The organism is Metabacillus rhizolycopersici (assembly GCF_020075705.1).
This window is the reverse complement of sequence record NZ_JAIQUM010000024.1, coordinates 1-57,671: the sequence shown is the minus strand read 5'-3', so window position 1 is coordinate 57,671 and position 57,671 is coordinate 1. Positions and strand designations below refer to the sequence as shown.

Annotated in this window: 49 protein-coding genes, 1 tRNA gene, 6 pseudogenes and 1 riboswitch (1 of these 57 running past the window's edge); of the genes and pseudogenes, 19 read left to right on the top strand and 37 right to left on the bottom strand. The window is 35.6% G+C overall.

All coding sequences use genetic code 11. The annotated features are described in order from the left end of the window. Positions 1-142, bottom strand: partial view of a metal-sensitive transcriptional regulator gene (locus tag K9V48_RS12360; protein ID WP_224139302.1) — the start only. It extends 155 nt beyond the left edge of the window; the window shows 142 of its 297 coding nt (coding positions 1-142); the start codon lies at positions 140-142; its stop codon lies beyond the left edge, outside the window. A gap of 691 nt (positions 143-833) precedes the next feature. Between K9V48_RS12360 and K9V48_RS12355 the strand changes: the two genes are divergently transcribed. Continuing rightward, positions 834-1,112 (top strand): phage holin family protein, encoded by a 279-nt coding sequence (locus K9V48_RS12355; RefSeq protein WP_224139296.1) that lies wholly within the window; start codon positions 834-836, stop codon positions 1,110-1,112. A gap of 122 nt (positions 1,113-1,234) precedes the next feature. Here the strand turns inward: K9V48_RS12355 and K9V48_RS12350 are convergent, their stop codons facing one another. The 3 genes from K9V48_RS12350 to K9V48_RS12340 are packed head-to-tail and all read right to left on the bottom strand — an operon-like array spanning position 1,235 to position 4,180. After that, positions 1,235-2,200: a TIGR03943 family putative permease subunit gene (locus K9V48_RS12350; RefSeq protein WP_224139295.1), complete on the bottom strand. Its 966-nt coding sequence runs from the start codon at positions 2,198-2,200 to the stop codon at positions 1,235-1,237. A 12-nt stretch (positions 2,201-2,212) separates the two neighbouring features. Continuing rightward, a complete protein-coding gene (locus K9V48_RS12345) occupies positions 2,213-3,217 on the bottom strand; it encodes a permease (protein WP_224139294.1) in 1,005 nt (334 codons plus the stop codon). Positions 3,218-3,220: 3 nt separating this feature from the next. Next, complete coding sequence (locus K9V48_RS12340) at positions 3,221-4,180, bottom strand: CobW family GTP-binding protein (protein ID WP_224139293.1); 960 nt, start codon at positions 4,178-4,180, stop codon at positions 3,221-3,223. Between the two features lie 516 nt (positions 4,181-4,696). Between K9V48_RS12340 and K9V48_RS12335 the strand changes: the two genes are divergently transcribed. The 3 genes from K9V48_RS12335 (at position 4,697) to ystJ (ending at position 7,251) form a co-directional block, all read left to right on the top strand. Beyond that, positions 4,697-5,485 carry a hypothetical protein gene (locus tag K9V48_RS12335; RefSeq protein ID WP_224139292.1) on the top strand — a complete coding sequence of 263 codons (789 nt, stop codon included), beginning with the start codon at positions 4,697-4,699 and terminating at the stop codon, positions 5,483-5,485. 273 nt (positions 5,486-5,758) lie between these two features. Then, a complete protein-coding gene (locus K9V48_RS12330) occupies positions 5,759-5,917 on the top strand; it encodes a hypothetical protein (protein ID WP_224139291.1) in 159 nt (52 codons plus the stop codon). Positions 5,918-6,003: 86 nt separating this feature from the next. Further along, positions 6,004-7,251, top strand: a complete 1,248-nt coding sequence (ystJ, locus tag K9V48_RS12325) for an NADP-dependent malic enzyme (protein WP_224139290.1) — start codon at positions 6,004-6,006, stop codon at positions 7,249-7,251. Between the two features lie 160 nt (positions 7,252-7,411). Here the strand turns inward: ystJ and K9V48_RS12320 are convergent, their stop codons facing one another. Continuing rightward, a complete protein-coding gene (locus K9V48_RS12320; protein ID WP_224139289.1) occupies positions 7,412-7,564 on the bottom strand; it encodes a hypothetical protein in 153 nt (50 codons plus the stop codon). A gap of 1,042 nt (positions 7,565-8,606) precedes the next feature. Between K9V48_RS12320 and K9V48_RS12315 the strand changes: the two genes are divergently transcribed. After that, positions 8,607-9,518 carry a nuclease-related domain-containing protein gene (locus K9V48_RS12315; RefSeq protein WP_224139288.1) on the top strand — a complete coding sequence of 304 codons (912 nt, stop codon included), beginning with the start codon at positions 8,607-8,609 and terminating at the stop codon, positions 9,516-9,518. A 751-nt stretch (positions 9,519-10,269) separates the two neighbouring features. Here the strand turns inward: K9V48_RS12315 and K9V48_RS12310 are convergent. From K9V48_RS12310 to K9V48_RS12295, 4 genes and pseudogenes are all read right to left on the bottom strand, one after another. Then, positions 10,270-11,059, bottom strand: a pseudogene (locus K9V48_RS12310) (SPL family radical SAM protein). A gap of 35 nt (positions 11,060-11,094) precedes the next feature. Then, positions 11,095-11,628: a methylated-DNA--[protein]-cysteine S-methyltransferase gene (gene adaB / locus K9V48_RS12305; protein WP_224139287.1), complete on the bottom strand. Its 534-nt coding sequence runs from the start codon at positions 11,626-11,628 to the stop codon at positions 11,095-11,097. 25 nt (positions 11,629-11,653) lie between these two features. Next, positions 11,654-12,262: a bifunctional transcriptional activator/DNA repair enzyme AdaA gene (locus tag K9V48_RS12300; RefSeq protein WP_224139286.1), complete on the bottom strand. Its 609-nt coding sequence runs from the start codon at positions 12,260-12,262 to the stop codon at positions 11,654-11,656. Positions 12,263-12,300: 38 nt separating this feature from the next. Then, positions 12,301-12,474, bottom strand: a complete 174-nt coding sequence (locus tag K9V48_RS12295) for a 2OG-Fe(II) oxygenase (RefSeq protein ID WP_224139285.1) — start codon at positions 12,472-12,474, stop codon at positions 12,301-12,303. A 257-nt stretch (positions 12,475-12,731) separates the two neighbouring features. Between K9V48_RS12295 and K9V48_RS12290 the strand changes: the two are divergent. From K9V48_RS12290 to K9V48_RS12275, 4 genes and pseudogenes are all read left to right on the top strand, one after another. Beyond that, positions 12,732-12,845: pseudogene (locus K9V48_RS12290) on the top strand (DNA-3-methyladenine glycosylase); the annotation flags it as partial. 263 nt (positions 12,846-13,108) lie between these two features. Continuing rightward, positions 13,109-13,273 (top strand): Arm DNA-binding domain-containing protein, encoded by a 165-nt coding sequence (locus K9V48_RS12285; protein WP_224139284.1) that lies wholly within the window; start codon positions 13,109-13,111, stop codon positions 13,271-13,273. A gap of 371 nt (positions 13,274-13,644) precedes the next feature. Further along, a complete protein-coding gene (locus K9V48_RS12280) occupies positions 13,645-14,052 on the top strand; it encodes a spore coat protein (protein WP_224139283.1) in 408 nt (135 codons plus the stop codon). 179 nt (positions 14,053-14,231) lie between these two features. After that, positions 14,232-14,504, top strand: coding sequence for a hypothetical protein (locus K9V48_RS12275; protein WP_224139282.1), 273 nt, complete (start codon positions 14,232-14,234; stop codon positions 14,502-14,504). Between the two features lie 273 nt (positions 14,505-14,777). Here K9V48_RS12275 and K9V48_RS12270 read toward each other — a convergent pair. Then, positions 14,778-15,266 (bottom strand): annotated as a pseudogene (locus K9V48_RS12270) (transposase); the annotation flags it as partial. A gap of 729 nt (positions 15,267-15,995) precedes the next feature. Then, positions 15,996-16,637 (bottom strand): AEC family transporter, encoded by a 642-nt coding sequence (locus K9V48_RS12265; protein WP_224139281.1) that lies wholly within the window; start codon positions 16,635-16,637, stop codon positions 15,996-15,998. Positions 16,638-17,387: 750 nt separating this feature from the next. Between K9V48_RS12265 and K9V48_RS12260 the strand changes: the two genes are divergently transcribed. Further along, positions 17,388-18,611, top strand: a complete 1,224-nt coding sequence (locus tag K9V48_RS12260; RefSeq protein WP_224139280.1) for a benzoate/H(+) symporter BenE family transporter — start codon at positions 17,388-17,390, stop codon at positions 18,609-18,611. Positions 18,612-19,025: 414 nt separating this feature from the next. On the opposite strand, the gene K9V48_RS12255 is transcribed toward K9V48_RS12260, so the two are convergent. Then, positions 19,026-20,432, bottom strand: coding sequence for a sodium:solute symporter family protein (locus K9V48_RS12255; RefSeq protein ID WP_224139279.1), 1,407 nt, complete (start codon positions 20,430-20,432; stop codon positions 19,026-19,028). 4 nt (positions 20,433-20,436) lie between these two features. After that, entirely contained in the window at positions 20,437-21,774 is a 1,338-nt protein-coding gene (locus K9V48_RS12250; protein WP_224139278.1) for an aspartate aminotransferase family protein, read from the bottom strand. 585 nt (positions 21,775-22,359) lie between these two features. On the opposite strand from K9V48_RS12250, the gene K9V48_RS12245 reads away from it, so the two are divergent. Continuing rightward, the gene (locus K9V48_RS12245) at positions 22,360-23,241 is read left to right on the top strand and encodes a LysR family transcriptional regulator (RefSeq protein WP_224139277.1); all 882 of its coding nucleotides are present in this window, start codon (positions 22,360-22,362) and stop codon (positions 23,239-23,241) included. A gap of 61 nt (positions 23,242-23,302) precedes the next feature. On the opposite strand, the gene K9V48_RS12240 is transcribed toward K9V48_RS12245, so the two are convergent. Both K9V48_RS12240 and K9V48_RS12235 read right to left on the bottom strand, forming a co-directional pair. Next, positions 23,303-23,443, bottom strand: a complete 141-nt coding sequence (locus K9V48_RS12240) for a hypothetical protein (RefSeq protein WP_224139276.1) — start codon at positions 23,441-23,443, stop codon at positions 23,303-23,305. 28 nt (positions 23,444-23,471) lie between these two features. Next, a complete protein-coding gene (locus K9V48_RS12235) occupies positions 23,472-24,473 on the bottom strand; it encodes a DnaD domain protein (protein WP_224139301.1) in 1,002 nt (333 codons plus the stop codon). Positions 24,474-25,437: 964 nt separating this feature from the next. Between K9V48_RS12235 and K9V48_RS12230 the strand changes: the two genes are divergently transcribed. Further along, entirely contained in the window at positions 25,438-25,572 is a 135-nt protein-coding gene (locus K9V48_RS12230) for a BA3454 family stress response protein (protein ID WP_224139275.1), read from the top strand. Positions 25,573-26,046: 474 nt separating this feature from the next. Here the strand turns inward: K9V48_RS12230 and K9V48_RS12225 are convergent. The 14 genes and pseudogenes from K9V48_RS12225 to K9V48_RS12160 form a co-directional block, all read right to left on the bottom strand. Beyond that, a pseudogene (locus K9V48_RS12225) lies at positions 26,047-27,004 on the bottom strand (IS3 family transposase). A 398-nt stretch (positions 27,005-27,402) separates the two neighbouring features. Beyond that, on the bottom strand, positions 27,403-27,576 hold the full coding sequence (locus tag K9V48_RS12220; protein ID WP_224139274.1) for an aspartyl-phosphate phosphatase Spo0E family protein: 174 nt from the start codon (positions 27,574-27,576) through the stop codon (positions 27,403-27,405). 27 nt (positions 27,577-27,603) lie between these two features. Beyond that, a complete protein-coding gene (locus K9V48_RS12215) occupies positions 27,604-27,894 on the bottom strand; it encodes a hypothetical protein (protein ID WP_224139273.1) in 291 nt (96 codons plus the stop codon). Further along, positions 27,891-28,811, bottom strand: a complete 921-nt coding sequence (locus K9V48_RS12210; protein ID WP_224139272.1) for a sugar ABC transporter substrate-binding protein — start codon at positions 28,809-28,811, stop codon at positions 27,891-27,893. The genes K9V48_RS12215 and K9V48_RS12210 overlap by 4 nt, the downstream gene beginning before the upstream one ends. A 297-nt stretch (positions 28,812-29,108) precedes the next feature. Beyond that, positions 29,109-29,426 (bottom strand): annotated as a pseudogene (locus K9V48_RS12205) (glycoside hydrolase family 32 protein); the annotation flags it as partial. A 93-nt stretch (positions 29,427-29,519) separates the two neighbouring features. Beyond that, entirely contained in the window at positions 29,520-30,482 is a 963-nt protein-coding gene (locus tag K9V48_RS12200) for a carbohydrate kinase family protein (protein WP_111615862.1), read from the bottom strand. An 86-nt stretch (positions 30,483-30,568) separates the two neighbouring features. After that, entirely contained in the window at positions 30,569-32,050 is a 1,482-nt protein-coding gene (locus K9V48_RS12195) for a glycoside hydrolase family 32 protein (protein ID WP_224139271.1), read from the bottom strand. Positions 32,051-32,161: 111 nt separating this feature from the next. Then, positions 32,162-33,778, bottom strand: a complete 1,617-nt coding sequence (locus tag K9V48_RS12190; RefSeq protein ID WP_224139270.1) for an ABC transporter substrate-binding protein — start codon at positions 33,776-33,778, stop codon at positions 32,162-32,164. Positions 33,779-33,797: 19 nt separating this feature from the next. Next, positions 33,798-34,685 carry a carbohydrate ABC transporter permease gene (locus tag K9V48_RS12185; protein ID WP_224139269.1) on the bottom strand — a complete coding sequence of 296 codons (888 nt, stop codon included), beginning with the start codon at positions 34,683-34,685 and terminating at the stop codon, positions 33,798-33,800. A 15-nt stretch (positions 34,686-34,700) separates the two neighbouring features. Then, complete coding sequence (locus tag K9V48_RS12180; protein ID WP_438803889.1) at positions 34,701-35,624, bottom strand: ABC transporter permease; 924 nt, start codon at positions 35,622-35,624, stop codon at positions 34,701-34,703. A gap of 297 nt (positions 35,625-35,921) precedes the next feature. Beyond that, positions 35,922-37,250 carry an ABC transporter substrate-binding protein gene (locus K9V48_RS12175; protein WP_224139267.1) on the bottom strand — a complete coding sequence of 443 codons (1,329 nt, stop codon included), beginning with the start codon at positions 37,248-37,250 and terminating at the stop codon, positions 35,922-35,924. A 33-nt stretch (positions 37,251-37,283) separates the two neighbouring features. After that, positions 37,284-38,876 carry a response regulator transcription factor gene (locus K9V48_RS12170; RefSeq protein ID WP_224139266.1) on the bottom strand — a complete coding sequence of 531 codons (1,593 nt, stop codon included), beginning with the start codon at positions 38,874-38,876 and terminating at the stop codon, positions 37,284-37,286. A 124-nt stretch (positions 38,877-39,000) separates the two neighbouring features. Then, positions 39,001-40,761 carry a sensor histidine kinase gene (locus K9V48_RS12165; protein ID WP_224139265.1) on the bottom strand — a complete coding sequence of 587 codons (1,761 nt, stop codon included), beginning with the start codon at positions 40,759-40,761 and terminating at the stop codon, positions 39,001-39,003. A 558-nt stretch (positions 40,762-41,319) separates the two neighbouring features. Beyond that, positions 41,320-41,925, bottom strand: a pseudogene (locus K9V48_RS12160) (transposase); the annotation flags it as partial. Between the two features lie 874 nt (positions 41,926-42,799). Between K9V48_RS12160 and K9V48_RS12155 the strand changes: the two are divergent. Then, positions 42,800-42,979, top strand: a complete 180-nt coding sequence (locus K9V48_RS12155) for a helix-turn-helix domain-containing protein (protein ID WP_224139264.1) — start codon at positions 42,800-42,802, stop codon at positions 42,977-42,979. A 22-nt stretch (positions 42,980-43,001) separates the two neighbouring features. Beyond that, positions 43,002-44,123 carry a tyrosine-type recombinase/integrase gene (locus tag K9V48_RS12150; protein ID WP_224139263.1) on the top strand — a complete coding sequence of 374 codons (1,122 nt, stop codon included), beginning with the start codon at positions 43,002-43,004 and terminating at the stop codon, positions 44,121-44,123. Positions 44,124-44,253: 130 nt separating this feature from the next. Here the strand turns inward: K9V48_RS12150 and K9V48_RS12145 are convergent. The 6 genes from K9V48_RS12145 to K9V48_RS12120 all read right to left on the bottom strand — a co-directional run bounded on the left by K9V48_RS12145 (position 44,254) and on the right by K9V48_RS12120 (position 50,537). Further along, positions 44,254-44,325 (bottom strand) — tRNA-Val (locus K9V48_RS12145). 162 nt (positions 44,326-44,487) lie between these two features. Continuing rightward, the gene (locus K9V48_RS12140) at positions 44,488-46,464 is read right to left on the bottom strand and encodes a TRAP transporter permease (RefSeq protein ID WP_224139262.1); all 1,977 of its coding nucleotides are present in this window, start codon (positions 46,462-46,464) and stop codon (positions 44,488-44,490) included. Then, on the bottom strand, positions 46,457-46,975 hold the full coding sequence (locus tag K9V48_RS12135) for a DUF1850 domain-containing protein (RefSeq protein WP_224139261.1): 519 nt from the start codon (positions 46,973-46,975) through the stop codon (positions 46,457-46,459). Before K9V48_RS12135 ends, K9V48_RS12140 begins: the two co-directional genes overlap by 8 nt. A 73-nt stretch (positions 46,976-47,048) precedes the next feature. Continuing rightward, the gene (locus K9V48_RS12130) at positions 47,049-48,047 is read right to left on the bottom strand and encodes a TAXI family TRAP transporter solute-binding subunit (RefSeq protein WP_224139260.1); all 999 of its coding nucleotides are present in this window, start codon (positions 48,045-48,047) and stop codon (positions 47,049-47,051) included. Positions 48,048-48,241: 194 nt separating this feature from the next. Continuing rightward, positions 48,242-49,426 carry a cystathionine beta-lyase gene (gene metC, locus K9V48_RS12125; RefSeq protein WP_224139259.1) on the bottom strand — a complete coding sequence of 395 codons (1,185 nt, stop codon included), beginning with the start codon at positions 49,424-49,426 and terminating at the stop codon, positions 48,242-48,244. Next, positions 49,419-50,537 carry a methionine biosynthesis PLP-dependent protein gene (locus tag K9V48_RS12120; protein ID WP_224139258.1) on the bottom strand — a complete coding sequence of 373 codons (1,119 nt, stop codon included), beginning with the start codon at positions 50,535-50,537 and terminating at the stop codon, positions 49,419-49,421. Before K9V48_RS12120 ends, metC begins: the two co-directional genes overlap by 8 nt. Before the next feature lie 284 nt (positions 50,538-50,821). Then, positions 50,822-51,070: riboswitch (SAM riboswitch) on the bottom strand. 250 nt (positions 51,071-51,320) lie between these two features. Here K9V48_RS12120 and K9V48_RS12115 point away from each other — a divergent pair. The 3 genes from K9V48_RS12115 to K9V48_RS12105 all read left to right on the top strand — a co-directional run bounded on the left by K9V48_RS12115 (position 51,321) and on the right by K9V48_RS12105 (position 53,319). Continuing rightward, positions 51,321-52,046: an esterase family protein gene (locus K9V48_RS12115; protein WP_224139257.1), complete on the top strand. Its 726-nt coding sequence runs from the start codon at positions 51,321-51,323 to the stop codon at positions 52,044-52,046. Positions 52,047-52,370: 324 nt separating this feature from the next. Next, the gene (locus tag K9V48_RS12110) at positions 52,371-52,889 is read left to right on the top strand and encodes a YjcG family protein (protein ID WP_224139256.1); all 519 of its coding nucleotides are present in this window, start codon (positions 52,371-52,373) and stop codon (positions 52,887-52,889) included. A 1-nt stretch (position 52,890) separates the two neighbouring features. Continuing rightward, the gene (locus K9V48_RS12105) at positions 52,891-53,319 is read left to right on the top strand and encodes a GNAT family N-acetyltransferase (RefSeq protein ID WP_224139255.1); all 429 of its coding nucleotides are present in this window, start codon (positions 52,891-52,893) and stop codon (positions 53,317-53,319) included. Positions 53,320-53,442: 123 nt separating this feature from the next. Here the strand turns inward: K9V48_RS12105 and K9V48_RS12100 are convergent, their stop codons facing one another. Further along, entirely contained in the window at positions 53,443-53,691 is a 249-nt protein-coding gene (locus tag K9V48_RS12100; protein WP_263432814.1) for a DUF3231 family protein, read from the bottom strand. Between the two features lie 135 nt (positions 53,692-53,826). On the opposite strand from K9V48_RS12100, the gene K9V48_RS12095 reads away from it, so the two are divergent. After that, positions 53,827-54,501: a YetF domain-containing protein gene (locus K9V48_RS12095; RefSeq protein WP_224139254.1), complete on the top strand. Its 675-nt coding sequence runs from the start codon at positions 53,827-53,829 to the stop codon at positions 54,499-54,501. Between the two features lie 159 nt (positions 54,502-54,660). Here K9V48_RS12095 and K9V48_RS12090 read toward each other — a convergent pair whose 3' ends face one another. Beyond that, positions 54,661-54,915 (bottom strand): hypothetical protein, encoded by a 255-nt coding sequence (locus tag K9V48_RS12090; protein ID WP_224139253.1) that lies wholly within the window; start codon positions 54,913-54,915, stop codon positions 54,661-54,663. Positions 54,916-55,218: 303 nt separating this feature from the next. Here K9V48_RS12090 and K9V48_RS12085 point away from each other — a divergent pair, with 303 nt between their 5' ends. Beyond that, the gene (locus K9V48_RS12085; RefSeq protein ID WP_224139252.1) at positions 55,219-57,498 is read left to right on the top strand and encodes a UvrD-helicase domain-containing protein; all 2,280 of its coding nucleotides are present in this window, start codon (positions 55,219-55,221) and stop codon (positions 57,496-57,498) included. Positions 57,499-57,671: the final 173 nt, after the last annotated feature.

Genomic DNA, 57,671 nt, shown 5'->3' with positions numbered 1-57,671 from the left:
TGATGACATCATCACAATAGGTATCCTTTTCTATAAGACCCTTTATTCCACGGATTTGACCTTCGATACGGTTTAACCGTGTAGTTAAATTCTTTTTTACGGTATCTGAATGATGACTTTTTCGATTATGAGCAGGGTTCATCTCACACTCCGATTTTATGGATTGGTCATATTCATTCGTTTCATCAATATCCATTTTCTCACCATCCTCAATTACAATATACTATACCCCTCTACCCTATGTAAAGCGATTTAATTTTACCTGTTTCTATTATTCTTTATTCCTGATTTCCTATTCCCTCCTGAATTGCACATAGAACAATAACCAGCTGGAAGATCTACTTCTATTCCAAGTCACACATTATAACATGGTAAATACTTTTCTAAATCTTGAACAAATATCGATTATTAAAACACCAAAAATTACCATTAATTATCTAAGTTAGTGAAACAATGAATTACAAATCTCAAGTTGAAATTAATCTACATTTTAGACTTGTTTTTTTATTTAATTAAGTACCTAAGTTTTATCGTGTACATAAATTAAAGATAGGTAATTAAAGGGCCTATGTAGAAAATGAGCTTAGCTTTACCAAACATTGAACTCCATGAGTTAGCTGCTTTGATCGGTTTAAAGTTAAAAAAATTTGGTTACTTTCTTTATACTACCATTCAAAATAAATTGGATAAATAAGTAAATCAATATAATATAACGCTTATGTTCATGACCAAAATTCATTTAAAATTATACAGCTAAAATAACCGTTCTTTGATAAATCGGGAGATCAACCTTTGGAAATAAAATATAATTATTTGAAAGGTGTGAATGTGAGATGAATTTATTTGAAGCATATATTCGATCTGACTCATTCATTTTAATTCCCGTTTTGTACTGTATTGGAGTATTTTTGCGTCAAACCCCTTTTATTCCTACATGGAGTTATTCTTGGATTAAACTTACTTTTGCCACTATAGCTTGTCTTCTTTATTACGGAATTGAAATTCAATCTGTCGTTCAAGGCATACTTGTTACAGGCGCAGCTGTGATTTTTCGGGATTTAATTCATAATACAATCTTTGAAATAATAGAAAATAAGATGAACAAAAAATAGATTTCCTATTATAAGAAAGTTTGTCGCTCATATATGAAAAGACCAGGTTTAAATCCGGACCTGGTCTTTTCTTTTAAAAAGGATACATAATTTTAATCTGATTGTAACGTTTCACATTTGAGTTAATATTTTTCATAAACATAAGGTGATTTAGGCTGATCGATTTGTTCAATTGATAGAATTTGCACGTACGGTATTTCCCAATCGTTATATTCTGTTTTGCTTAGGTTCCCTTTTACTTTGACCCACTGATCTTCATCATATTTTTTTGCATTAGGAAAGGTCGCAAGTGTTCCGTATACAGAAGCATCCGCAACACAACAAGAAAGTCCAAATCTAGCAACGACAAATTGGTCTTCATTAAAATCTGGTTCACGGTAGACAAACCCTACAAATTCAATTTCTTTTCCCACAAATTTTTCCGGGGATTTATCAAGAATAGTCGTCATTGCAATGTAATTTTCGTCTTCGAGAACAATTTTGTCCATTCGAAGCATTTCTTTTTCGAGAGATTCATAAACGTCTTCAGGTGGAGCTTGAATCTCAAAACCTTCTGGATGCTCAAGTGGTACGTCTGGGCTTGAGTTTGGTGCCCCGCCAGCATTTTCTTGTACCCGTTTCTCTAAATTTTTCATATATTCTTCAGGGTCATTGAGATATGCTTCTGCCAAATCTGTCTCCGCTACTACCTCTTCACCTTGTGTATTATTAAGTCCAGTTTTAAATCCCCTTTTTGCGGCAATTGAGCTGTCCAGCACAACATCATGAAAAACAAAGCCTGTAACAATTGGAAAAATAAAAAATGAATAGATGATCATTGACTGAATCGGTGATTTTTTCTCTGAATGGTCAAAACCGCAAAGGCAAAATAGCTCTGCTTCATTTTTCGAGCCACTTCTCCAAATTTGAACAATTCCGAGCAATAGAAAAACAACAACAGCAAAATAAATAAAGGGCATCATTCTCGGTGCGATAAAATTTAGAATGCTACCAGTGATAATCAATTTAAGCATTAGCATCGTAAAGCCTATTAAGATAATTCCACGTATATAAATATGAAACCGATTATCTTGATTATGTTTATTCAATCAAAACACTCCTTACAATAGGATCTGTTGGTACACTAGAACTGAAACATAGACAACAATTGTGACAACAATGACAAAAGTTACTACAAATTTCGCTTTAAAAAAAGCGAATAACATAAACGTATTTTTTAAATCAATCATCGGTCCATACACAAGAAAAGCGATTAAAGATCCTGCTGAGAATGTACCTCCAAACGACGCTGCAACAAATGCATCGGCTTCGGAACATAATGATAAGATAAAACCAAAGGCCATCATAATTGCTGGTGAAGTGGTTTCATTAGAACCTAACTCCATTAAGATTGATCGATCCAGGAATGTCTGAAATAAACTGGCGATAAGTGCGCCAATGATTAGGTATTTACCCATTTCAAAAAATTCATCACTTGCATGAAACAAAGTTGATTTTATTTTCCCAACATCTTTTAAAGCTTCTTCAGCTTTCATCCGACCGATCAACTCATCCTTTGACCATTTTAATTGATTACGATTTTTAAATAATAGATACATAATTAAGCCCATGACGATAGAAATGACAAAAGCAAGTCCCATTCGAGCATAAACGATTTCAGTCGTGGATTGAAACGCATAATAAGTAGAGGCAAAAACCACTGGATTTAAAATTGGAGCTCCTACAAGTAAAACTACTCCAACATGTAAAGGCATTCCCTTTTTTATCAACCTTCTAACTACCGGTACAATTGCACACTCACAAATTGGAAAAATAGCGCCTAACAAAGCTGCGGGTAGTAGAGCTATTATTGCGTTTTTGGGTAAAAATCGTTTAACAAGTTCTTCCGAAACAAATGTTTGAATAAGAGCTGATACAAATACTCCAAGTAAAATAAATGGAATTGCTTCTAACACAATACTCAAGAATATTGTATTTACATTTAAAAATCTTTTTGGCATTTCAAATGAAAACCCTTGAAAATCCACAAAAAGAAAGAGATAAAAAAACATAGCTATTAAAGCAAGTCCAATAAATTCTTTAACTATCATAGCTGATTTGTTCATCTACTAAACTCCGATCCTATGTGGAAAATCCTGAAACATTTCTTTACTTATGTCTTTTCCAATAAATACAAACATAGGCTTTCGTTCATCATTTATATCCATTGCTGTATAGCGAACAAGCTTGTCTGCAAATTGGACATGGGTAAGGTGTGAATCACCCGTGAATTGGATGAGACCCTTTGCCCGAATAACCTCTTTCGGTAGATTATTCAGCCAGGTTGTTAGGATACGCTTATCTACCATCTGTCCATATTCAATCTTTACCATCTTAATGGTCCCATGGTGTGACCCAAGATGATGGTGAGGATGAGAACTTGTTGATGGAAGTGATTCTATCCGTCCGAAGCGTTTTTTTCGGATTTCTTCAAGATGAATGTCTCCGTATGTAGCTGTCATTACTGGCACTCTATCATTTATTAACGAGTCAACTTTTTTGCGAATTTTCAAGAATTGTTTATCATCAACACAATCGATTTTATTCAGTAAAATAATTGATGAATGACGCACTTGCTCTCTCAATAAAGTTCGAATCTCTTTTGAACTAGAAAAAATACTTAAATAGTCTAAAAAGTGACTAGCGTCTACTATTCCAATAATCGACTCTATTTCAAATACTGCTTCGAGATCTTCAAAAGCAAATACTTCTGCTATTTCAAGTGGATGCGCTACACCTGTTCCCTCTATTAACAAAACGTCGATAGTTTCTTTCTCATGCTGAACAACCAATGCCTTAAGTGTTTCATGTAAATCATCTTGTATCGTACAACAAATACATCCATTTAGAAGTTCAATCAACTGTTGATCTTTAAACAAATGTGTTTCGACATTTACTGTTCCTAGTTCATTCAATATGACTGCCACTTTTTTATTTTCTTGTTTGTATTGTTCAATCATCTTCAACAAAACGGTTGTTTTTCCACTTCCTAAAAAACCATTTAATACATAGACAGCTATTTTTTTCATTATTTTCCTCCTTATGCTCCTGTAAGTAATTCGTAATAATTACGTATTAAGTGATATACCATTGTAATTTTATGCATACCATTACAGACTATTCATTACTTTATTAAACTTTTTTACATAATAGATTCCTAATTCCTTTTACAACTCTTAAACTGATAGCTTGTTTGTAGAGTAACTAGGTTCTGGAAATGATTCACCTATTTGCTGCATTTCACTTTAACAATTTTCGGTTTTTTAACTATTTCCACTCCATTGTATTTAAATTAGAATCATTTCGATTTAAATGATGTTGATGATATATTTTACACAATCTAATTATACATATTAAAACGCAATAATTACTATTTGCAAGGTTTTTTTACTGACATCCTCATTATTTGATTCTCCGGTAAAGATTTGTAGTTGATTTTTGCAAAAAAGGACAAAAAATGAAGCCCCTTTTCTTATACATATACTAGAGACTAATTCTACTCAAAGTAACAGGACATACCATTAATAAGAGAAAGGGGATGCATCGTGAACACAGATCAAGCTTTTAATCTATTAATGGATGCAGGCGTACCTGAAAATAATAGTATTCAAACTGTTAGACGTTGGCTCCGTGAAGGTAAGATTAAATATGATGGTAACAGCAATAGGAAAGCTGAATATATAATTGATGATACTGATTATGTTATTGAACTGTTGAAGGATGCAGGAGTAGCTGATAGTATTGGTATCCAAACCGTTACACATTGGCTCCGTGAAGGTAAGATTAAATACGATGGAACTAGGAATAGGAATACTGGATACATGATTGATGAAACAGTTTCAAAGCTGCTGACAAATAATAGGACTAATCAAAATAAGGATGACATAATACATCAATTAAAATTAAAAATAAAAGCACAAGATGAGCATATAGAAGTTATTGAAGAACTTCATGAAGCCGCATCAAAAATATTAATCCTACAAAGAGATAAATTAAATCAAGAGTTGATATTTCTACAAAATGAGAAAAATAGATTAAAAAATGAAACGATCGATTTATTAAAAGAAAATATTGAATTACGTGATGAGTTGATAAAATTAAAAGACAAACGTTTCACCGAAAACATATGTGGCAATGGCAATTTCCACCCCACTACTGAATCGGAGGATTATCGTCGAAAATTAGGACTTTCAAAAAAGGCGAGTAATAAAGAACTGTTAGCCGGGTATAAAGATTTATTAAAAATAGCTCATCCCGATCGTGGCGGCAACGCAAAAACATTTCAATATATTAAAACTGATTATGATACGTTTAGGAATAGTATCAAAGATTAATTGTTTTTTTCTATTAGCAATATAGAAAATTTTAAAAACAAAACACGATTATTGGACTACTCTTAATCCTCTCAATTTGTCAAGACATATACTTGATTACTGACCAATTACATATAGGTGAGATCTATTAAAAAAGGTATATTTTGTAACGTTTTGACTTCTTTTGTAGAAAGTGTTTTCAACTTGTTTCTAATGGTTCATAATATCCTTTATTGACCCTTGGGTATTATGCACCAAGGGGAAAACAATCTTATATTGGGGGAGAAGCTTTTCATGTGGGTAATCACGGTCTATTCAAAGGAAAACACGAAAATGTTTGAATTTAACACAGAAATTGAGGCACGAGAAACATTCAAGAATATTCGAGGTTGTAAGATTCTTTCCCATGTAGTTTACTTTAATGATCCTGATTTAGCTTTAGCAACTGGTTAAAACTTTACCAAGGAGTCCTGCAAGTCTTTCACTCTTTGTTTACTAAATTAAATATCTCTTAAATTAAACAAAAGGAGCGTCACTGAATGTCAACTTTACGTGAAGAAGCTTTAAAGATGCATAAGGAAAAGCAAGGAAAACTAGGTGTTCATTCTAAAGTTCCAGTAACCAATGCGAAAGATTTAAGTCTTGCTTATTCTCCAGGTGTAGCTGAACCATGCTTGGATATTTTTGAAGATGAAAACAAAGTATATGATTACACCATGAAGGGGAATCTAGTTGCAGTTGTTTCTGATGGGACAGCGGTTCTCGGTCTTGGGAATATTGGCCCGAAAGCAGCTATGCCAGTCATGGAAGGAAAAGCATTGTTATTCAAATCGTTTGCAGATGTAGATGCATTCCCAATTTGCTTGGATACAACAGACCCTGAGAAAATTGTCGAAGTTGTCAAATTATTGGAACCGACTTTTGGCGGAGTGAACTTAGAAGACATAGCAGCACCAAAATGCTTTGAAATAGAAGAACAACTACGTAAAGTTTGTAATATTCCGATTTTCCATGATGATCAGCACGGGACAGCCATTGTAACCGCTGCCGGATTACTTAATGCTTTGAAACTAGTTGACAAAAAAATAGAAGAAATTCGCGTTGTAGCAAACGGTGCAGGTGCCGCTGGCGTGGCCATTGTCAAATTACTGCTGCATATGGGTGTAAAAGACGTCATTTTATGTGATACAAAAGGAATCATTTATGAAGGACGCCCCGTCGGGATGAATCCATTTAAAGATGAAATGGCTCGTATCACCAATAAAGAACAAAAACAAGGTACATTGGCAGATGCTCTTGTTGGAGCAGATGTGTTTGTCGGTGTGTCAGCAGCTGGGGCTGTTACGAAAGACATGGTTCGTTCGATGAATAGTGATCCGATTATTTTTGCCATGGCGAATCCAATACCAGAGATCTTGCCAGAAGCAGCCAAAGAAGCTGGAGCACTTGTAATTGGGACAGGCCGTTCAGACTTTCCTAATCAAGTCAATAACGTACTTGCCTTCCCTGGTATTTTCCGAGGGGCTTTGGACGTTCAAGCAAAAGAGATAAATGAAGAAATGAAATTAGCTGCCGTACATGCAATTGCAACTTTAATTTCAGATGAAGAACTTCATGCTGATTATGTCATTCCTGATCCATTTGACCGCAGAGTTGCTGCTTATGTAGCAGAAGCTGTTGCAAACGCTGCAATAGAATCAGGTGTTGCGCAAAAGCTAGTAAATACGAATCAAATAAAAGAGCGCTTATTAGCAATGTCAGAAACACATCAACCTGTTATCAAATAAATTGAAAATAAAGAAGCTAATCAACAGCCTGCATGCAGTTGTTGATTAGCTTCTTTTTCTCTTTATGTGTACAGAAATACTTCCCATAAAGGGTGCCTTTGTAAAATTCACACTTGCTAGATTTAGTTCCAAAACATCTACACATGATCTAGATTCTTTGTTAATAATATTTACACTCGTGCAATAATGATGAAGCTAATTGTTCACTCTCACTAAAGCCATATAATTTCCAATCATTGATTAGGTTGCTTGTAACTTCGTCAATATCTTTACAAATAACTTCTTCTGCTTGATTATACATTACATAGTACATATCAAAATCCCTCCATATAGCCATCCCATATGAATTGATTCAGCGTCGTAATTCTCTAAATGGTGCTTTGACCTTTCATTATCTGGAATAATACGCGAAATAATATCAACTACTGGAATGCTTTTTTCCCAGTGGCTCCCCGACTAATGAATTGTGCAAAGTGCAGATATCTCAGTCGATTACATTAAAATTCCATGGAACCCAAAAGCCCCTGACCTAAAATGATACATCCCCGCTCATTTTAAAGTAATTGTTGAAAACCATATTCTGAATAAATCTACTTTTCCTCTCCACCATTCATTTCTAAAAAACCGAAGATGTATGTAATTGAACATCACTCTCCCGCTATTAAAAGCTAGAATAATAACCTACTTACTAGAAAATAAGCATGTAAAATATGATTTTCTATCATAAAGCAATCAACATAGTTAAGTATACGACAAGAGTAATATACGTGTTTGTCGAAAAAAGTCCTCTAACTACACTATTTTTGTGTGATAAATAACATTCAGACAACAATACATAATTCAATAATATATATATGGGACTTTTCCCAACTTATTTCATAAAATAAACACAAACAAATTTCTACTCCATCATTTACTTACTATTTCATTAGTATCGGCCCCACCTACGCCTTAATACTGTAATGGCCACACGTGCCATCCCCTGCTTTCATTATAAATGAAAGCGATTACAATTTCAATTTCAACTATTCTTCAAGTTTCGACAATTACCATTTCTAAAGCCATTAATGTCACTTTCAGCTCAACTTTATCGTGTTGATTAACCATTTGTTTAAGGCTTCCTAACCTATTTGCTCATCAGCAAAATACACTCATTATTTCACCAAACCACCTTTTTCTATTACCCTAAGTGCTGAAGGTCAATATAATCTTCCGTATAATCTTTTCAGCACGAACCCTAGTTTACTAACATAAAACTGATATTTGTATAGTTGAAAATACGGGTAATCTTTCTTAAAATGTATCAAGGAGAATTCATACAATATGCAGCTAATACGGAAGAAGGGAAGTAAGAAATGCTTATGAAACCTCATATTGAACCCGTAGAATTAAAGCTTCTAAGCTATTTAAGCAAACGAAAAAATTTATCGTCTAAGGAAAAGCTACATTATTTAAACCTTGAGAAAGGCTACGAAGGTGAATCTAAGGTGGCCGCTTGGTTAGAGAATCTCACAAGTGAATGGATTATTTTATACGACTTGTTACTTGAAAATAATGGATCCTTATTTCAAATCGATACACTGCTAATTTCTCAAAATACCATTTATCTTTTTGAAGTAAAAAATTATGAAGGTGATTTCTTTATCAACACAGACAATTGGTACACACAATCCGGAAACGAAATTAAAAATCCACTACTTCAGTTAAAACGAAGTGTATCCTTATTTCGACGATTACTTCAAGATTACAAATTAAGCTTTTCTATCGAAGCATATGTTATCTTCATCAACCCAGAGTTTACTTTATTTCAAGCCTCTCTAAACTTACCGATTATTTTACCGACACAACTTAATCGTTTTATGAAAAATCTAAATATGAGTACATCAATTCTGAATGATAAACACGTTAAGTTAGCTGAACGATTAGTATCTGATCATATCCATCAATCCCCCTACACACAAATTCCCAAATATGATTTTCATCAAGTAAAAAAAGGGATAACTTGTCCGCTATGCACTTCCTTTTTGACTTCTTGTAATGATAGCCAATTGGTATGTGAGGGATGTGGATGCAAAGAGGATATTGAAGCTGCTGTTATACGGAATATTAAGCAATTTCAACTTCTTTTTCCAGATAGAAAAATAACAACTAGTTCTATCCACGAATGGTGCAAGGTAATTGAGTCCAAGAAAACAATTAGAAGGATTCTAAAAAGGAATTATACACTTGTAGGATTCGGTAGGTCTTCGTATTATATTGATTCTTGATTGATCACATTTACATTCTAAAATGTTACTTTTTCCGCATAATGACTAAATTGATGATTTTGGAGGTGGATTTTCCTTTTGGTGGGCATCTTTGGCCCTTTTCGTTACCGGTGAGGGCGGTTTTCCCTTTTTGCGGGCAACTTTAGGCTCTTTTCGTTACCAGTGGAGGCAATTTTTTACCTTTGTGGGCAACTTGGGACTCTTTTCGTTACCGATAGGGACCTTTTTTTCTCTTTGTGGGCAACTTTAGACTCTTTTCGTTATCAGTGGAGGCAATTTTTTACCTTTGTGGGCAACTTGGGACTCTTTTCGTTACCGGTAATAGCCATTTTTTCTCTTTGCGGGCAACTTTAGGCTCTTTTCGTTACCGATAATAGCCATTTTTCCTCTTTGCGGGCAACTTTAGGCTCTTTTCGTTACCGGTAATAGCCATTTTTTCTCTTTGCGGGCAACTTTAGGCTCTTTTCGTTACCGGTAATAGCCATTTTTCCTCTTTGCGGGCAACTTTAGGCTCTTTTCGTTACCGGTAATAGCCATTTTTTCTCTTTAGGGGAACCTTTCAACTCTTTTCGTTACCGTCATAGCAATTTTTCCCCTTTTATGGGTACCTGTAACCCTCTTCGTGTCCAAGTAAGAGATCTCTTCCTAATTGAGGCCTATCTTTTTACCCTTTCACTATTTCATCAAGTAACTATCGCTTACATTACTCAATCATTGTAAATACTACTCATATTTTATCTATCAGAATTCTTTACGGCTCGAACCCTTGCTGGCTAACATAAATCTGATTTTCCGGAAAGATTCCTAAAAATCTCTTATATACTTTTTTGATTGCTTGCGGTCCATACCATTCTTCTAAACCAAGTTCGCCATATTTTTTTCAATTTCTAGTACGTTTTCCGCCACTGCCATCGCCCATAAAGTAGTCATCTATACAGATCCGATTAACGAGTGCTTTCAATTTCTCAAGAAAATATTCCCCACTCGATAAGATCGGTGCTACCGCAACTTGGATAGGTATACCCGCATCCGCTAATTGTTGTAGCGTCTTAAAGCGCGCCTGAATTGGTGGTGCTCCTGGAGTAAAATGTTTACGGATTATTTTTGAGTCCGTCTCAATTGTCATATTTATCCGGACTCTTTCCTTTAATTGCTGTAACAAATCAATATCTAGACTTACAAGTGGACTCTCGTCTGTACTAATAAGAAATTGGGAGGATCATCTATCATTACCTCTAGTAGCGATCTCGTCACTTTTCCCTTATGCTCTACGGGTTGATATGGGTCGGTGCTTGATGACATAAAAATGTTTATCCCCCTTGGCTTTGGCGCGACGAAGCTCCTTGCTTAGTAAAGTGGCAGCACCATTTTCCCCATTCCCCCTCTCTAAAGAGAGATACAGGCATTTGCCGGACTTAACAATACGAACATCCAAATGAACAACCGCTATATGGATTGAGTGAATGAGAATATCCTGAAAGAAAGCCCGTACCTTTATTAAGTTTGGTTTTGGGATTTTTGTAGAACAATTCACTTTTCATAGCGAAACCTCTCTTCGATTCATAATACGAAAGGTTCAATCCTTGCTAAGTGAACCTTGTTTTTCTAAATCTAAAAGCTGTGTCTTCATGTTCAATCCACCGCGATAGCCAGTTAACGAACCATTCTTTCCTACTACCCGATGACATGGAACAGTAATTAAAACTGGATTTGCCCCAATCGCCGCTCCTACGGCACGAACAGCGGCTGGTTTGTTAATATGATTTGCAATGTCGGAATACGACTTCGTTTGTCCGTACGGAATTTCACAAAGTGCATTCCAGACTGCAAGCTGAAATTCTGTACCATTGTAATTAAATGGGACCGTAAATATTTTCCGCTTACCTTCGAGATACTCGATGATTTCTACAGCATATGGTTCAAGTTTTTCACGATTTTCAACAAGGGGACTACCTGAAAAACGCTTCTTGGCCCATTCGGACAATTCCTCAAATGGTTTGTTCTCTGAACCAACAAACACAAGCCCCTTTGTTGTTGAAGCTATATAAAAGTTCCAATCCTTATACGTTAGCAAAGACCAATAAATGATTGGTCTATTTTTTGACTCCATTTTACATTTCCTCCATTTTATTCATTTAGCGATGTACCTGACGAAATTGTGCCGGAGTATGACCGGTTTTCTTTTTAAATAAAGTTATAAAATAGGGTGTGTTTGACATACCTACACAGATAGAAATATCCGCAATCGCCTTATTCGTTTGCATCAAAAATTTTTTTGCCTCGTTTATTCTAATCTGTTGTATATACTCAACTGGCGTGATACCCTTAATTTTTTTAAATGTTCGATGTAAATGATAGGGGCTACCATGAGAAATATCTGCTAACATTTTTAACGTTAATTTTTCTGTAAAATTCTTGTCAATGTATTCAGTGATAAGGGCTATCCATTCACTATCAGGTAATCGCTCGTTTGTAGGCTTACAACGTTTACATGGTCGAAAATTTGCATCTAGAGCTTGTTCCGCTTTTTGGAAAATCCCTACATTTTCTTTTTTTGGAACACGAGATTTGCATGACGGTTTACAGAAAATCCCCGTTGTCTTTACAGCATAGAAGAAATGATTATTGTACGAAGCATCATTATTTATAATTGCTTGCCACTTTTCATTTGTCATTATTCCCATGTCATCCGATATTCGATAACCATGACGCTCTTGAAGTCCTTGATCAATACGATCTCGCATTTATCTTACCTCTCCTTTCATTATAATCCCTATACCGTCTAATTGTTTGATTTCAAAGATGAAAGAGCAAGATAGTGAAAGAAATAACCCAACCATCGATTTGCCGTTTTCTCCAACTCTGGATAAAAAGATTCTCTTAAACTTTGGAAAATTTCAGGTGGTGAATAAGGGAAATATTTGTACTCCCCATTTCCAAAGCGATATCTTGTCATATTGATTGTCGTTCTGTATGATTCTTCCTCACTGTAAAGCTTAATAAAGGATTCACATTCCTCTTTCGTTAATAGTGGTATCCTTGCTCATCTAATTCGTTTTTAATTAACCCCCAATCTAAGCTTTTTACACGTTCTCGTATATCTTGGACCATTTTCATCTCCTCCACATCAGCATTCTTGATACAAAACACTATACCTCATCAAAACGAAAACATAATACTTTTGGAGTGAAAGAGCAAGATAACAAAATTAGTTATGTTAGGAATATGAACAGAAAGCCTACAAAAGAGGAGGTATTGCAATTATCAATTTCATGGAAGAACTGGGAAGCCTACGCGACTTTTTATTTATGGCGTGTTCTCTACTAAATTCGTATGCGATCTGAATACCCTTTGTAAAAAGAGGAGTCTTTAGTTCCAATGTAAACAAAAGTACCAGTACCTAAAAAGGGCTGAATCCCCCAGTATAACAAGGATTTCAGCCTTTCTAATATGATGATTTCGAACCCTTATATATCTCAATATCTTGTCCTAAAGAGTGTGAAATTAACTGTCAATTCAAAAAATAAAAAAATATAACTAGAGTTACTGTATGTCCGTTTATTGGGCTAAAACTAGAGGAACATAGTATTGTGCTCGATTATAAGAATGAGTATGGTGAAAGAAGACAAAAAGGACGAGGCTTTAAATCGAAAAAGGAAGATACTGAGGAATTAAGAAAAATTGAGACTAAAATGATTCAAGGAACTTATATAGAGCCGAACAAAGTACTTTTTAAAAACTATATTGAGGATTGACTGTCAATAAAGAAGATGAAAAAGCTTTTAGATTCTCCAAACCCTTTTCATTATTTGTTAACCAATTTAGTGTGAGATTATCGTTTTGTTTTATATATGATTTATCCTAATAATGAAATTTCATTCTTTGTTTTCAGCTCATTACGGATTAACAGCTAATAAGATGTTAAACCGTTTATATAAACGTGCCTGTTTCTTAATTAAATAGAATTCTCGAATGTAATCCTCTTGAATGTAGGGAAAAGGAATAAAGAATAAAGTTGATTACTAGAATGTTTCTCCTATACAAAAATAGAGTTTTTTACTAGAATGTTTGTCCTATACAAAAATAGAGTTTCATTCATATATTACATTGAAAGGAGGTATAATCAATGAAAGCAAAACCATATAATTGGACTAGATCCAATGCAACTGTACAACAATATGCAGACCAGGTAAGTGAGATGGAACAAATCTCATCTGAGACAATTATTGTTAGAGATTCTAGTAACATTACCGTTTCAACTACTGACACACAAATAGCAGTTTCTCTTCAAGTTGCACTTCAAGTTGCTATTGCTCTTGTTATCAACTTAACGATCGCTGACAATAATCGTGCTGAGCAAGTAACACAACAATTATTACAACAAGCTGACATGAAGCAAATAAACAAACAACATCTCATCATCGAAAACTCAACCGAAGTATCTGTTGCAACTACTGATACTGATGTAGCGATCTCTCTCCAGCTTCTTTTACAAATCCTAGTAGCATTAATTGTTAACATCGACATTTTTTAATACTAGAGGAGGATGTCCTAAAAGTATTAACTTTTAGACAGCCTCTTTAATGCTGGTAAAGGGGAACTATATCTACCTATGCTATATATAACCGATTATTGTTTGTAGAATTAAGATACTGGATAGAACTTTTAGAGAAGTTATTCTTCCCAATACCACTAATAAAGTGAGGTGAAAAAATGGCTAATAAAAAGAAAAACCTACAAGAAACCTCTTCTTCTATAGTACAGCTGTTTGTTCAGGATATTCTCAAAAAAAATGGTGTCACGAAAGAAAATAGAATAAACTTATCAGATGAGCAAAAGTCACAAATTAAGAAGGTAGTAATGGATCTTCAAGAACAAGTTGACGAGTTTGTTAAAGGGAAAAATAAGAATGTAAAACAAGCTGAAGAAATAGAAGATGCAATGAACACGACTCTTCGTGAAATGATCAAAAAAAAGAAAAAATAGATAATTGAATCAATTTCATTATTCCATATTTTAAAGAAACAAAGACCTACAGAATTTGCCCTTAATAAAACATTTAATATTTAAGCAACTTGTTGTTGATTTAACAAGGCATTGATACGGTCTGTAGCTAATTTGGAAGCAGTATAAACTAAGGTTACTAGGTCAAAATGAACTTTGACATGTTTGACAGCGGTAAAGCGTTTAAATATTGTCTTCCAAACTTTTTGCCCCCGAGCTAGAGCTGTATATTGTCTAAGATCCGTAGTGGGCCTCTTTCTTTTCAAAAAGAGGAAGGTTGGCTTCGCTTTCAGCTTTTTCAATTAACCATTTTTCCCGTTCTTCCTTTGATTTGCGGCCACGCTTCTTGAGTTCCGTTTTAGGTTTTCCTCTTTTTGGGGTGCTTGATTCCGAGCTTCAAAGTGAGTCGCATCAAGGGAAGCAGTATCATCTTGAATAAGCAGCTTCTGACGGCACGGAATCAGATACCAAAAAACCGCAGTCAAGACGGAAAATCATATCATTCTTTAATCGCTTTACTAAATCCCTAATGAATGGAATTCGTTCTGAGTTTCTGACAACCAAGGAGTAAATTATAGCAGCAGAGGTAAGCTCAACAGGTCTGCTAAAACATGATTTTTTCATTACCAAGGCAAAGATTGGATCGATGTCGATAGTTGAAAAAATAGCTTCAAATCTTCGGATGGCTTCTAATTCATATAACTGTTGCAGGGAAAATAGGCTTCCTTGTCGTAAAACAATCATAGGGAGTCTTCCTCCAGTCGTAGAGTTGATTTGGTACTTACTTCATTTCGACAATTTGGGGAGGTACTCTTTTTTTTGGCTCAAAACCCTTAAGACTCTCAGGGTTCAATTTATGAAATTGATTCAATCATCAACTGTTAAACGAATTTTCCGTTTTGTTACATACTCTTAACGTGAGTTTTATAAACACTCTGCTTACTTTCAAGATAAAGAAGACAATCTTCTCTCGCTTAAATCATTAATTTCTGGTAAAGAAGAGGTTGTATATAACCGTAAACGTGCTACTAAGGAGCTTAAAAACCAGTTAAAGCAACAGTTAAAAAACACTAACAAATGCGCAATCTAAGAAGAAAGCCAAGACGAATATTTTTAGTTTTGGCTTTCTTCTCACAGAGAAATAGAACATATATTCCTATTCAGAGGAATTTATCAATGGTTAAGGTGAATTAATGGAGATCTTTAAAGTTATTAATAACTACCATGCTTAACAACGCCTTACTTTATCTACCAATCATTGAGGGAACTAATAGTCCATTAGAAGAAAAACTAACTCATAGATAGATATGTCGTCCAATTAATAACTAGAAAAAGAATTTATCGGATAATGCTAAGTTAATAGCTTCTATTACTTTTGCCAGGACGAAAGCCGATTATGTTGTCGTTATGAAAAAACAAAGAAATTCGTATCGAAGTTATGTTCTATCATTAATTGAGCGCTTAAATAGTGCCTTACCCAGCACTTTGTGCACCAAGTGTAATTAATGCCATTGCAAGAAAGGCGCTTGATAGATTTTCGATGGGGCTCCATAGAAAGAAAGGAATCTTTACCGAAAGTGAATTAAAAACCATCCCTAAAAGCAGTGCATAAATGATCGGGTTTTTCAGGAATTCTTTTACTGCTTTTAAACCACCCGTGTTCACAGACACAGAATTCATTAATCCATATGTATAAGTAAGAAGATTTTGAAAGAGTAAAACGACTACTTGAACTGATAACCCGAGTGGATTCCCTTGAAAGACAAGCTGACTGACTGGCAAACCAAAATTCCCTGAATTTTCCAAAACAATACTATTTTTAAAAGTGGCTGAAAGTCCTTTATCAAATTTTCCTAGTTTGGCAATCCCAGCACTTATTCCCATTAAGCATAGACCTTGGATCATTAAGAAGCCAATAATTTGAAAAAATGTATCTCCATCTATACTACTTTGATAGATATTAACAAAGCTCATCGTCGGTAAAAACAAATAAGTCGTTAATTTAGATAGTGTATTCATATCAAATATAAATTTCCGATGAAGAAAAGCACCAACTCCAATTAAAAGAAAAACTGGTAAAATGACATTTAAGACAATAACAAATAAAATTTCCATCTCGACACTACCTGACTCTCTTTCGTATTAAGTGCATCAATAGGGCTTTTACTACCTGTTAATGATGGTTAAACAAACATTATTACTTTTCATTAATTATGATAGAACGAATTGGATTGAAATGGAAGTCTTATAGACTCAAAGCTTAAAAAGAAGACTGAATGAATTGGATTAGTTGGAACGCCGTATGCGGGGAAACTCGCCTGTACGGTGTGAAATGGGGGAAAGGCTGGAGATAATATCAAAAGCTTACCTATAGCTATAAACACTTGATTTAGATGACTTTATTGTTATTTTTTATGTGCATTGAAGTATTCTTCAACAAAAATTAAAACAACTTTATTTTAACCCCGTCCTTACTCAGAACGGGGTTATACGTTTTTGAGGTTTCAAAAATTAATATTTATTGTCTTTCTCTCCTAATAATAAAGAGTTTCTCTGAAAAATAACCATCCAATTATAGTATATTTCAACCATCCACTTACCTAATAGAATTCCATGCACCCACAAAACACTAGATAGAACCTGACTAATACTGAAAAAAAGATTAATCGAGAAAATGTGACGATTTCCTGACATATAAAATAGGTCTATACATGCATGATGTTCCTGTTATAATCGTAACAAATATTATTATTAGGTGTCTGATAACAGCTATTTCCATTTAAAAGTGGAATTACTCTACAATTTTCCACTCATGTCCTAATGATTAATATTGACCAACAAGAGAGAAAGGCAGGAGTCACTCAGATGGGGTTACTAGATAAATATTCAGCAAGAGCAAGAGATTTCAACTCAGGAGAAGAATGGAGAAAAACTCATTTTTTCCAAAACGTAACAAGCAAGAACGTATCTTCCGGACTAATTTCCAGCACTCTTATCATGACAGGGCCAGCGATCATTATTTTAGAAGCAGCCGCTTCCGGTGGTTTTACAGCTCATCAGACCATCAACTGGATGTTCGCTGTCTATTTTTTTGGCGGCCTCTTCGGTATTGTCATGCCATTGCTATGCCGAATTCCGGTTACCGGAGGACATTCGATTACTGGAGTAGCTTTTTTAGCAACAGTTACTTCTCAATTTACTTATCCACAGTTGATTGGTGGATACGTCATGTCGGGTTTATTCATTTTTCTCATCGGCATATCCGGTCTTTTCACCAAAATCATTAAATGGGTTCCAAAGGAAGTGATTGCGGCGATGCTGGCCGGGTTGGTGACTAGTTATGTTGTGCGGCTTGTACCCTCGGTAAAAGAAATACCCTTGGTTGGAGGAGCGGCTCTAATCAGTTTTTTTATTTCCACAAAGTATAGTAGGCGTTTCCCACCCGTTATGGTCGCTGTAGTCGTTGCTTTCCTTGTCTTGTTTTGGACGCAGGACTTGAACATAATATCCAAGGAACTCGCTTTTTCCTTTCCTTCTTTACAAACTCCGGAATTCACGTGGATTGGGCTGCTAACACTGGCTCTTCCTCTTTCTATGCTGATCCTGAGTAATGATGCAGCACCGGGAATAGGAGCTTTGGAAAGTTCCCATTTTGAACCACCCATTCGCAAAATCATCTCAGTTAGCGGAGTTTTTTCGATCATGGCTGCTTTCTTTGGGGGGCAAAGCGCAAATATCGCCGGCATGATGACCACCATTTGCGCCGGTCAAGATTCAGGCCCGAAATCTAAGCGATATGTAGCTTCCCTCGTATCAGGCTTCATCACTTTGTTATTCGGGATTTTTGCTTGGAAGATCGTTCCGTTCATTCAATCCCTCCCACAGGCGTTTGTCTCTCTGCTTGCTGGTTTTGCTCTGATTGGATCTCTGCAATCCAGCTTACAGATGGGGTTTTCCGGAAATAAATATCAATTGAGTGCATTAGCCGCTTTTATTATCGCCCTATCAAATGTGTCCTTCCTACATATTAGCGCTCCGGTATGGGCACTTATATTTGGCGCGGTGATAGCGCGGACATTAGGAAAATAAAACATACTCGGACTCAAACAGAAAGCCCTCAAATTCAATGATTGAACTGCACCCCAATAGTTAGACAAAATCTAGACCATTGGAAGTGCAGTTTTTTATGACTAAAACTAGAATGCACACATTAAAACAAAAATAGAAAAAGCCTTAACCCCTTATAATACAAGGAATTAAGACTCTTTAACATGAATGACCTGTGAGGGATTCGAACCCCCGACCCCATCCCTGTCAGGACGAGCCTTGTATTAATTATAGTTAACGACAGTATCTGAAAATCCTTATATATCAAGGGATTTTCAGGGCAACCCGTTTTATTTAAGCGGCTTTTGCCTAACAAATTGAATGACATGAGACAAGCCTTTATGCATTAATGCCTTCTCACAGGTAGTGAACAGTTCTATTTTTGAAGAAATATTTTCAACTTATATAAGAATTTTCACTATCACTCATCTCAACCTTTGAAGTACCAAATAATGTTAGGACTACAATGACTACTAATCCCGTGAATACACCATAAATGATTGGTAGCGTAGAAGTTACTCCATAAATGATAAAGGTAATAAATATAACAATCGTACTAGCAATAATTGCGGAAAAAGCTGCTTTACTAGTTGTACGTTTCCAAAACAAGCCAACCACTAGCGGTACAAAAATAGCCCCTGATAAAATCGCATAAGCCATATCTAATGCCACGAGAATGTTTTGAATCCATGCAGAAAAAATGATAGCTAGTATACCTAATCCAAGAGTTACTATACGAGATGTTTGAATGACATCTTTATCGTTCATGTCCTTTTTACTGTAAACTTTGATGATATCATTCGTGATTAAGGTCGCAGAGGCAAATAATGCTCCTGAAGCGTTCGACATTAATGCTGAACAAACAGCGGCTAAAACTAGCCCTAACATACCTGGTGGTAAAATTGCTAATGCTAAGCTTGTAAATGCAGATTGCGAATCGCCTAAATTCGGAAGAACGATTAGTGCGCACATCCCCACAATACTTAGTGCCAAACCATAAAAAAAGCTATAGATACCAGCTGATACTGCACTACTTTTCATAACCTTTTGGTTTTTCGCAGTAAATACACGCTGCCATATGTCTTGAGAAACCATTAAACCAAAGAAATATAATAGAAAGTATTGAAATATCTTATCCCAACCAATATTTGTTAAGCTAAGATGACTGTCTGGTACACTATTGAACAAAGTAGCTAGTCCGCCTACACTATTTACGCTATAAGGGAACATGATAAAAAATACACCAATAGTCATGACCACAAATTGAATGATGTCTGTTAGTGTAATACTCCACATGCCTCCTAGAATCGTATAAAAGAGAACGATCCCCCCACCAATAAGCATCGATGTTAAAACAGACCAACCTAGTAAAACGTGTATAACACTCCCCATTCCAATTACTTGTGTTACAACGATCATAAGAGTATAAATGGCCGTAACAATTGCACTGATTAGCTGAGTTCCTTCACCATAGCGTTTTCCAAGGAGCTGACTGATTGTGAAGACCTCATATCCAGTAATCTTTTTAACAAGAAATAAACCTAAACTAGCAATTCCTATTCCCATCATCGTTACAAACCAAAAACCAGAAATACCAAACTCATAGCCTAATGTTGTTGAGCCCATTGTCGCAGCCCCACCAATAATAACAGCCGCTAAACAACCTACATGTGTAAAGTAACCCATACGACTTCCAGCTAGTAAAAAGTCTTTTTCTGACTTCGCTTTATTAATCCCAATTATCCCCACAATAATCAACACACCAAAATAGAGGATAAGCACAGCTGTATCAAGTATATTCATTCACTTATTTGTCTCCAATTCCTAATTCTAATTCTAATTCTAATTCTAATTCTAATTCTGTTATTGCTTCATCAAGCATTGCAATTCCTTGATCCAAATGTTCTTTATCCACATTTAATGGCGGCATCATTCGAATAACCTCACCTTTATTACCACTTAAATAGAGAATGACTCCCTTCTCAAGACTCTTCTCAAGAATTTTCATTAATCCCTCTCCGTTCGGTTCACCTGTTACTGGATGAATAATTTCAATACCGATCATCAATCCAATCCCTCGTACAATACCAATTACTTGATGTTTCTCTTTGATTTCTATTAATTTATTCAATGCATACTCACCCAAAACTCGGGCATTTTCAACTAAGCCTTCCTCTTTTAACACATCCATCGTTGCACATCCAGCAGCACATGCTACAGGATTTCCGCCAAAGGTTGTACTATGACTACCTACTGTCCATTTCTCCATCAGCTCTCTTGATGCCACTGTTGCACTAAGTGGTAATCCGCTAGCAATCCCCTTTGCAATCGCCATGATATCAGGAGTCACACCAAATCGATTAGCAGCAAACCAATCTCCAGTTCGTCCAAAACCAGTCTGAATCTCATCAAAAATCAATAAAATTTGGTGTCGATCACAAATTTCTCTAATTTTTTGTAACCAAGCCTTTGGAGGAATCACATATCCGCCTTCACCAAGTACAGGCTCTAATATGACGGCTGCCACTTCCTCTGGAGCTACTTGATGATTAAATAATCGCTCAAAATCCTTTTCAACATGCTCAGACCAATATACTTCTGGGTCTAGCCCTTCAGGTGTCTCAGTAATCTGTGCATATGGCAATTGATACGTCATATTTGCCCCAACAGGTAAATTTCTTCTATATTTACTTTTAGAAGTCGTTAAGCTTAATGCTCCCATCGTTCTTCCATGAAAACCACCAAGAAAAGAAACAACATAAGGTCTATTTGTCACATGTCTAGCAAGCTTCACCGCTCCTTCAATTGCTTCAGCTCCACTATTCCCAAAGAAGAAGCAATCTAATGGATCTGGTAAAACCTCTTTTAATTTCTTTGCTAATTGAAGAATTGATTCATAATTAATAATCCCGATAGGCCCATGAACCAAGCTATCAACTTGATCTTTAATAGCGGCAATCACTTTAGGATGTCTATGCCCCGTATTTTCTGTTGCGATTCCAGATGTAAAATCTAAATATTTTCTACCATCGACTCCTATATAATGTAAGCCCTCCGCCTTTACAACTGGTAGATTTGGAAAGTCTTTCGCCATCGTTGGTGCTAAAAGGCCTTCTTCATTTAATAACGTCCAATTATTCATCATTACAGCTCCTAATTTCTATTTAAACGAAACAGTTATTCCACGATCCCGAATAAGTCATTCTTTTAGTGGATATATGTATGTCTCCTTTGAATTTTCCAATTAAATTTTATGTTTAACACTTATCCTTACATAACATTACTTTCAGAAAAAGAAATCGTTCATCAGTGAATACTGATGATGATTTTTTCATATTTATAAGTTTCCGTCAATAATTAATCATTAGGATTTTTTATAGTAAAAAAGAATAGAAGGGAAGCTTTCATTTCCAATTAATACAAAAACGAGGTTTTTCAACTAATAAAATACGTTTTTTATCATAAAAGACCCGATTCTTACATCATACTTTTTGTAACTAGCCACTTATAGTATTGAAAAATTTTATAGATGATCACTTCATTATTCGTCATTAAGATGCCCATTTTGGACCTATTTACTAGTAGTAGTTTGGAAATCATTATTATGATAAAGTTACTAACAGTACGACATTTTTATCTTTGATTCCCCATAACACTCCTAAGAGACGATTCAACATGGTTAAAATAAATTGAAAGTGGATTTTCAAGCAAATAAAGAGGAGACGACTGGATGGAACTAAGAAATCTAAAAACGTTTCAGGTTGTAGCGAAAGAATTAAATATGACAGAAGCCGCCAAGCGTTTAAAATATACGCAACCAACAATAACACTGCAAATACAATCTTTAGAAAGAGAGCTTAAACATACTCTCTTGACCAGAGTAGGAAAAAAGACTTTTCTAACAGCTGCTGGAAGAAAACTAAAGGATCATGTAGACAACTTATTTACACTCGTTGAAGAAATTGAAAAAGATATGGAAGAGCTCCACGGACCAGCTGGAGTCCTGACAGTTGCTGCATCTGAATACTATTGCAACCATCATCTTTCACCTTTAATAAAGCAATATACAGAACTTTACCCTAACGTGCGCTTAAATCTCCTTCCATTAAATAGTGTTCATGCAATCCAAAGCGTTAGAGATCACGTCGCAGATATAGCGATTATTGCGAGTGAATGTAATGAAATCGACTTAAGCAAAAGCTTTTTAGAGGAAGAACAGACCCTTTTAGTCATATCGTCAGAGCTTAGTAAAGGGAAAAGCTCACAAGAAATTTTATGTCACAATCCATTTATCTCTTATAATATTGATTGTAGCTTTAGTCATATTGCAGACCAATTTTTCAAAAAAATAGATACTCAACCTCAATCAACAATTGTATGCGGAGGAAGTGACGAAACGATTAAGCGAGCTGTTTTAAACGGTACTGGCTATGCGATTTTAGGAGAAAATGCAATTAAAAATGAATTAAAGGATGGATCAATCACCGTTCTCCAAAAAGTGTTAGAACCTATCATTACCTCTTCTATCAACTTGAAAGTACGCTCAGAAGAACCTAATATTCAAACCTTTAATGAACTCCTTCAAAATGCTTGGCCATTAATGAAAAACTGAGTACCTTCTCACAAAATAGATGATATATGTTTCCGGTTTTAAGAGTGAGAAAACTTTATCTTTAATTGTTTGAGATAATTGCTGTAAAGCTTTTGGAGTCAGGGTATTGTGAATACCTTGTCTCTTTTTTATAGATGATGCTTTTATTCGGTGCATCTAAAAGAGAATGACTGGTTGTTCGTTCATTCTTTTTTTGCTCCATATCTCCCTTTACCTCTAAGCAATACTCATCACTCTTCACCTGCCGTAAGATCAAGTTCAAATCCACTAGGAATGTATCTTCCAGCAGGAAAAGATTCGGTTGATTGCTTATGCTTTGGTAAAGAATGTTGGTTCTCATGATCATCATCAATTTCTTCAACGGTCAGTAACGATTCATTTTCCCAGTTTTTCAATATCCCAACAACATAGTTCAACTTTCGCTTGTTATTAGCACAGGCTATCGTCATCGCTTTTAAAATCACAGCTTTCGGCTGTAAAAAGCTAGAATCTTCTAACCAAGATAACAGCTGCTGCTTACCATTCACGTTTGAAAATCCAAATCCATTGTTGTCCCAAAACTCAACAATTTCTTTTAAATCTTTCGTTTTTTGATTTTGTATTTGATTCTCTATTTTTTGAATATTCTCTATATTGGGGTTAAAAGCTTTTTGTTGTTGTTTTTCTTTTTCTTTTTCTTTTTCTTTTTCTTTTTCTTTTTGTCCCCGTATCGTATAACGTGACACAGACGAATCGTCAACATCATCCGTATCTAGATATGTATCATGTTCATTTCGGTCTTTCATTTCCTTGTCAGAAGACATTTTTTTGGGCTCACAAAAAGATTCATATAAGCTACGAATTTCCTGTTTTTGAATGGATTCCAACACATATGGAATAAGCGAGGTATCCTCGACCACTTTTAATTCGGAAGAAATACAATCCATGACCGGTTTTCCGCCTTTACACAGGTTCTCTTTCCCCCAGTTTTTAATAGCAAGTTCTCTTGTTTCAGGATTGTAACGAATCAACTTGTGATGCCCGATAAATCGTTCCATTAACGATTGAATACTCTCAATTGAATAACCTAAATCAAAAGCCATTTGTTTCTTCGTAATTTGATAGATTCCAATTTGAGTCGTATGTGGATTTGTAAGAAGATAGAGGTAAAAATATTTATCCTCTGGGGTCATCTCTTCTAAAACAATCGGATTCTTCCAAAAATCTGTCCTCACCATTCGATATTTTGCCATCTTCAACCACTGCCCTTCTTCTTAGAATACTTTTCATAGACTATATATAGAAAAATGAAGAAAAAAGAGCGTATGTTATTCATAAAAATGTGAATATTCTGTGACAAAAGTGGCTGAGCGAAGATTTTGCTTTCCTTTAAACTCTATAAACCTTTCGTAAATCATTTTAGCAGATTCCTTCTTGGTCATTTTCTCTGCTCTGTGCTTGTATGGCTGGCTTTTTTTTATCTTTTCCTTTTCATCAAAATACTTCAGAAAAATAAAAAAACTCCGTTATTCTGAAATTCAGAATAACGGAGTTTTTCAATCAAAATTTGAGTGAAGTTCTACAAGACTTTTATTTTGATTGAATATTGTATAAACTTTGATAATTCAATTGGATGACCTGTGAGGGATTCGAACCCACGCCCCCTTCCCTGTCAAGGACGAGCCTTGTGTTATTTATAATAATTGATTGTTACCGACAGTATCTGCAAATCCTTATATATCAAGGGATTTGCAGGTTTTTTGTTTCTTTTATTAATTGTTAATTATTGATTGTTAATTTAATTTTGTTGCCAAATGCATGCCACTGTGGATGCCATTTTCCTAATATAAATTCACAGTAATTTGTTGATTTATAAAAGATTTGATCAAAGTCATTTAAGTCTTTATGGCACTAAAAGGTTTGATCAGTTTCCGCCTATGTTATTCCAGAATCGCGCCCGATTCTGGAATAATCTAAATAACTTCTATTAGCTGGTAAGCTTAACCAACATAATTTTATCTTACAAACCTCTTGTAATAAACCAATAAAATAATAAGCAAGATAGGTCATGAAAAAACACCCATCATCCCCCTTATCTTCAGCGAATTATTATTACTTTACAAGAGGTGTAAAACTTAATAAACCTTTACATAAAATTCATCAGAACTTTAAAAATCACATTTATAATATAGCTATAATGGAAGGAGAAATAACAAAATGTACATGTATACAATCAACGTAACATTCAAGGGGAAAATTTATCAAACCAATGTAATAGCTAACAAAAACAATTCAAAAGAAGAAGTTTATCAAATTGCAAAAGAACAAGTTCTGAAACAATGGGCAAGTTAAACAACATGGGTTATAATGTTCTTTTCTTTACCTCTAACACTGGATGACTCTGGTTTCGTCCAAACCTTAAAAAAACAATACCTTTCAACAAAATTCTTTGAATATGATGTTCAATTAGATGAAGACAAGATTGATAAAACTGGTACTTCTTTATTGTTTCCGTAAACTCAAAATAATAATAAAAAGGATCGCCGCAACCCCCACTGTAAGAGCAGTCATTTGCTAATATGATACTTTGGACAAACGTGTTTATTTAACAATCGCGCCCGATTGTTGAATATCATTTTTCTATTGAATAGTATCCTTGTACTGTGCAGCAATGACCTTGTTTTAGATTTCCTTCTAGATTAAAGCTTTAATAATTTCGTTGTCCATATCAAACATAAAGCAATTGTTATTGCACTTCTGTCGTTCCAATGTATATGTTCTCTTTTGGATCTGAGTCAATATCTTGGACACAAATAAGTTAACTTTTCATGCAGATTGGTAGAACTGATCTTCGACTTCTTGCGGCGTCTGAAAGTTTAATTGGCCGTGAATACGTCGACGATTATACCAGCCTTCAATAAACTGAAACAAGGCTGCGTTCGCTGATTCGAAATTTAAATAGGTTACGTGATGGACTTCTTCCTTCTTTAAAATGGCATGAAAAGATTCAATACATGCGTTATCGTACGGGCAGCCTTTGCGACTAAACGATGGAATGATTTCCTGTTCTTTAAGCGCTTGGCTAAAATCTTCACTTGTATATTGAGAGCCAAGGTCCGTATGTAAAAAGAAGCCAGGTCCCGACTGTTGGATAGAAACGGCATTGTTTAAGGCCTGTAAAACAAGTTCAGTTGTCATGGAACGAGAGAAAGAATATCCGATGATTTTTTTAGAATACAGATCTAAAACCGTAGCTAAATAACACCAACCATCTCGTAAAGTGTGGATATAGGTGATATCGGCCACCCATTTTTCGTTTAATTTGGACGTAGAAAAGTCCTGTTGTAGTATGTTTTCACGAGCCTCAATCGGTTTTCTCGGTCACGTGCTGATTCTGTTTTAATCAAAGACTGATAATAAGTGCTTCTTGGCATGTCCAGCACTTCACACATGACCTGGACGGGAAACACTTCTTTTTGATTGTGAATCATGTTTGATAGCTCGGTATCGGTTACTTTCTGGCGAATATGGCCATAGCCTTTTTTAAGATTTCAATTTCCTGTTTCATTCGAAGATTCTCTTTTTGGATTTCAGTTATGTCCTGTGGCGTTAGACCATTTTCCTCACCATTCACTGGAGTCAGAGCTTTAATCCATTTATAAATTGTGACTTCAGATACGCCATATTCGCTGCTTAACGTACTTACCGAGCTACCAGTGTGATAAAGTTCCACCACCATTTTCTTAAAATCATCGTTATATTTACGCTTGTTTCTTGATTCCATGCCGGACACTTCCTCTCTTATTATTATCATAGAGAGTTAACTAAACCGTGTCCATGAAACTATACTAACTCCAATATTTTGAAAAAGTCATATGGGATACTTCTAATTATAGTAATATCCAAAAACAAAAATACCCCAATAGGTTTTTACTATTAAGTTAACAGAAGTAATGTTGAGAAGTTTTTGTTATATGTATCCATTAAAAACTTGTTATAGAATTTTTATGACAAATCATCCATACCAAAAAGGATTTCTACTTTGGTGATTAATGATGGAACTGACTGCACTAGCATACCTGACGTAAATGTGCAGTAACAATAAAGTCCTTTAATTTTGATTGTAACAAGAAGATAAATTTCGAAAATAATGGAAATAAATTGTCATTCAATAACATATTTCTATCTTCTTTTTTTATTAGAAAGTTTTTGATAAATCGTGATGAGTTGGTCTAATTTCTGACTGCAACAAATAGTCTTAGGGCTATTTAAACCAGTTAATCCAGCAATCTGGATCAATTCTTTTTTCTGTTGATTGATCCTATATTCTAATTCCTCTCTCTCTGTAGAGATCATACAAATCCTCCCAATTCTTCAGTGCCTTTAACCGTTTATTGTATCAGGTTTGTGATTCATAACTTTACTCCACAGAGTATACGCCAGCACCCCAGCTGTCATCTCCCCGGGCGCCCATTTGCCTGCCACCGTGACAACCGTATAGTGTACGTTCGGAATCTCGTAATGATGATATGCGCTCTCATTATAAGGATGCCATAAAAGAAGTAAAGCAAGATCTTCTGGATATGCAACTCTTGTATGTTTATTCTTGCTCCAACCTGGTTGCTTCCAGTAAAAATCTCTTAACTTTATTAATGACCAATGGCGAAACTTCACTCCAACAAATTTTCCAAAAAATCTAATCTCTGTTTAGAATTACCTTTGATGATAAAATCTACATCACTATCAATAAATCTATCAACTTTTTCTCCATTTATAACTTTCATTGCTGCTTCAATGCTTAAATACCCCATATCAAAGGGATTTTGTGCTACTGTACCAGGTAACTCTTCATTTTCTATTAACTCAATCATTTCAATTATTCCATCTGCACCTATGACTGGCATTTTCAATTCATGTTCCTCAATGACCTTAAAAGCATTTATTGCCATGATGTCAGTTGTGGCAAACACACCTTTAAGGTCAGGATAATCCCACAATATCGTTTCCATTGCTTCCTTTACTGGCTTAGCTTCATTTTCTAATCCTAATTTTTCTACTGTGATATTGATCCCTGCAGCTTCTAAACTAATTTTTGCTCCTTTTACCCGGTCACCTCCTCCAGCAATGATGGCCACTTTATCACCTGGCTGTAGTTTAGAAGCTAATAATGCCCCTGCTTTTCTCCCTAATTCCAGGTTATTAGTACCAATATAAGACGTTTTATTTTCCCAAGGATAATCTGTATCTAATAGCAATACCGGAATTTTTTTTTTGTCAAACTGCGCTAACATAGGAATATTAGATGAAAGAAACGGAGAGACAACTAATACATCTGGTTTTTCTTTAAGAACCTTTTTTAACAAAGCGTTCTGTAATTTTGCTGATCCGAATCGAGGTGCGATAACTTCACCATCTATATTAAATTCCCGAAATCCCCTTTCTACTCCTGCTCTAACAAATTGCCAATACTCTGTATCTAATTCTTTTAAAACAACAACCACTTTAGGTTTTTCATCTGGTTTAAATATAAACCCTATTAAAATCGTAGAAATAACAAAGATGATAAGAAGAACTTTTAAGCCTTTATTCAACATTTAATCCTCCTCTAGTTTTCTTGATAGAATTCCACATAACAAGCCCGTTCTTATATCAAAATCTCCATAAAATATTTAAATCGAAGTGGACTTATTGTTTATATTATTAAAAGCCCCATTCCTGTTCCAACGGAAATGAGGCTTTGTTAATGGTCTGTTCATTTGCTTCACACTAAGAACTCCACTAAAACTTTGTAATTTATTATTATTACAAACGATTGGTAAAAAATTAATTTCTCACATCACTATTTTATTCAATAATTATTTAGTTCAATTCTTTTTTAGTCATTACTTGGGGTACGTATCTGCATGAGCAAAAATTACAACTAAACCTGAATTCCCATTAAAAAATCCAGATGTGTCATTCCAGTCCACAACAGCACTTCCAGAAAAAATCATACCATGTTCATCAGGCCTTAGCCCAATTGGAAAGTGTTCCCAACGGATAAAGTCCTTGCTTACAGCATGTCCCCAATACATTGGTCCCCATGTTGTTCCATTTGGATGGTACTGATAAAACAAGTGGTATTCTCCTTCATAAAATACCCTTCCATTTGGATCATTCATCCATTTAGCTTCTGGAGAGAAGTGAAACTGTGGACGATATCTTTCCGTATAATATTATTGTTTAATCTCAGTATTTTTCATTGATTTTATCTTCCTTCCTCTATTTACAAAATTAATCAAGAAAGGCTGTTTCATCTATTAAATGTTGTTTACTTCCTCTTTAGTTGGCAGTGCTGGGATTGCTCCAACCTTTGTACAGACCAATGCTCCTACTTTATTGCTGAAGGAGATGATTTTTTTTAGTTGGTCGAAGTCTACTAATACTGTTTTCGGGTATTCTGACATGGCTAACTGATAAAGGGTTGCGCCAACAAAGGCATCTCCAGCACCAGTAGAATCGATGGAAGTGACTTTAACACTCGGGACAATTCCAATTTCTGTCCCATTTGAAATCATCGTTCCTTCTTTTCCTAAGGTGACAGAAACAACTTTCGCTCCGATTTGATGAAAGATAGCTACTCCTTCTTTTAAATCATTAACCCCTGAAATAATTCGTAACTCTTCATCACTCACTTTTACAAAATCAGCAATACTAATTCCCTGTTTAGCTAAATCTATGAAGTCGCAACGTCTTTCTTTCCAAAGGTCAATCCTAAAATTGGGATCGAAGGAGATGAATTTCCCACTTTCCTTTGCAAACTTCATAAGGTTTAGGTATGTGGATTGAAAAGGATTTTCCAATAGAGCGGTTGCAGAACCAAAATGAAGAATATTGTTCTTCATGATTTTATCTATATGCAATTCGTCTTCTGTTAAGTATCCATCGGCACCACGATTGAAAACGAAATCCCTCTCTCCATCAGCCTTTAAGGAAACAAACGCCAGCGTGGTTGGATGGGCATCATCTAGAACAAGTAATGACGTATCAACCTTAGCATCTTCTAAGGTTTTCTTTAAAAAATAGCCAAACGGGTCATTGCCGACTTTACCGCTAAATTGGGCATTGCCCCCTAATTTCATAATAGCTACGCAGACGTTGGCTGGTGCTCCTCCAGCCTGCTTTTGAAAATTTCGGCCTTGAACTAAATCTATGTCCACATCTGTACAGAAAAAATCAATAAGTAATTCTCCAATACATAGAATTGATGAATTTTTTTTCACTTAAATCGACCTACCTTTATAGATTTCCCTTTTATATTGAGGTAAAACAAAGATCTAACCCAATTGTTCCGATCAGAGCATTGCTTCTAATACTTACCCCATACTGAATTCAGTTCGGTGAGCTTCAATGGAGCGACCCTTGTCGTTCCTTTATTTGAGAAGATGATTATTCTCTCATACAGATGTTTCGGGAAGAGTAAGCTTGTGCAAACTGCTTTTCCACCATTGGCTAGTACTTCTATTGAAGATGTGTCCATAAAGATTTGCAGATTGATTTTGCCGTCTTCCATTTTCAGATCAGTTTCCTGTAAGGCAGCAAAGGATTCAGAGAAACTATTGACTCCAGCTTTCGTCCGGTCAACCATTAGCTTTTCACTTGCCGTATCGTACTGTATCATGATGCTTTCATTTTTAGAATTCTCAAAAATCAATCCAAATGAATTTGAATCCTTATTATCAAACTTAACATTCACTTCCATTAAAGGACTGGTCAAATTAAAAGTTACAGGGCTGTCAGATTCAATTGTAAGCTCCTGAGTAACTTCTGTATGATTTCTAATGGAGTCAATTTCGGAAATGATTTTCTGGACTATACGATTTCCTTCCTTGCTAGAAGTAAGCGACAGCTCTCTGGGCAATGTCATCGCACTTCGCCATTCTTCTGTTGGGACTTGGTTGGCATATCGCCAATTGCTCATCCATCCAATGTAAATTCTTCTGCCGTCTTGTGCAGGGATATCAGACCAACTTACACCTGCATAATTATCACGACCAAAATCGAGCCATAGAACTTGTTCATCAGGATTATCATTTAAAAAAGTAGTACCATCAAATTGTCCGACAAAATATTGTGTCCGTGATCCTTCTTTAAATTTTGGATTATCTCCAATACTAACCAACATGATCCATTTTTGATTAGTATCGTCACCATCTACAGGTAATTTAAACAAATCAGGGCATTCCCAGACCCCATCATGTGAACCCGCATTATTCCCAAATTCACTGGCAAATTCCCACTCTTTTAGGTTAGGAGATGTATAAATACTTATGGATTGACCTGTTGCCAACATCATTATCCATTTACTCGTTTCTTCATGCCAAAACACTTTTGGATCCCGGTAGTCCGTAATGTTAACATCTGAAAGAACTGGATTTCTTTCATATGTTCTCCAGGTTCTACCATTGTCCTTGCTGTATGCGAGGCATTGTCGCTGGCGAGGTCGATCAGAGTTAGGATAATTATCAGCACTTGTATATATAGCCACTAAGCCAGGCTCATCATCAAAAAATCCCGAGGTATTGTTCCAATCAACTACTGCACTTCCGGAAAAAATCTCTCCATGCTCATCAGGATAAAGCGCGATCGGCAGATGTTCCCATTGAATCATATCCTTGCTGACTGCATGCCCCCAGTGCATAGGTCCCCAAGTAGTACCAAATGGATGGTATTGATAAAATAAATGATATTCATCCTTAAAAAAGACCATCCCATTGGGATCATTCATCCACTTTTTTTCCGGTGAAAAATGAAATTGAAGGCGGTGCTTTTCATTATATATTTTGTTCATCATTCATTCTCCTTTTTTTATAGACTATTAAATGTATAAACTTATTAAATAGAACGAGGCTGTACTATACTTAAATCTGTACAGCCACAGATTATATATTGACAAAAACTATTATTTTGAGTTTCTATCATATCCTGATTGCTTAATTTCTAACCACTCCTGCAACCCTAGTCGATCTAATTCATCTAAATATTCATTCCATTCTTTTTCAATGCCGCCGTTTGCAATCCATTCAGCACGTTTTCTTTTAACATAAGCAAATAAGTCTGCTTCTATAGTAGAAAGTCGATCAAGTTCTTCCAGAGAAAAGAATACTCTAGGGTAAATATTTTCAGCTTCTATATAAGGAACCATTACTTCCTTCATTAAATTTAATCTCCATGCAGCATCTTCTGGTTTTGTTGTCACTTTACCATAGTAACTATCCAGGATAGCCAATGGTCCACCAACAGATGTTTTCTCTCTAAGCTCAACTGGAGCGCTACCTTCTAACGGACGGTGCTTTAACAAATTTGCGCTTTTATCAAACTCAAAGATGTTTTGGTGCTTTTCATCCCCATACGTACCCCAGTTATTTTGTACAGACTGATGTGGGTCATAAAGTTGGTCGATCCATTTTGCTGTCAATTCAAGATTATTATTTGCAGACGTTACGACCAAGCGGGAACGGTCAAATCCCATTCCGTTTGATCTTGCCACATTTTGATGTCCTTCAGGTCCTTTTAAAGGAGCAAGTAAATCGTAGTCGTCGCCCATTCCTGTGATATTTCCTTTATCCCATGTGAAGTATAATCCATAGCGATTTTCTCTTCCTTTTGCTAGATACGTATTCCAATCATGTTCAAATGCCTCTACATCGATTAACCCTTCGTTGTATAAGTCGTTTAACCATACGATTGCTTTTTTATAGCTTTCATCAGCTGCTGAAAGTTTTACTTCATCATTATTGGTTACCACTGTAAAATCCCCGTTATCACCTAAACCAAAAGCTCCGAATAATGAATGAGGATCTTGCCCGCCGTCATTAATGATGAAAGACATTGGGATCTCATCAGCTTCTCCATTTCCATTTGGATCTTGTGTTTTGAATGCAATTAGTACTTGTTTTAATTCTTCAGTTGTTGTTGGCATCTTTAACCCTAATTTAGTTAACCATTCCATATTAATCCAAGGGAAAGCATCGACAGAGTGGATACTTTCTTTCCCTTCACCTAATTCTTCAATCCATGGAAAGGCATAAATATGGCCATCGGGAGCAGTCATCATTGCCTTATATTGAGGTGCTTTTTCAAGTACTGCTTGTAAGTTAGGCATATATTGAATTAAGTCTTCGACAGGAACGATTACACCATCTTTGGCATTTTTTAATAATTCATAGTCGCTAAACCCTGAATTAAAAATTGCATCTGGAAGCTCCCCACTGGCAATGGCTAAATTTCTTTTTTCATTAAAAACATCGCCTGTATAGTTTCGCCAATCAATATGAACTCCGGTTTTTTCCTCCAATCGTTGAAAAATTAATTTTTCATTTGGATCCTTAGGTGCTAATGGTGAGCTTGAGGTCATAATCTTAAGTGATACTTCTTCTTTTAATGGAAATGATACATCTGAGAGTTTATAATCCTCGGATGAAAATTTATTGCTGCTACTACTCTTACTGCTACATCCTGTAACTATTAGCGACCCTGCAAGAAGAATAACTGAAACTGATTTTCCTATTTTATTCATATTAACCCCTCATCTTTTTTTATTTTAAAGAACCGACCATAACTCCCTTTTCAAAATACTTTTGGAAGAATGGGTACATGATTAATAAAGGTAAACTAGCAATCACAATCGATGAGTATCTAATCATCTCTGCAATTCTCATTAACTCATTTCTAGCCTGTATATCTGCAACCATTCCAGGCTGTACCTCGTTTTGAATGAGAATAGAACGTAAAACCAATTGCAATGGATACAGGTCTCGATCATCCAAGTAAATCATCGCATCAAAATACGCATTCCATTGACCAATGAAAGCATATAATGCCAACACAAAAATAATTGGTTTACATAGTGGTAAAATTATGCTCACGAATATTCTGAAATCTGAGGCGCCGTCTATTTTTGCTGCTTCTTTTAATTCGTTTGGAATCGCTTTAAAATAAGTTCTTGCTAGAATAATAAACCAAACATTTACAGCACCAGGGATAATGATTGCCCAAATTGTATTAAGCATTCCCAAATCTCTGATAACAAAATAAGTCGGAATTAGTCCACCGCCGAAAAACATCGTAATCAGGAAGAAGACCATAAAAGCTTTTTTGCCAACCAGGCCATCTACAGATAATGTATAGCCTGCAAGGATGGAAACTGTAACTGTGACAATAGTAAATCCAGCCGAATATATTATCGAATTTAGAAATCCCTTAACTATTGTTCCATCGGTTAAAATTCGTTGGTACCCTTCCAAAGACCAATCAGACCCACTTAAGTTAAACCCCTTCCTAATCAATGCATTTGGTTCCAAAAGTGAAGAGAGAAATACGTACAACAGTGGTACAGTAATCAAAAGTACTATAATAGCCAAGAGAATATTATTAATTTGAAGTAGAATCCGATCACCTTTTGGGTGTTTTATTTGGTTGTTCATTGTTCTCCTCCTTTCTTAGACAAGACCTTCGCCCTCATTTAGTTTTTTCACTACTTGATTGACGAACACCAGTAAAATTACATTCACAACCGCATTAAACAATCCAACTGCTGTAGCAAAAGAGTAATCTCCTGCAAGCAATCCTCGTTTATAGACATAAGTTGCGATAATTTCTGATGAGGGTGAATTCATCGGCGTTTGTAATAAATAGGCTTTTTCAAATCCGATTCCCATGATTCCCCCAGCCGCTAAAATAAACAATACCGCCATAACCGGCTTAAGGGTAGGAAGATCGATATACCAAATCCGTTGTAATAGCGATGCTCCATCTAGTGTTGCTGCCTCATGTAGTTGTGGATCAACGTTTGCTAGAGCCGCAACATAAACGATAGATGCCCAACCAGCTCCTTGCCATACTCCAGACCAAATGTAAATCGTTCTAAAGTAATCTGGGTCAGACATGAAGGAAATGGGTTTATCAGAAAACATCCCTAATAATGCATTAATAGGTCCTACGGGTGTTAGAAAAAGGAAAACCATACCTGATATAACTACAACTGAGACAAAATGTGGTGCGTAAAGAACTAATTGGATATTCTTTTTAACACTCGATTTTCTCAATTGATTTAACATAAGAGCCAATATGATAGGAATCGGAAATCCTATAAGGAGTTCAAAAGAGCTCAATTTTATTGTATTCATTAAAATCTCCATAAAATTAGGGGATGTTAAGAAGCTGGTAAAGTGTTTAAGCCCAACCCACTCACTTCCGTTGATTCCTCGGATCGGACTGAAATCCTTAAATGCAATCGTCGCTCCATAAATTGGTATATACTTAAAGATAAGCGTAAGGATTACAGCAGGGGCAATAAGTAAATAAAGAATATAGTTCCGCTTAATATAATCTAATTGGCGCTTTACTTTTGTTTCAACTTTGATTCGCCTAGTTGTTTCTTGGTTAACCTTTACTAATTCTTCCAATCTATTAACCTCCTTATATGAATATAATTACTGTTGATAACGATTACATATTTACTTACATTTAATGTAAAACGTTTTTTCATTCATTTTTTTGCCCCTCTCATTGTTTTGTTCTCTCTCTGTGAGTTCTACTATAACAAAGTCGAAACTTGTAATATTTCAAAATTTTCGGTTGTTAATATTTGATTTTTTCGGATGATTTTTTATAATTTCGAAAAAAAAAATCCCCTAATAAAAACTAGAGGATAAAACATCTTATGGATTTTGAATCTCGTTTAAACTATTATCTATTTTCTCAACAGCTTCTGTCGCTGAAGCCTTTACATTTTTCCCGCCAATGCCAACATCCTCAAATAATATCTTAATAGCTTCACTTACAACCGGATAGACAGGTGTAACTGGTCGGTTCTTGGAGTACTTTTGTCCTTGTTGAACAAAGATATTTTTGGGGTACTCATTAAGATCAGGAAAATCGCTAACCACTGAGTATCTAGCAGGCAAATCACCTGTAATTTCAACAAATTTTTTAGAGCCCTCATAACTTGTAACAAATTTAACGAATTCCCAAGCTTCATTAGGATATTTAGTCTTTGAAGAAATCCCCAATGCCCAACCTCCGTGAGGAGCAACTTGATATTCTCCCTTAGGCAATGGAGCAACCCCAAAATCTTCACCTAAATCAAAATCTGGGACACTTTGCAATTCTGATAAGTGCCAAGAACCTAATATAGTCATCGCAAGCCTACCTGTTTCAAAAGAAGCTGGAGGCAATTCAACCGTAGCTACACGATGTTTAAAATACAAATCTTGATAAAATTGCAAAGCTTCCAATGCTTCTTCAGAATTTAAGTAACCATCTGCTGTTGTCCCATCTGGACTTAGTACATCTGCTCCGAACTGCCACAAGATTGGCATTTTAAAATAAGCTGGTCCTTCTCCCTCACTAAATCCTTGAGCCGGGTCAATTCCATATATCCCTTTTTCCGGATTGCTTATTTTTTTGGCAATTTCTAGTACCTGATCCCATGTCATAGATTTATTTGGATCTTCTGATGGATATGGGATTCCTGCCTCCTTAAACAGATGCTTATTGTAATATAAAGCAATACTAGATTCTACGATAGGTGCAAGAAGGATTTCACTCTCAAAGGTTAATCCATTTAAAGTCTGTTCGGGTATATCATCAATATTACCTTCCTCTTTCATATATGAATCTATAGATAATAGGAATCCCGCATTCGCATAAAGAGCCAAGTTAGGACTATCAATTGCCATGATATCAGGATGGTTTCCTGCAGCCAATTCTGTACGTAACCTTAACTCATATTCATGAGCCCAATGTATGGATTGCATATTAATTTTAATATTGGGATGAGCTGCCTCAAAGGCAACAACTAATTCTTCGTATGCCTTATTAAACGCAGGGTTACCTAAATTCCGCAAAAATGTCAGCTCTATTTGTTCCCCAACATTCCTTTTATCACTTTTATCTGTACGTTCGCTTGAATGGGTGAAGTAAGACCATGCAAACCCTGCCATACCAAATAGAATCACTACTATAAAGACCATTAACCATTTTTTCATCTGAACCCCCACCTTCCAAATTACGCTCTTTTTTCATGAATCTGTGGAGTTACGAAATTCAACAGGAGTTTGGCCAATTTGTTTTTTAAATACTGTACTAAAATAACCCGAGTTTGAAAAACCCACTAAGTGAGCTACGTCGATTATTTTAAGTTGTTTATCTTTTAATAATGCTTGAGCATGATTCATTCGCAAGCTGATTAGGTAATCACTAAAGTTTTGACCAATATGATTTTTGAAAATTTCAGATAAATAAGCACTATTAATATGAAATTGATCTGCTAGTGTCGTAAGAGAAATTTCACTTGCATAATGCTGGTCCAAATAACGACGTACATTTTCTACGATTGCCACACCATTCGTAGAAGATCGGTCTTCATGTACCTTTTCAATGATTGACTGTGCCAAATTGATGAGCTGCTCAATCACCCTATTTTGAGAGTTAAGCTCCCATATACTCTGTTGGCAACTCCATATCATATTATTTACTTCGATCGTATCAATATCGTACTTTCTTGCTAGGGAACCTAACAAAAATAAAACTCGATTAGCAATGATAGAAAAGGACATAATGGATTGATTATTCATTCCTCCCAAAATTGAATAAATGTTGCTCTTAAAAGCTTCATGATTTTCATTTTCAATTGTGTTAATCAATTTCTTTTCAACATCAGCTGAAAACTCAAACACGTCTTTATTAATTGTCCCCTCTATCACCTGTGATTGCGAGCTTAATTGACTTTGACTCCAAGAAAGCAACGCTGAAATATAACCATTTTTAAATTCTGTAAGACCAGTAATAATCTTCCCAATACCTATCACTGTCTCCAAGTTTAAGAATTCTTTTACATGTCGTTGGACTTTTTTAATCAATGTAGATTTAGTATCTAATTGATTAGAATCTACTCTATGGATAAAGTGAATCATATTCGCATAACTTGCATCATAAAAGGAATAAGTTCCTCCGTGCTCTTTAGCTATTTCTTTGCAAAGCATTCTAAAAGGAAGCCACAGTTCCTTTACTTTATTAGGGTCTCGATCTGTTCCTCTTACTTCCACCGTTACAAATTGAACATGTACGTTTTCATTTGCTAAATCTTCTAACTGTAATTGCTGAAGTCTCTCAATTGTAACGGTTAGTTCGGGCCATTCCTCCTTAACTAGGTGGAGTAAAAACTGCCCCCGCATTTCTTCTAACTGATTGTGAACAAGCCGTTTCATTTGATCAGTTTCAATTTTTCTTTTCCTTTCTTCCTCTATATCTAATTTAATTCTTTTTAAAGCTTCTACTAGTTCATCAGGAGCAACTGGTTTTAAAAGGTAGTCTTTCACCCCTTCAACCAGCGATGATCTTACATAATCAAAATCGGAATACCCAGATAAGACAATTACTTTAACATTCGAATGCTCATGATGACATTGTTTTACAAATTCGATGCCGTCCATGATCGGCATTCTTACATCTGTAATGACAACATCTACATCCAGCTTTTTTAACAAGTCTAGTGTTTCTTGTCCATTGGATGATTCTTCAACAATTTGAAAACCTTCTTCTTCCCACTCAATTTTCATTCGTAAACCTTTACGAATTTGTATTTCATCATCTGCAATGATTACGTTCAACATGTATATCCCCTCCAGTAACTTAAACACGCTTTACAACATCCAACTTAAGCTTGAGTGGTTTGGGAAGCGATAGTGGGATAACCCCCTAAAAACTTGATATATTAAGCTAACCATAAGTAAGACTCTACCAATGGGAATCTCGCTTTATACACAATGTGATTCTAGTGCCTTTACCCTTTTCAGATTGAATGTCATATGAGAAATTTTCACCGTAATATAACATCAAACGGCCTAGTACATTTTTAAGTCCAATACTGGTCCCTTTACTTTCTAACACATTTCCTGCTTCATTATTTATTTCTGTATCCAGTAAGTCTTTAATAACCTTTTCAGACATCCCTATTCCATTATCTTCAACGATAATAAATATTTTTTCTCCACTTTTTTCTGTTTTTATTTTAAGTTCAGCAAAATGTTTTTTGATAAAACTATATTTGACTGCGTTTTCAACAAGTGGCTGTATTATAAACTTAATAATTGGCAGATGTTTTGTTTCTTGATCTTCTTCAATTTCTATACTAATCGAATCTTCATACCTAAGTTTTAAAATATCTGTGAAATTTCGTATATAAGCTATTTCTTCACCTAATCTCACGACATCACTTTTGGTACTTAGGGAATACCTCATCATTCTCCCTAAATAAATACTTACATTCATAACCTCTTTATTTTTCCCCTGGACCGCTAATCCCCCGATGATTTCAAGTGTATTGTTTAAAAAGTGAGGATTAATTTGTAATAATAAGGCTTTATATTCTGCATCTTTTCTTCGAATATTTGCTTCGTATTCTGTTTTAATTAAGAAATTTAATTTGTCGATTGTATGATCAAATACTTTTATAGCATATCCTACTTCGTCGTTATAAGATTTAATTGTCGGCATAAAACCTTTTGCTCCAGAAAAGTCTCCACGTTCAATAAATTTCATTGCTTTCGTTAGCTTTCCTAAAGGCCTAACAATTGTAAAGGAAAGAAAATAAGACGCAAGAATTGTTAATATAAAAATTAGAGCACTGATAAAGAATAAGTTCTTTTGCAATGTATTAATTTTTGAGAACAATTCAGACTTTGTAATCTCACTAACCAGAACCCAATCACCGATTTTTAATTTTTGAAAAAATACAAGGTATTCCTCATTATCGTAATTGGTTTCAATTAGGCCTTTATTTTGTTGAACATTTGATATTTCTTCTAAACTTTTATTCAATACATAATCCGGAGTCTGTATCTTCTCGGACAATACATTCGATCCATTTCTATCTACTAAATAAACACGACCATTTTCACCAAGTTTGATTTTACTCAATGCTGTTTCGAGCAATGAAGAGGGGAAATTAACTTTAATCACTCCAGATAAATCAAGTGTAAGCAGATCAAAAAGTGGCAGAAGATAACTATTTATATTCGTTGCAATTGTGTCATCATGAGTTTTCACCCACCGCTGATTATTTTCAGAAAAATCTATGAACCACTCTGTTTCCTGTAATGTTGGAAGATACCCCCAAGTCCCGGTACCATCATTAAGAAAGACAGAGATAGACATGGATTTAGAATTGTTAATCATCATAGATGATAACTGCATTTTCAGCTGATTTTTTATTAATAAACGCTGGTCACTTGGTGTTTCTGAATGATCCATTTCTGACTTCAACCATTGTTGAGTTGTTCGATTAACAAGAACCTGTTTCCCAAGATCTTCTGCTTGTGAAGTGATTGAATCAATATAAAGTGAATACTGCTCCATCATTTCGACAGTTGCATCCTTCGTTTGTTCTTCCATAATTGATGTAAACCAATTTGGAATGATAATGGATAGAATCAGAAAGGGGATCGTTAGAAGTAAAGTAAAAATAATAAATAATCGATTTCGTAATGAAAAAAACATATAGCCTCCCAGGTGATGAAAACACTTACAATTTATTGAAGTGAAAAATAAAAACTTTCTATCCATATTTATTACTAACTTATTTTATTTGAAAACACTATTTTATTAGTCAGGTTTTAATTTTTCCAATTTATCACAGACTTTACAATCTTACCATATGATTTAGATTCCATAGATTAGAGTATTCATTATCTAAATCAGATGCAAGAATGTAAATATTTAAAAAATACTTAAAAAGAACGACTGTAAGTAGTCGCTCCTGATGATAGATAATATACTACCTTAAAAATAAGAAATATATTTATCTTTACGAGTTACAATATGTGAATAATCGATTGGTATAGGAATGTAATGTTTTCATCCGAGCTTTTAATAACGATTTTATAGTTGTGTACTTAATTTATCAAAATTTACACTTAACTTATATTAAAATTTTTGGAATTTATTCTTTTAAATTTTTGGGTGTATTATATTTTAAGTTTAATTGAATCAATTTCATAATGTAGTTTTTAAAAAATTGTTAGACTTACCGAATATTGATTTTGTTCTGTTTTTAAATTATGCTGCGTGATGTAGTGATTTGGCTTGTACTAATAGTCGATCACACGCTAACTTTGATGCATTATAAACAAGATGAACCAAATCAAAGTGGACCTTTGCGCATTTTCCTGTTCGATAACGGACCTGGTTCAATTGGAAATACTCCTTCAAATAGGCATTAACTCGTTCGACTGCGGTCCTTTGCTTATAAATGTCTTTCCATTTCTTTGAACCACGAGCTGGTGCAGTATAACGTCGTAAGTTAGTTGTGATTTTTACTTTATATACCTTTTGGCAAAGGGAATCCTTGGCTAAAGGGCAATCACGACATTCTTTAGGTCGTGAGTACTTTAATGTTTCATACTTTTCATCAAAACTATCATATAGATATGAATGTTCACGTACACATGTCGGAGCGAAATATTTATCAAAACCAATAGGGTCAGGTTCATTCTTTTTGTTATAAGCAATGACAGATTGAGCTTTCATCCGATAGATTTGTTCGTAAATTGGAACATAATCATACCCAGCGTCTAATGTTCCAAATTCAATAACTAGAGATGGCAATCGTTCTTGAATAACTTTTAAAAGAGCTATCGCAGCTTTACCATCGTTAAGACTCCCCCAGACTAGGAGCTATATACTTCATCTGCAATGACGTTTCCCTGTCTGCTTTTCAATTTCATTAATAATGTAGCTGAATTTTCAATACTTTGTTTATGGTCAAATTTTTATATTGTACCTTAAAACTATTTATCTAGTACAAATAAGTCTATTAAAGCGATATTAAATCAAAAAGATGGCACTGTTAATCCATTTTTAAAACAAAAAGGAGATATTCTTTATTATCTCCTTTTTGTTTTAAATAATATTTTCACTAAATATAAAAGATATTTACTATTTTCATAAAAAAATAAGAAATAAAAGATATTTTCGTAAAAAATAAAAAGTAAATCTTATTTTCTTAAATTGTAAGAAATAGTTTTTACTTTAATAAATAATAAAGAGTCATCGTTATTCATGGTGGCTCTTTATCTTTTAATGGTAAGTAATTTGATAACTTACCTACGCTAGCAATTTTTTTATGCCAATCTAATAATCTTACATGGTTACCCCATGTTTATATAGCACAGACTGTTCATTTAAATAGTCTGTTCTTTTATTTTTGGGCAAAGTGTAGAACGGTTTATCCACACCTAAGGGGTGGGGCATCGAACTTCACTAATCTCCTTTACCATACAAGGTGCTACCTCCAGAAAATTTTTATAAAAAATTCCACTTTATATGGGCATTTCGCAGGAAAGTAGAGCATTTCTAAGATTAGTAGATGTCCTCCCTTAATGTAATAACATTTCGAACCTCAAATTTGCTGTATTTCATGTGAGATCGGTTCTGAGCGACTTTGTATAAAATCTTTAATCCTCGTACACTTACATTATAAGACACTAAAGGATACAACATTGTCAAAAAACATTTATAATAAAGGTAGGAATTAGAGATGACACATTTAGAACTTCAATATCCAGAACTATTGGATGTGAAAGATGTACAGGCTATTTTACAAATAGGAAGAATGCAAGCATATGAGTTAGTACACTCAAATGTTTTTCACAGTGTAAGGGTCGGTCGTCGAATCAAAATATCAAAACAATCATTTCTTAGATGGTTAAACGGATAATATTTGATCAGGAGGACTCCCAATGGCACAAGGTTCTATTAAGAAAGAAAACAATAACTGGTACTATGTATTTGGCTATCAAGATCCAATTTCAGGAAAGCGTAAACAAAAGAAGAAACGTGGCTTTAAAACGAAGAAGGAAGCACAAGCTGCTCTGACAAAAGCACTTAATCAAGTAAACGAAGGCACATATATAGAGCCTTCTAAGATGACACTGAATGAATTTCTAGATATTTATATTGAAAATAAAAAGCGTACAGTGAACATAAACACACAACAAAAATACTACTATACTATTGAAAATCATATTCGACCTTTTCTAGGGCATATGCTAATTGCAAACCTTAAGCCTCTGCATATTTCTCTGCTGTACACTACACTTCATGAAGAAAAACGTAGTGCGGCTACAATTCAGAATGTTCATAAGGTATTAGTAAACATTTTTAATCAAGCAGTTAAGCTACAAGTTGTGCCACATAATATTGTTTTAGCTATTTCTACACCTAAACATAAGCCTCAAGAAATGAACATCTGGACACAGGAGCAAGTCCAAATGTTTCTTAAAACAGCTGAGGAAACTCCCTATGAGTTAATTTATGTATTAGCTCTAAATACTGGTATGCGTCAAGGGGAACTAATAGGCTTATTATGGGATGATATTGATTTTGAGAAGAAAGTCATTAAGATACGTCATACAATTATTAATGGCTCGAAGAAGATTCAAGAATCCACAAAGACTACCTCTAGCCGCCGTGTAATCGAGCTTTCTGATACGGTTATTCGTTTACTAAAGAAGCATAAGGCAGTACAAGCTGAGCAACGTTTAAAGCTTGGCAACGGTTATCAGAACATGAATCTAGTGAACGCTTCATTAGAGGGTACTCCTATTAATCCTAGTAACCTTCGACGTAGCTTTAACAATTTTATTAAAAAAGCAAATGTCCCTAAGATTCGATTTCATGATTTACGGCATACACATGCTTCACTCATGCTCCAATTAGGTGTGAACGTGAAAGTAATCTCTGAACGTCTAGGACATGCTAGTACGAAGATTACGCTAGATCGTTATAGTCATTCATTACCAACAATGCAAAAAGAAGCAGCAACGATATTCGACCAATTCATCTATGCAGGTAGAAAATAGGCTGTGTGACCAGTCTGTGACCAGAACACTTAATTTCACAAAAAAAGACCATCTGTAGCTACTCTCTACAAATGGTCTCTCTGCCCCACAAACCTTGATACAACAAGATTCATACACTATTTTGTTTCGATGACCTGTGAGGGATTCGAACCCACGACCCCTTCCCTGTCAAGGAAGTGCTCTCCCACTGAGCTAACAAGTCATATTAAGTTATTGTTTACATTGTAATAAAATTATTCCTATTGGTCAACCTATTTCAGAAAAAAATCCGATTTTTCAGCTTATTTATGTTTTACACATTTCGACTTATTTCCCAGAAAATAAAAAACCTGACACCTCATGTTCGAGGATCAGGTTTTTCAGATTATGCTTGTGCTGATATTTTCGGCTTGTTATCTTTGTCTCGTTTCCAGACATATTGTAAAGTAAGTAACACGGCAAACGCTATTAACCCTGTGATGTCTGAAATCCGTTCTGGATAGATTAAGAGGAAACCAACAACCACTGCAATGATTCTTTCAAACCAGTACATCCCTCTCATCCAGTAACCAATAACTCCGGCTCCAATTGCGATCATACCAAGCATTGCTGTCAATACAACCCAAACGACTTCGAGCCATGTTGTGTCTATCATAAGAAGCGATGGTGAGAGAACAAAAATGTATGGAATGATAAACGCTGCGATTGCTAGCTTTGTTGACTCAATTCCTGTCCGTAACGGTTCTCCTCCCGATACTCCTGCTGCAGCAAATGCAGCTAATGCTACTGGAGGTGTAATATCTGCAACGATTCCGAAATAGAAAACGAAGAGATGAGCTGATAAATCTGGTACTCCTAGTAAAATAATAGCAGGTGCTGCGATCGTTGACGTAATAACATAGTTTGCAGTTGTCGGTGAGCCCATTCCTAGAATAAGTGACGCAACCATCGTTAACATAAGTGTAGGAATTAAATAACCACCTGACAATTCAATTAGTCCATTTGCTAACTTTAGACCTAATCCTGTTTTCGTTACAATACCAACAATGATTCCAGCTGCTGCTGTGGCTGCTGCAACACTTAAGGCAGTACGCGCTCCATCAACTAACGCATAAATAATATCCATAAACTTCATACGAACATCTCGATTAATAAAGCCGACAATGATTGAAATGAGAATCGAATACAAGGCAGCATGCGTTACTGTGATGTTCGACATGAGCAACAAAATAATCGCAACAATTGGAATTAATAAATAAATCTTTCTAAACACTTCTTTTCGACTTGGCATTTCTTCCTTTGTTAAACCGCGTAACCCAAGTCGCTTTGCTTCAAAGTGTGTCATAATCCAAATACCAGCAAAGTATAGGACAGCTGGTATTGCTGCAGCTTTTGCAATATCCCAATACGTAATTCCGTTTCCAATAAATTCAACCATTAAGAATGCTGCAGCACCCATAATGGGTGGCATTAATTGTCCGCCAGTTGAAGCCGAAGCCTCTACTGCACCAGCAAATTCTTTCTTATATCCGAGCTTCTTCATCATCGGGATTGTAAAAGCTCCTGATGTGACAACATTGGCAACAGAGCTTCCACTTATTGTCCCTTGAAGTGCACTTGAAAAAATCGCAACCTTTGCTGGCCCCCCAATACTTCTACCTGCGATTGCAATCGAAAGATCATTAAAGTACTGACCTACCCCTGTTCGAATTAAAAAAGAACCAAATAAGAGGAAGAGGAAGATAAAAGTGGAAGAAACAGCTAAAGGTGTTCCTAAAATCCCCTCAGTTGTAAAAAACATCGTCTGCACAAATCGATCTAAGCTTAAACCTCGATGCGATAAGAAGCCTGGCATATATTGTCCAAATAGCCCATAAAGTACAAATATAATCGCAATAATCATAATCGGTAGACCTACAGTTCGTCTTGTAGCCTCTAAAACTAGTAGTATCGCAATAATACCGACTGTAAAATCCAACGTGGTCAATCGCCCAACACTCATGACGAGATCTTCAAAAAACAATGGCCAATAAGCACCTACTCCAATACTTAAAAGTGCTAATATTCCATCATACCATGCAATCTGAAGCTTTCCCTTTTGTCGTTTCTTCCGATTTGCCGGAAAAAGTAAAAAGATTAAAGAAAGCGCAAAGCCTAAGTGTACAGTACGTTGAATTTGTGCAGTAAAAACACCAAAAATCGCTGTGTATAGTTGAAAAAGTGAAAAAGCAAGGAGACCAAAAAAGACGATATAGCCCAAAATTCCCGTAAGTTTCCTTGTCCCTGCTTCAGGATCGTATTTTTCTAGTAGCTCCTGTTGCTCTTCTTCTGTTAAGTATTTAATTTCTTCTTTATCAGCCATTCATGTTCACTCCTTTCAATTGTTGCCATAACGTAATTTTTTTCGGCGAGATTCTTACCCATATTCCAGGTTTCAAATAATGAGATAACGTAAAAGTATTATTCTGATAAATAAGTCGATGGTTTGCTCTTACTTGTCCAATTCTTAAATCAAAAAATGGGAATGAACGATTCATATTTTTTATATAGTATGTACCTGCAATTTCTTCAAAGACTTCGTCACCTTCTGCATTAGACGGCATTCCGACAGCAAAGTCTTCGTATGCGAGCTCTGTTTGAATGATTTCTTCGTCGGATATACGATACGATTCAATCACATCTGAGAGATGGATTGAGTGTGTATACTGGATTTGGAAGGTCTTGTCCTTTTCCAATGATAAATACGCAAGCAATTGAGCTTGGTCCTCGTATGTAAAAGCAATGACTTGTTTATAAGGAAAGAAAAACAGAAAAACGAAGAATAATAGCAGGGGGATACAAAGTAATGCAAAAGAAATCTTCCATTTCTTCATTGAATCCCCACCTTTCAATAAAATGAAATCGATAGACCACATAAAGCGATCTACCGACTCTTTTCATAATTGTTTACTCTGTAATGCCTTTTTCTTCAAAATATTTAGCTGCACCAGGATGAAGCTCCATATTTCCTAAACCTTCAAGTGCTGTTTCAGCGGTAATGAACTTACCCTTTGCATGGGTAATCTTATCAGTGTTTTCATACAAGGCTTTTGTCATTTCATAAACTAAATTTTCATCAAGTTCTTTCGTAACAACTAACATCGCTTTAACAGCAACTGTGTTCACATCTGATTCAATACCGTATGTTCCGCTTGGGATCTTATCTTTTGCATAATATGGATATTTTTCAATCAAGCTTTGAATTTTATCATCAGCAAATGGAATAATGACAACATCATTTTGTGCTGATAAAGCTTCAACAGCGCCTGTTGGTGTACCAGCAGTAACAAATGCTGCGTCAATATTACCTGATTGAATTCCGTCTGTAGACTCATCGAAAGAAAGGTTTTGTGCTTTAATATCGTCGCTTGTTAATCCGTGGATTTCTAAAAGCTGCATCGCATTAATATATACTCCTGATCCAGGAGCACCGACTGAAACGGATTTTCCTTTGAGATCCTCAACAGATTTAATACCACTTTTCTTAGTTGTTACAAGTTGTACCGTTTCTGGATAGATTGAACCAATTGCTTGAATATTGTCAATTGGCTTACCTTCAAACATTTCTTTTCCTTCTATTGCATAAGCTGCGATATCTGTTTGTGAGAAGGCAATCTCGGCCTCTCCAGCTCTTAATGTTTCCATATTTTCAGCAGAAGCACCAGATGTTTGTGGTGTAATATTCGCATCTGTGTTATCAGTGATGATTTTCCCAATTTGTCCCCCCAGTGGATAATACGTACCGCCAGTTCCCCCCGTTAAGAGACTTAAGTTTTGTTTGTCACCGCCGTTATTTTCACCATTATCACCTGAGACATCTTCACTACCACCGCCCCCACAAGCAGCAATGATCATCGTAAGTGCTAACATTATAACAACTAGAAAGCTACTACGAACTTTTCCCATAAAAATTCCCCCTTTGTTATTTTATGTAAAGTATACAACCTTATATTAACATACAAAACAATAAAACTGTCAATTATGATTATTCAGTAAACAATGTCTATTAAAACAGATTTAAGTTTAGCTTGAAGAATATCCCTTCAAAATGGACTAAATGAGAATTCTCCACAAAAAAACTGACTCAAACCGAGTCAGTCTTAACGAACACTTTCTTCCTTTTTAATTATAGGAAGTTTCTCCAATGCATCATCTAAATCTTTGATTAAATCATCAACATTTTCCAAGCCTACACTAAATCTAAGTAAGCCATCTGAGATTCCACGTTTTTCGCGTTCCTCTTGTGGCATTGCAGCATGTGACATTTTCGCAGGATAGGATAGGATTGATTCTACTCCCCCTAGACTAACCGCAAACACCGGAAGCTTAACGTTTTGAAGAAGTATTTTAACAGCATCACGATCTGCAAGTTTAAATGATAAAACAGCACCTGCTCCATCTGCTTGATATTGTTGTGTTTCATACCCTGGGTGATAGCTCAATCCTGGATAATAGACAGTTTCTACTTTAGGGTGTCTACTTAAATACTCGGCAATTTTCAGTGCAGATGATGAAGATTGTTTAAGACGCACATGTAACGTTTTTAATCCTCGCAACACAAGCCAACAATCTTGAGCCCCTAATACAGCCCCAAATGCATTTTGAAGTTTATATAATCGATCACCTAGCTCAGCGTCCTTTGCAACAGCAAGTCCTGCAAGTACATCACTATGCCCCGCTAAAAACTTCGTCGCACTATGAAGCACTACATCTACACCTAATTCTAAAGGTCGCTGAAGCTCAGGTGTTAAAAATGTATTATCTAAAAAAGTTAAACAGCCGTTCGCCTTAGCAAGATTCACAATCCCTCGAATATCCGTCACTTTCAAAAGAGGATTTGATGGTGTTTCCATGTAAATCACTTTTGTATTCGGACGAATTTCAGATGCTACTTTGTGCAAATCTGTCATGTCAACAAATGTGTGCTCAATGCCAAATCTTGAAAGTACGTCTGTTACCATTCGAAATGTTCCGCCATACACATCCTCTGTAACGAGAACATGATCACCTTGAGAAAGAAGGAGAAACGCGGTTGAAATGGCCGCCATTCCTGAAGAAAACGCCATCCCCCTTGCTCCACCCTCTAATTCAGCAATCGCTTGCTCTAATGCTTCACGTGTCGGGTTGCCAGAACGAGCATAATCATATTTCCCAAACTCATCGAGATCAAATTGATGAAAAGTTGATGTATGGTGAATTGGAACACTGACAGCACCTGTTTCTTTGTCCACTTTCGTATCATTATGCAATAATTTTGTTTGGAAAGACCAGTCTTGATTACTCACCAACTACATCTCCTTTCATTTGTTTAAAACTCTGAACTAAATCCTCAATAATATCTTCGGCATGTTCAACCCCTACTGAAAAGCGTAGCAATCGATTACAGACACCATTTGCAATTCTTATCTCTTCAGGAATATCCATATGTGTTTGGGTTGCAGGATACGTAATAAAGCTTTCGATTCCGCCTAAACTTTCCGCAAACGAAATTGTCTTTAGACTTTTTAAAAATGGATTCACCCATTTCTCATCCTGTACGCGGAAAGATATCATTCCACCTTTTCCTGGGTATAGAACATCAAGTACATCAGGATGCTCCTCTAAAAACCCGGCAACAAGCTTTGCATTTTGCTCATGCTGTTTCATGCGCAAAGATAAGGTTTTCATCCCACGCATTAATAACCAGGAATCAAATGGCGATAATACAGCACCTATTGCATTCTGATGTATGAAAAACTCCTCACTTAATTTCTCACCCTTTGTTACTACTAACCCTGCTAGCACATCATTATGTCCACCTAAATATTTCGTCGCACTATGAATGACGATATCAGCCCCGTCCTGGATAGGTGTTTGGATGACTGGTGTATAGAAGGTATTATCAACAATCACTAAAATATTATGTTTCTTTGCTACAGCAGCTAGCCCTTTAATGTCCGCTTCCTGCATTAATGGATTTGTCGGTGTTTCAATAAATAACGCCTTTGTTTTTTCAGTAATTAATTTTTCAGTTTCTGCTGGATTTGAAAAATCATCATATTGAAAGGATAAACCATATTTTTTCCATTCCTTTTCAAACAATCGGTACGTACCACCATATAGGTCAGATGATACAATTAGTTCGTCACCACTTTGAAAAAGAGCCATGATTGTTTGAATAGCAGCCATGCCTGAACTAAATGCAAATCCGCGATCACCATACTCTAGATCCGCAATCGCTTTTTCGACTAGAAGTCTAGTAGGATTTCCTGTACGAATATAATCAAAACCAGTTGATTCTCCAATCCCCGCATGACGATAGGCTGTCGAAAAATAAATTGGGGGGCTTACTGTACCTGTTACATTTTCACTTCGGTTACCCATTTGTGCTAATTTCGTTTCAATTCTTTGACTCATCTCTGTCACCATCCTAAGTTTTTTTCTAGATTATGCACATGAGAGGAAGCATCCAGCGCGATTCTTGGACAACTTACATTAGCAAAAGTGCCTTAATCAACCTCGGGTAATAAACCACTCATGAATAGAAGGAATTCTTCCTCTGCAATTCATGAACAAAACGAGGCAGGGCGTTTTAGCTGGATGCCGAAGCGCTTATCCACAATACAAGAATTAAAAATTTCCTTATACAACGAAAAAAGTCTTCCTCGGTTAAGAAGAAGACTGTGTATGTGATGCGCTTCTTCTTATCTCTCAAGCATAATACAGGTGTGGCTTGCTGGATTTAGCACCTTGGCACTCAGAATGTTTTGGTATATTTCATAGGAAATAGTTAATTTTGCGTGGTGGAATGATGAAACGTATTAACTAAATTTACTTAGCTAAATCATTATTCCTTACTTCGCAAAATCAACAAATACCAACTTTTCACTCGTTGTGTACCGGTTGCTGAGGCTTCACAGGGCCAGTCCCTCTGCCTCTCTTGATAAGAATATATTTAATTTTAATTTTTCCTTTTCATTACTTTACCGTATTCAAGAAGAGATTGCAACGTAATAATCATAATAGTTTAAAATATCGGAAAAATATTTCAGATGAAATGCTCATTTCTCCAGCTAATCATTGGGGGTTGTTACAGCCAACACATGTAAGATAAAATAGAAAGTGGTTACATCTAATCCCTTCAAAAAGATGCTTAACTTAAAAAATCATATTAACGTTAAAAATACTGGAGGGTTTTTCATGAGCAAACAATCAGGGATTATTAGAGAACATACTTTTTTCTCAGCAGCTTTACAAGAAGACTTAACATTGCTTATTTATCTTCCAGAGAATTTTTCTCCACTTTATAAATACAGCTTACTTATCGCACAAGATGGCCAAGATTATTTTCGACTCGGTCGAATAGGAAGACAAGTTGAAGCCCTAATGAAAGAAGAAGAAATTGAAAACATCATCGTTATTGGCATCCCTTATAAGAATGTCGAAGATCGAAGAGTAAAGTATCATCCACAGGGAGTAAAATTTCAAAACTATGTTCGGTTTCTAGCACATGAACTTGTCCCATATCTTGACAAGGAATTCCCAACTTACCAAGTAGGATATGGACGCGCTCTAATTGGGGACTCACTAGGGGCAACAGTTTCATTGCTCGCTGGACTAGCTTATCCAAACATCTTTGGAAAGTTGATTCTCCAATCACCATATGTTAACGAAGACGTGTTACAGGCCGTGGAGCAATTTTCCACTTCTTCTCGACCAACCATTTATCATCAAATTGGCAAAAAAGAGACGAAGGTTAAAACAACAACCGGAGAAATTCAAGACTTTCTCTCACCAAATAGAGAGTTAAAATTATTACTTTCTAAAAAAGGATTTTCCTATACATATGAAGAATTTGATGGAGACCATACATGGAAATACTGGCAGCCTGCTTTAACACCTATATTGAAGGATATTTTTGAATAAAGCGAGACTTGCATCAGTGAGGGTTTTCTTTCCACTGATGGGTAGAGAGACTTATCAGGCTTTTACGTGCAGTGATCCACCCACGCTTAGAGGCGGGATATTACTGCACGTTAATACGGGATAAAAACAACTGTGCAAGTACTGTGAACATCCTAGGACAAATAAACCTCAAATAAATGGTCGTTATTCTTTGTATTTTATTCACTTTGGACGTGGAACAGGATAACGGGGCCCTTACCTTTCGTTTTGTTTCGTTCGTTTCATATGCTTCTTTTTGAAAATTTGGTATACTAAAACTATATGAATCGTCTAGGAGGGAATGACATGAAATACGGAATTGCCCTTTTTCCATCAAAAAAAATACAGGATTTAGTAAATTCTTATCGTAAGCGATATGACCCAAATTATGCTTTAATCCCACCACATGTTACGCTAAAAACAGCATTTGATGCTTCTGCAGATGATATAGTTACTATTGCAAACGAGCTACGCATTACTGCACAAGATTCTAATCCAATAAAAATCTCGATTAAGAAGGTTAGTTCCTTTTCTCCTGTAAATAATGTGATTTATTTAAAAGTGGAACCAAACGATGACTTATTAGACTTACACTCAAAACTTCATAAAGGATCGCTAAGATTGGAGCCTGAATATTCTTTTGTCCCTCATATCACACTTGGACAAAAACTATCTGATGATGAGCATTCTGACGTACTTGGTAGTATTAAAATGCTAGACGTTCAACATGAAGAAGTTGTTGATCGTTTCCATCTACTCTACCAACTAGAAAACGGTTCATGGACCGTATATGAAACTTTTTTATTAGGGAAGGATAACGAATAATTTGAACGTACAACTAGTCACTACAAAAGAACAACTAGAAGATGCATACTCCGTAAGACGAACTGTTTTTGTTCACGAACAACATGTTCCTCTAGAAATAGAAATTGATCAATTTGAGGACGAAGCAACACATGTGGTCCTTTATGATGATAACGAGGAGCCGATTGGTGCAGCGCGTGTTCGTGTCTTAGATGGTATCGGAAAGCTTGAAAGAATTTGTGTTCTTTCAACAGCACGGAAAAAGGGTGCTGGAAAGCTGATAGTTAACAAATTAGAGGAAATTGCCACTTCACAAGGAGTTAGCAAAATAAAACTAAATGCGCAGACACACGCTATTCCGTTCTATGAAAGTTTAGACTATAAAACGGTTTCTGACGTATTTTTGGATGCTGATATGCCTCATGTTACAATGGTGAAAGAAGTTAATTAACAAAAGCGCTGGAGCTGGATGTCGTGTGCTTATCCACAGTACAATAATTTTATTAATTCTTAAGCATTAAAAAAGCTAACGTCTTGTTAGCTTTTTTAGTTTGTTTACAGTAGTTTATCGTGTTTACTTCTCTTTATTCTTCGCCAATTTTTCTCGATCTAGTAATCCTGGTGGCTGCTCTAACCAATTATTTTTAATCATAATATCAAGACCGCTTTTCGCAAATTTCGCAATTTCCATCGATAGTCGTTCATAATTGATTGCTAAATCCTCTCTTTGGCTCGCTGCAGCGGCAGTCGTATAGTAGTTCCCTACGCCAGCTGTTGTAAGATGGGTAGAACAATCTGTCATGTTTTTTCCTCCTTGAGACAATAGATACGCTTATTCTTTACTATCGAGTAGATTTCATTTCCCATTTGCACAATATTCTACTTACATTTAATCGGATAAAAAATGCTTTATTTGATAAAACTAATGCCTATGTGAATGGATACGGAGGTTTATTCGATGCATTTTGGGGACATCTTCATTGAATTAATTCTAGGGTTCATCGCTCTATTTATCATTACAAAAGTATTAGGAAAAACACAGATTACCCAAATTACTACATTTGATTTTATTTCGGCATTAGTTTTAGGGGAATTAGTAGGAAATGCAATTTTTGATCATGAAGTGGGAATATTTCACATTATATATGCCGTTTTTATTTGGGGGATACTTATTTTCGTTTTAGAAATGATTACACAGAAATTTAGTAAGACACGAGGATTTTTAGAGGGGAGTCCGACGATTATTATTCGTCAAGGTCAAATACTTCGAGAAAGCTTAAAAAAGAGCAAACTCGATGTAAACCAACTACAGCATTTAATTCGATCAAAAGGCGTTTTCTCCATCCGTGAGCTAGAGTATGCAATTCTTGAAACCGATGGTACAGTCAGTATATTAAAAAAGGCAGCCTACGAAACACCTACAAAAAGAGATCTACAATTAAACCTTGAACAAGTGAACATTCCGATTACACTTATTAGTGATGGCAAAGTCATAAATGATAATCTTACTGAAGCTGGCTTTAATACAACATGGTTAGAAGAACAGCTAAGGCAACAAAATATCTTTCGGGTCGAAGAAGTTATGTATGCCGAATGGCTGGAAGGTTCAGGTTTACATGTTCAAACAATTTAAAAATCCAAATACTTTCAATAAGTTGCATATTGATTCTACCTATATCTGAGGGCACACTAAAAACACAAGCTTGGCGCTTGTGTTTTTACTTGAAATTTAGATTTGACTAGGTTTTTCTTACAAAAGTACCTTTCCACCTTTCCTAAAAAGCGTATCTCATTATATTGATTCGTTAAATAGATTCCCACTTCCATTAGGAGTTGCGACATATTCATTCGTTTTAACCGTTTTCATTTTTTGTTCTAAAACATCTGCAAAACGTTGATGATTTTGTTTCCTTCCTTCATTATTATACGTATCGGAAAGTTGAATAGCTGTAGTTGGTCGGATATTTGAATAACGAACATCTACAGGTAAAGATCTGTTCACATACTGCTGATATCCATCATGTTGAATTGGTAATATGTAGCCCATTATTACACCCCTTAACAATTTTCTCCCTTCAATTCCCTCAAGTTAACAGAACAAGTTTACCTTTTCGATAGATAACGATTCTGTTAAGATATACATTGTCGTTTATTCTTACATTCGATTTCATCTAGTAGATTTCCTTTATTTACATATACGAACAAAAGCGCAAGCGCCTTGATCAGCCTCAGGCTTAGACCCAAGAGGGGCTAGGCGCTGGAGCTGGATGCAGTACGCTTATCCATAGTACATGAATTTTATAGTTCGCTATAAAAGAATAAATCAATTTTTTATGGGAGGAGGATCACTTTGAAATACGCAAAATTGAAAAATACAGAACTATCTTTACAACATTTGCCTCGCGAGGATTATCAACGAATCTATGAAGCTAGCTTAAAAAACGAAGTGACATGTAGCGCTTGTGGTAAACCAGTTAAGCTATATATCGGGTTAAGCAAACCACCATGTTTCTATCACACGAGCAAAATGGCTGATCAGCATTGCAATGATCTCATTGGTGACTCTCCTATCAAAACGAATACTTCGCAACAAACTGTTTCCGAAGACGAATATTCAGAACAAAATGGCTTTCGTTTGCCTAAATCTAGATCGATTGCAACGATTGATAAACCACTCGAAACAAAATGGCGTCAACCAAAAGCGCTTAAAGGGCGAACTTCTTTTTTACCAAAAATAAAAACACCTTCATCACTACTTGGGATCCCACTTGATGTTGAGCAAAAAGAAGCAGTAACCACGATTGATGGTCCCCTTCTCATCTTAGCTGGTGCAGGAAGTGGAAAAACGCGCGTGTTAACAACAAGGGCCTTATATATGATGGAGGAAAAAGCAATTGATCCTAGCTCAATAATGCTTGTTACCTTTACAGCAAAGGCCGCACGTGAAATGCAGGAACGCCTTCATGCAAACACGAAGCTACCAGCCCATCAACTCAGCCGTCTTGTGGTTGGAACCTTCCATAGTATTTTTTACAAAATGCTTCTCCATGACAACCGCGAAAAATGGAGTGGACAGCACTTACTAAAATGGGATTGGCAAAAGGAAAGCTACCTAAAGCAAGCTTGTAGAGAATTTGGGATTGATGAAAAGGATTTCCCATTTGATCAAGCCATTCAACAAATAGGCTATTGGAAAAACACGCTAAAATCACCTACAGATATAAAACCAAGCGAAGAATGGGAAGAAACAGCATTAGCACTTTACAAGTATTATGAAGAACAAAAGAGCAGTCGTGGTCAATTTGATTTTGATGATATGCTTGTGAAATGCTATGAGATGTTGAGTGCGAATCCAACCCTTCTTCAATCCTATCAAAATCGATTTCACTATTTTTTAATCGATGAATTCCAAGATATTAATCCTGTTCAATATAAGCTCATTAGGCTGTTGTCCAATCATACGAAAAATTTATGCGGAGTTGGCGATGATGATCAAACAATCTATAGCTTTAGAGGAAGCGAACCGTCCTTTATTTTAAATTTCAATAAAGAATATGAAGGGGCGCGCATCATTACCCTTTCCTCTAATTATCGATCAGATCACCATATTGTCTCTTCTGCAAATGAAGTCATTTCGAAAAATAAACATCGCTTAAGCAAACAGATGAATGCTCAATTTCAGACAGAGCAAATGCCAAGTTGCTTTTTTCCATATGATGAGGAAGAAGAAGCAACACTCATTGTTAACGACATTAAGGAGAAAATTGAAGCGGGTGCCAAACCAAATGAATTTGCCATCCTTTACCGCACACATACTGGCGGCCGTGCTGTCTTTGAACGCTTTGTTCAATCAAGTATCCCGTTTGTGATTGAAAAAGGGCAAAGTTCATTTTATGAAAGAAAAATGGTTCGAGGAGTTCTTTCATACTTACGTCTTAGCATTGATGCGAATGACACATCAGCAATAACAGAACTAATTCGCGCTTTATTTTTAAAACAATCTGTTTTGAACGATGTGAAGGCCTTATCAATCCTTCACGATTGTACACTTGTTGATGCATTATTATTTATAAGTGGACTTCCAAATTTTCAAATGGCTAAGTTAAAAAAGATTGTCCCGAGAATTAGCTCATTGAAAAGGGAAAATCCTGTCAAAGCAATCCAAGTGATTGAAAAGGAACTTGGTTTCTCTGACTATCTAAAAAAACAAGGAAACGAAGGGAATACAATGGAAAAGGGTTCTGATGATCTAAACGATTTAAAGGTTGTCGCGAAGAAATTCTCGAACGTATCCGAATTCCTTCAACACACTGAGCATATGACTTTAACGCAAAAAGCATTAAAAGAACAAAAAACGTCATATGAAGCAGGTGTTCAGCTCATGACGATTCACCGCTCAAAAGGTCTTGAATTTAAACATGTATATATCGTAGGAGCAGTCGATGGTTCCCTTCCACATGATTTCTCCCTAGAGGCTGCGAGAAAAGGAAATTATGAACATCTTGAGGAAGAAAGACGGTTACTTTACGTTGCCATGACACGGGCGAAAGAACATTTATTGATCTCGATTCCCTCTAAACGACGGGGGCGAAAATCAGCTGCTTCGAGATTCCTAAATCCATTGATCTAATTGTTAACAACGAAACTTCTTTCAGTGGGATTCTTATAATAATAAAAGGCTGTTTTAGTAAACTTTGTTGTTTTTAAACTTACTTGATTTCTAATTCAACTTCTCGAAATGATGTATCGTCCATAATCATGATTTATTGTCAGAACTTGAGATTTTTTGTCCAAGCTCAAGGT

Coding starts and splice junctions, on each gene's coding strand:
- K9V48_RS12095 (WP_224139254.1), top strand. CDS start 53,827: ATGCATTTTGGGGACATCTTCATTGAATTAATTCTAGGGTTCATCGCT.
- K9V48_RS12185 (WP_224139269.1), bottom strand. CDS start 34,685: ATGAACAACCAAATAAAACACCCAAAAGGTGATCGGATTCTACTTCAA.
- K9V48_RS12135 (WP_224139261.1), bottom strand. CDS start 46,975: ATGAAGAAATGGAAGATTTCTTTTGCATTACTTTGTATCCCCCTGCTA.
- K9V48_RS12315 (WP_224139288.1), top strand. CDS start 8,607: ATGCTTATGAAACCTCATATTGAACCCGTAGAATTAAAGCTTCTAAGC.
- ystJ (WP_224139290.1), top strand. CDS start 6,004: ATGTCAACTTTACGTGAAGAAGCTTTAAAGATGCATAAGGAAAAGCAA.
- K9V48_RS12235 (WP_224139301.1), bottom strand. CDS start 24,473: ATGGCAAAATATCGAATGGTGAGGACAGATTTTTGGAAGAATCCGATT.
- K9V48_RS12170 (WP_224139266.1), bottom strand. CDS start 38,876: ATGTTGAACGTAATCATTGCAGATGATGAAATACAAATTCGTAAAGGT.
- K9V48_RS12110 (WP_224139256.1), top strand. CDS start 52,371: ATGAAATACGGAATTGCCCTTTTTCCATCAAAAAAAATACAGGATTTA.
- K9V48_RS12130 (WP_224139260.1), bottom strand. CDS start 48,047: ATGGGAAAAGTTCGTAGTAGCTTTCTAGTTGTTATAATGTTAGCACTT.
- K9V48_RS12260 (WP_224139280.1), top strand. CDS start 17,388: ATGGGGTTACTAGATAAATATTCAGCAAGAGCAAGAGATTTCAACTCA.
- K9V48_RS12245 (WP_224139277.1), top strand. CDS start 22,360: ATGGAACTAAGAAATCTAAAAACGTTTCAGGTTGTAGCGAAAGAATTA.
- K9V48_RS12175 (WP_224139267.1), bottom strand. CDS start 37,250: ATGAAAAAATGGTTAATGGTCTTTATAGTAGTGATTCTATTTGGTATG.
- K9V48_RS12150 (WP_224139263.1), top strand. CDS start 43,002: ATGGCACAAGGTTCTATTAAGAAAGAAAACAATAACTGGTACTATGTA.
- K9V48_RS12090 (WP_224139253.1), bottom strand. CDS start 54,915: ATGGGCTACATATTACCAATTCAACATGATGGATATCAGCAGTATGTG.
- K9V48_RS12230 (WP_224139275.1), top strand. CDS start 25,438: ATGTACATGTATACAATCAACGTAACATTCAAGGGGAAAATTTATCAA.
- K9V48_RS12255 (WP_224139279.1), bottom strand. CDS start 20,432: ATGAATATACTTGATACAGCTGTGCTTATCCTCTATTTTGGTGTGTTG.
- K9V48_RS12300 (WP_224139286.1), bottom strand. CDS start 12,262: ATGCGAGATCGTATTGATCAAGGACTTCAAGAGCGTCATGGTTATCGA.
- K9V48_RS12265 (WP_224139281.1), bottom strand. CDS start 16,637: ATGGAAATTTTATTTGTTATTGTCTTAAATGTCATTTTACCAGTTTTT.
- K9V48_RS12280 (WP_224139283.1), top strand. CDS start 13,645: ATGAAAGCAAAACCATATAATTGGACTAGATCCAATGCAACTGTACAA.
- K9V48_RS12355 (WP_224139296.1), top strand. CDS start 834: ATGAATTTATTTGAAGCATATATTCGATCTGACTCATTCATTTTAATT.
- K9V48_RS12140 (WP_224139262.1), bottom strand. CDS start 46,464: ATGGCTGATAAAGAAGAAATTAAATACTTAACAGAAGAAGAGCAACAG.
- K9V48_RS12190 (WP_224139270.1), bottom strand. CDS start 33,778: ATGAATAAAATAGGAAAATCAGTTTCAGTTATTCTTCTTGCAGGGTCG.
- K9V48_RS12115 (WP_224139257.1), top strand. CDS start 51,321: ATGAGCAAACAATCAGGGATTATTAGAGAACATACTTTTTTCTCAGCA.
- K9V48_RS12295 (WP_224139285.1), bottom strand. CDS start 12,474: ATGACAAGATATCGCTTTGGAAATGGGGAGTACAAATATTTCCCTTAT.
- K9V48_RS12340 (WP_224139293.1), bottom strand. CDS start 4,180: ATGAAAAAAATAGCTGTCTATGTATTAAATGGTTTTTTAGGAAGTGGA.
- K9V48_RS12165 (WP_224139265.1), bottom strand. CDS start 40,761: ATGTTTTTTTCATTACGAAATCGATTATTTATTATTTTTACTTTACTT.
- K9V48_RS12275 (WP_224139282.1), top strand. CDS start 14,232: ATGGCTAATAAAAAGAAAAACCTACAAGAAACCTCTTCTTCTATAGTA.
- K9V48_RS12155 (WP_224139264.1), top strand. CDS start 42,800: ATGACACATTTAGAACTTCAATATCCAGAACTATTGGATGTGAAAGAT.
- adaB (WP_224139287.1), bottom strand. CDS start 11,628: ATGGAGTCAAAAAATAGACCAATCATTTATTGGTCTTTGCTAACGTAT.
- K9V48_RS12330 (WP_224139291.1), top strand. CDS start 5,759: ATGTGGGTAATCACGGTCTATTCAAAGGAAAACACGAAAATGTTTGAA.
- K9V48_RS12320 (WP_224139289.1), bottom strand. CDS start 7,564: ATGTACTATGTAATGTATAATCAAGCAGAAGAAGTTATTTGTAAAGAT.
- K9V48_RS12220 (WP_224139274.1), bottom strand. CDS start 27,576: ATGATCTCTACAGAGAGAGAGGAATTAGAATATAGGATCAATCAACAG.
- K9V48_RS12120 (WP_224139258.1), bottom strand. CDS start 50,537: ATGAGTCAAAGAATTGAAACGAAATTAGCACAAATGGGTAACCGAAGT.
- K9V48_RS12195 (WP_224139271.1), bottom strand. CDS start 32,050: ATGAACAAAATATATAATGAAAAGCACCGCCTTCAATTTCATTTTTCA.
- K9V48_RS12250 (WP_224139278.1), bottom strand. CDS start 21,774: ATGATGAATAATTGGACGTTATTAAATGAAGAAGGCCTTTTAGCACCA.
- K9V48_RS12345 (WP_224139294.1), bottom strand. CDS start 3,217: ATGAACAAATCAGCTATGATAGTTAAAGAATTTATTGGACTTGCTTTA.
- K9V48_RS12240 (WP_224139276.1), bottom strand. CDS start 23,443: ATGGAGCAAAAAAAGAATGAACGAACAACCAGTCATTCTCTTTTAGAT.